General features: G+C 76.0%; 44 protein-coding genes (1 of these 44 running past the window's edge). 25 read left to right on the top strand and 19 right to left on the bottom strand.

Annotated elements, in window-relative coordinates:
* Positions 1-74 carry the end of a Clp protease N-terminal domain-containing protein gene (locus ABD823_RS13165; protein ID WP_344859237.1) on the top strand. It extends 706 nt beyond the left edge of the window, so only the last 74 of its 780 coding nucleotides appear in the window; its start codon lies off the left edge, out of view; the stop codon is at positions 72-74.
* Positions 75-128: 54 nt separating this feature from the next.
* On the opposite strand, the gene ABD823_RS13160 is transcribed toward ABD823_RS13165, so the two are convergent.
* Positions 129-779, bottom strand: a complete 651-nt coding sequence (locus ABD823_RS13160; RefSeq protein ID WP_344859235.1) for a DUF4232 domain-containing protein — start codon at positions 777-779, stop codon at positions 129-131.
* 216 nt (positions 780-995) lie between these two features.
* Here ABD823_RS13160 and ABD823_RS13155 point away from each other — a divergent pair, with 216 nt between their 5' ends.
* The 4 genes from ABD823_RS13155 (at position 996) to ABD823_RS13140 (ending at position 3345) form a co-directional block, all read left to right on the top strand.
* The gene (locus tag ABD823_RS13155; RefSeq protein WP_344859313.1) at positions 996-1580 is read left to right on the top strand and encodes a DUF4956 domain-containing protein; all 585 of its coding nucleotides are present in this window, start codon (positions 996-998) and stop codon (positions 1578-1580) included.
* Complete coding sequence (locus ABD823_RS13150) at positions 1577-2383, top strand: polyphosphate polymerase domain-containing protein (protein WP_344859233.1); 807 nt, start codon at positions 1577-1579, stop codon at positions 2381-2383. The genes ABD823_RS13155 and ABD823_RS13150 overlap by 4 nt, the downstream gene beginning before the upstream one ends.
* Before the next feature lie 266 nt (positions 2384-2649).
* Entirely contained in the window at positions 2650-2859 is a 210-nt protein-coding gene (locus ABD823_RS13145) for a hypothetical protein (protein ID WP_344859231.1), read from the top strand.
* Positions 2860-2952: 93 nt separating this feature from the next.
* The gene (locus ABD823_RS13140; protein WP_344859229.1) at positions 2953-3345 is read left to right on the top strand and encodes a VOC family protein; all 393 of its coding nucleotides are present in this window, start codon (positions 2953-2955) and stop codon (positions 3343-3345) included.
* A gap of 63 nt (positions 3346-3408) precedes the next feature.
* On the opposite strand, the gene ABD823_RS13135 is transcribed toward ABD823_RS13140, so the two are convergent.
* The 4 genes from ABD823_RS13135 to ABD823_RS13120 all read right to left on the bottom strand — a co-directional run bounded on the left by ABD823_RS13135 (position 3409) and on the right by ABD823_RS13120 (position 9266).
* The gene (locus ABD823_RS13135; RefSeq protein ID WP_344859228.1) at positions 3409-4563 is read right to left on the bottom strand and encodes an acyl-CoA dehydrogenase family protein; all 1155 of its coding nucleotides are present in this window, start codon (positions 4561-4563) and stop codon (positions 3409-3411) included.
* Between the two features lie 7 nt (positions 4564-4570).
* The gene (locus ABD823_RS13130; RefSeq protein WP_344859226.1) at positions 4571-5512 is read right to left on the bottom strand and encodes a hydroxymethylglutaryl-CoA lyase; all 942 of its coding nucleotides are present in this window, start codon (positions 5510-5512) and stop codon (positions 4571-4573) included.
* Positions 5509-7596 (bottom strand): acetyl/propionyl/methylcrotonyl-CoA carboxylase subunit alpha, encoded by a 2088-nt coding sequence (locus ABD823_RS13125; RefSeq protein WP_344859225.1) that lies wholly within the window; start codon positions 7594-7596, stop codon positions 5509-5511. The genes ABD823_RS13130 and ABD823_RS13125 overlap by 4 nt, the downstream gene beginning before the upstream one ends.
* Positions 7597-7658: 62 nt before the next feature.
* Complete coding sequence (locus ABD823_RS13120) at positions 7659-9266, bottom strand: carboxyl transferase domain-containing protein (protein WP_344859224.1); 1608 nt, start codon at positions 9264-9266, stop codon at positions 7659-7661.
* A gap of 102 nt (positions 9267-9368) precedes the next feature.
* On the opposite strand from ABD823_RS13120, the gene ABD823_RS13115 reads away from it, so the two are divergent.
* From ABD823_RS13115 to ABD823_RS13100, 4 genes are all read left to right on the top strand, one after another.
* A complete protein-coding gene (locus ABD823_RS13115; RefSeq protein ID WP_344859312.1) occupies positions 9369-9962 on the top strand; it encodes an SACE_7040 family transcriptional regulator in 594 nt (197 codons plus the stop codon).
* A gap of 122 nt (positions 9963-10084) precedes the next feature.
* Positions 10085-11110: an ATP-binding cassette domain-containing protein gene (locus ABD823_RS13110; RefSeq protein ID WP_344859222.1), complete on the top strand. Its 1026-nt coding sequence runs from the start codon at positions 10085-10087 to the stop codon at positions 11108-11110.
* Positions 11111-11125: 15 nt separating this feature from the next.
* On the top strand, positions 11126-11992 hold the full coding sequence (locus ABD823_RS13105; protein WP_344859219.1) for an ABC transporter permease: 867 nt from the start codon (positions 11126-11128) through the stop codon (positions 11990-11992).
* Positions 11993-12161: 169 nt separating this feature from the next.
* On the top strand, positions 12162-14378 hold the full coding sequence (locus ABD823_RS13100; RefSeq protein ID WP_344859217.1) for a thiamine pyrophosphate-dependent enzyme: 2217 nt from the start codon (positions 12162-12164) through the stop codon (positions 14376-14378).
* A 66-nt stretch (positions 14379-14444) separates the two neighbouring features.
* Here the strand turns inward: ABD823_RS13100 and ABD823_RS13095 are convergent, their stop codons facing one another.
* Complete coding sequence (locus ABD823_RS13095) at positions 14445-14921, bottom strand: nuclear transport factor 2 family protein (protein WP_344859215.1); 477 nt, start codon at positions 14919-14921, stop codon at positions 14445-14447.
* Between the two features lie 167 nt (positions 14922-15088).
* Here ABD823_RS13095 and ABD823_RS13090 point away from each other — a divergent pair, with 167 nt between their 5' ends.
* The 8 genes from ABD823_RS13090 (at position 15089) to ABD823_RS13055 (ending at position 25663) form a co-directional block, all read left to right on the top strand.
* Positions 15089-15802, top strand: coding sequence for a M50 family metallopeptidase (locus ABD823_RS13090; RefSeq protein ID WP_344859213.1), 714 nt, complete (start codon positions 15089-15091; stop codon positions 15800-15802).
* A 222-nt stretch (positions 15803-16024) separates the two neighbouring features.
* Positions 16025-16762, top strand: coding sequence for a sensor histidine kinase (locus ABD823_RS13085; RefSeq protein ID WP_344859211.1), 738 nt, complete (start codon positions 16025-16027; stop codon positions 16760-16762).
* A 180-nt stretch (positions 16763-16942) separates the two neighbouring features.
* Positions 16943-19573 (top strand): class III lanthionine synthetase LanKC, encoded by a 2631-nt coding sequence (gene lanKC, locus ABD823_RS13080; protein ID WP_344859209.1) that lies wholly within the window; start codon positions 16943-16945, stop codon positions 19571-19573.
* A gap of 15 nt (positions 19574-19588) precedes the next feature.
* Positions 19589-19723 (top strand): SapB/AmfS family lanthipeptide, encoded by a 135-nt coding sequence (locus ABD823_RS13075; RefSeq protein ID WP_344859207.1) that lies wholly within the window; start codon positions 19589-19591, stop codon positions 19721-19723.
* A gap of 43 nt (positions 19724-19766) precedes the next feature.
* On the top strand, positions 19767-19901 hold the full coding sequence (locus tag ABD823_RS13070; RefSeq protein ID WP_344859205.1) for a SapB/AmfS family lanthipeptide: 135 nt from the start codon (positions 19767-19769) through the stop codon (positions 19899-19901).
* A gap of 89 nt (positions 19902-19990) precedes the next feature.
* Complete coding sequence (locus ABD823_RS13065; protein WP_344859204.1) at positions 19991-21844, top strand: ABC transporter ATP-binding protein; 1854 nt, start codon at positions 19991-19993, stop codon at positions 21842-21844.
* Entirely contained in the window at positions 21841-23559 is a 1719-nt protein-coding gene (locus ABD823_RS13060; protein ID WP_344859202.1) for an ATP-binding cassette domain-containing protein, read from the top strand. The genes ABD823_RS13065 and ABD823_RS13060 overlap by 4 nt, the downstream gene beginning before the upstream one ends.
* Positions 23560-23638: 79 nt before the next feature.
* Positions 23639-25663, top strand: a complete 2025-nt coding sequence (locus ABD823_RS13055; protein ID WP_344859201.1) for a prolyl oligopeptidase family serine peptidase — start codon at positions 23639-23641, stop codon at positions 25661-25663.
* Between the two features lie 133 nt (positions 25664-25796).
* On the opposite strand, the gene ABD823_RS13050 is transcribed toward ABD823_RS13055, so the two are convergent.
* Complete coding sequence (locus ABD823_RS13050) at positions 25797-26453, bottom strand: response regulator transcription factor (RefSeq protein ID WP_344859199.1); 657 nt, start codon at positions 26451-26453, stop codon at positions 25797-25799.
* Between the two features lie 234 nt (positions 26454-26687).
* On the opposite strand from ABD823_RS13050, the gene ABD823_RS13045 reads away from it, so the two are divergent.
* From ABD823_RS13045 to ABD823_RS13030, 4 genes are all read left to right on the top strand, one after another.
* A complete protein-coding gene (locus ABD823_RS13045) occupies positions 26688-27905 on the top strand; it encodes a hypothetical protein (protein ID WP_344859198.1) in 1218 nt (405 codons plus the stop codon).
* Positions 27895-29139, top strand: coding sequence for a hypothetical protein (locus ABD823_RS13040; protein WP_344859195.1), 1245 nt, complete (start codon positions 27895-27897; stop codon positions 29137-29139). Before ABD823_RS13045 ends, ABD823_RS13040 begins: the two co-directional genes overlap by 11 nt.
* Positions 29140-29383: 244 nt before the next feature.
* Positions 29384-32413 carry a chromosome partitioning protein ParA gene (locus tag ABD823_RS13035; protein WP_344859193.1) on the top strand — a complete coding sequence of 1010 codons (3030 nt, stop codon included), beginning with the start codon at positions 29384-29386 and terminating at the stop codon, positions 32411-32413.
* Between the two features lie 37 nt (positions 32414-32450).
* The gene (locus ABD823_RS13030) at positions 32451-33767 is read left to right on the top strand and encodes a threonine/serine exporter family protein (RefSeq protein ID WP_344859192.1); all 1317 of its coding nucleotides are present in this window, start codon (positions 32451-32453) and stop codon (positions 33765-33767) included.
* 159 nt (positions 33768-33926) lie between these two features.
* Here the strand turns inward: ABD823_RS13030 and ABD823_RS13025 are convergent, their stop codons facing one another.
* Positions 33927-34916: an ArsR/SmtB family transcription factor gene (locus ABD823_RS13025; RefSeq protein WP_344859190.1), complete on the bottom strand. Its 990-nt coding sequence runs from the start codon at positions 34914-34916 to the stop codon at positions 33927-33929.
* A gap of 55 nt (positions 34917-34971) precedes the next feature.
* Between ABD823_RS13025 and ABD823_RS13020 the strand changes: the two genes are divergently transcribed.
* Positions 34972-36219: an MFS transporter gene (locus ABD823_RS13020; protein ID WP_344859188.1), complete on the top strand. Its 1248-nt coding sequence runs from the start codon at positions 34972-34974 to the stop codon at positions 36217-36219.
* 55 nt (positions 36220-36274) lie between these two features.
* On the opposite strand, the gene ABD823_RS13015 is transcribed toward ABD823_RS13020, so the two are convergent.
* Together ABD823_RS13015 and ABD823_RS13010 are read right to left on the bottom strand one after the other, a co-directional pair.
* Positions 36275-40003: an AAA family ATPase gene (locus tag ABD823_RS13015; protein WP_344859186.1), complete on the bottom strand. Its 3729-nt coding sequence runs from the start codon at positions 40001-40003 to the stop codon at positions 36275-36277.
* Positions 40004-41131: an exonuclease SbcCD subunit D gene (locus tag ABD823_RS13010; RefSeq protein WP_344859185.1), complete on the bottom strand. Its 1128-nt coding sequence runs from the start codon at positions 41129-41131 to the stop codon at positions 40004-40006. It lies immediately after the preceding gene.
* Between the two features lie 152 nt (positions 41132-41283).
* Here ABD823_RS13010 and ABD823_RS13005 point away from each other — a divergent pair, with 152 nt between their 5' ends.
* On the top strand, positions 41284-42774 hold the full coding sequence (locus ABD823_RS13005; protein WP_344859184.1) for an alpha/beta hydrolase family protein: 1491 nt from the start codon (positions 41284-41286) through the stop codon (positions 42772-42774).
* A gap of 45 nt (positions 42775-42819) precedes the next feature.
* On the opposite strand, the gene ABD823_RS13000 is transcribed toward ABD823_RS13005, so the two are convergent.
* Positions 42820-43758 carry an alpha/beta hydrolase gene (locus tag ABD823_RS13000; RefSeq protein ID WP_344859182.1) on the bottom strand — a complete coding sequence of 313 codons (939 nt, stop codon included), beginning with the start codon at positions 43756-43758 and terminating at the stop codon, positions 42820-42822.
* A gap of 5 nt (positions 43759-43763) precedes the next feature.
* Complete coding sequence (locus ABD823_RS12995; RefSeq protein WP_344859180.1) at positions 43764-44645, bottom strand: crotonase/enoyl-CoA hydratase family protein; 882 nt, start codon at positions 44643-44645, stop codon at positions 43764-43766.
* A gap of 155 nt (positions 44646-44800) precedes the next feature.
* Between ABD823_RS12995 and ABD823_RS12990 the strand changes: the two genes are divergently transcribed.
* Positions 44801-46279 carry an LCP family protein gene (locus ABD823_RS12990; RefSeq protein WP_344859179.1) on the top strand — a complete coding sequence of 493 codons (1479 nt, stop codon included), beginning with the start codon at positions 44801-44803 and terminating at the stop codon, positions 46277-46279.
* Between the two features lie 228 nt (positions 46280-46507).
* Here the strand turns inward: ABD823_RS12990 and ABD823_RS12985 are convergent, their stop codons facing one another.
* From ABD823_RS12985 to ABD823_RS12975, 3 genes are all read right to left on the bottom strand, one after another.
* The gene (locus ABD823_RS12985; protein WP_344859177.1) at positions 46508-47521 is read right to left on the bottom strand and encodes an enolase C-terminal domain-like protein; all 1014 of its coding nucleotides are present in this window, start codon (positions 47519-47521) and stop codon (positions 46508-46510) included.
* Positions 47522-47641: 120 nt separating this feature from the next.
* The gene (locus ABD823_RS12980) at positions 47642-49027 is read right to left on the bottom strand and encodes an MFS transporter (RefSeq protein ID WP_344859175.1); all 1386 of its coding nucleotides are present in this window, start codon (positions 49025-49027) and stop codon (positions 47642-47644) included.
* A 47-nt stretch (positions 49028-49074) separates the two neighbouring features.
* Entirely contained in the window at positions 49075-49857 is a 783-nt protein-coding gene (locus tag ABD823_RS12975; protein WP_344859173.1) for a TetR/AcrR family transcriptional regulator C-terminal domain-containing protein, read from the bottom strand.
* Between the two features lie 169 nt (positions 49858-50026).
* Here ABD823_RS12975 and ABD823_RS12970 point away from each other — a divergent pair, with 169 nt between their 5' ends.
* Positions 50027-51484, top strand: a complete 1458-nt coding sequence (locus ABD823_RS12970; protein WP_344859171.1) for an MFS transporter — start codon at positions 50027-50029, stop codon at positions 51482-51484.
* 150 nt (positions 51485-51634) lie between these two features.
* Here the strand turns inward: ABD823_RS12970 and ABD823_RS12965 are convergent, their stop codons facing one another.
* The 4 genes from ABD823_RS12965 to ABD823_RS12950 all read right to left on the bottom strand — a co-directional run.
* On the bottom strand, positions 51635-52807 hold the full coding sequence (locus tag ABD823_RS12965; protein ID WP_344859169.1) for a VWA domain-containing protein: 1173 nt from the start codon (positions 52805-52807) through the stop codon (positions 51635-51637).
* Positions 52807-55191 (bottom strand): DUF5682 family protein, encoded by a 2385-nt coding sequence (locus tag ABD823_RS12960; RefSeq protein ID WP_344859167.1) that lies wholly within the window; start codon positions 55189-55191, stop codon positions 52807-52809. Before ABD823_RS12960 ends, ABD823_RS12965 begins: the two co-directional genes overlap by 1 nt.
* Positions 55192-55278: 87 nt before the next feature.
* The gene (locus ABD823_RS12955; protein ID WP_344859165.1) at positions 55279-56364 is read right to left on the bottom strand and encodes an ATP-binding protein; all 1086 of its coding nucleotides are present in this window, start codon (positions 56362-56364) and stop codon (positions 55279-55281) included.
* Positions 56361-57671, bottom strand: a 1311-nt coding sequence (locus tag ABD823_RS12950; protein WP_344859163.1) for a DUF5691 domain-containing protein, incomplete at its 5' end; no start/stop codon positions are given. The genes ABD823_RS12955 and ABD823_RS12950, both read right to left, overlap by 4 nt.

Raw genomic sequence — 57671 nt, 5'->3', positions numbered from 1 at the left:
AGGCCCTGACGGCCGCCGTCGCCGCCCTCAAGCAGGAGGCGGAGGACCCCGGGACCGCCCGCGGGCAGGGGTGACCCCGGCGGGCGCCGCCACCGGACGGCATGCCCGCGGGACCCGCGGGGGTTCCGCTACCGGCGCGGGCGGTGCCAGGCGGTCACGCCCAGCCGCCCGGTCGTGCCGAGGTCCACGGTCCGCCGCACGGTGTGCGCCGCCCTCCCCTCGGCCGGGGCGATCCTCAGGTAGGCGCCCCGCGCCGGGGGCGCGGTGGAGCCCAGCAGGGTGTTCCGCCAGACCAGCCCCGCCACCGCCGTCTCGCCGGGAGCCAGCGTCAGCGGCCGGGGAGGGGCGTCGAAGCCGTCGATGAGGGCGATGGACGACGAACCCTCGGCGACCTCGACGTCGAGCGGCCTGCGCTCGCCGTCGAGGACCTGCAGGACGGGGTAGCCGTTCAACCGGTAGGGGCGGGTGCCGCAGTTGACCAGCTCGACGGAGAGCGCCCGCAGCCCCATGGCGGCGTCGGTCCCTCCCACCGTGACGGCGACGTCCCGCCCGGTGCAGCGGGCGGCCGGGGCGGGCGCGTGGCCCGGCAGGGCGGGGAGCGGGGAGTGCGCCGTGGAGGCCGCCGCGGGGAGCGGCCGAGAGGGCAGCGCGGTGCCCCCCGGGAGCGCGGCCTGCGGCGGTGCCGCGCAGGCGGTGAGCACCGCTCCCAGCACGCCCGCCGCGAGCGCCCCGGCGCAGGCGGTGCGCACGCGGCGGCTCCCGTCCCGCGTAGAGGTCATGTCCGCATCCCCCCGCTCCGTTCCCGACCGTCCGATCATGCCATCCGGCCGCGGTCCCCGGCGGCGCCGTCCTCCGCCGGGGACGGGGAGTCGATGAGAGCGTCCTCACGGACGGCTCACAGGGCGTTCACCCGGCCCCCCGAGTCTGTTCATCACCACGGGAACGGACGGAACGGAGGGACCGGCGTGCAAGCGACGACGATCCTCGGACTGGTCATGGACGCGGCGGCCGTGACGGTGCTGGCCTACGCGCTCTACTACCGCAGGCACCACCGGCGTGACCTGCTGTTCGCCTATGTCGCGCTGAACGCGGGGATCTTCGCGGTGGTCTCCCTGCTGCTGGTGCAGCGGGTCGACCTCGCGGTGGGGTTCGGGCTGTTCGGCGTGCTGTCGATCATCCGGCTGCGCTCGAACGAGATCACCCAGGGTGAGATCGCCTACTACTTCACGGCGATCGCGCTCGGACTGGTGAACGCGCTCGCGGCCGGATGGCCGCTGACCGCGCTCGTGCTCGACGCGGTCCTGCTGGGCGTGATCTACGTCGCCGACCACCCCCGGCTGCTCGGCCGCACCCGCCGCCGGGTGGTGACGCTCGACGTCGTGCACGCCGACCCGCGGGCGCTCCGGGCGGACCTGGAGAGCAGGCTGCGCGTCCCGGTGCTGGAGTGCGCCGTGCAGGAGGTCGACTACGTCCGGGACACCATGGTGGTCGACGTCCGCTACCGGGAGGCGCGGGAGGGCCGGTCCGCCGCCCTCCCCCGGCCGGGCCGCTGCCACGCCGGCGCGGGCAGGCCGGCGTGACGCGGGCCGACGCGCTGCTCGCCGGTGTCGCGGCGGGGCTGCCCGCCGTCGGGCTCGCGGACGTGCCGGCGCTGATGTCGCGCGTGGACCGCAAGTACGTCGTCCCGGTCTCCGTGATGGCGCGCCTGGCCGCCGAGCTGGGCGACGACGTCGCGGTGCTCCGGATCGGGACGCGGCGCCAGTTCCGCTACAGCTCGACCTACTTCGACACCGGCGACCTGCTGACCTTCCGCCAGCACCGGCAGGGCCGCAGACGCCGGTTCAAGATCAGGACCCGGACCTACCTCGACGGCGGCGGCCGCTGGCTGGAGGTCAAGCTGAGCGGTGCGGGGCGGGGCACCGACAAGCACCGCATGCCGTACGGGAGCGGGCCGGGCGACGCGCTGACCGGCGAGGCGCTGGACTTCGTCTCCGGCACCCTCCGCGACGGCCTGCGCCTGCCCCTCCCGGACGGGCTGGAGCCGGTCCTGACCACCGACTACCGGCGGGTCACCCTGGTCGACCGGCGCGGGGCGGCCCGGGTGACGTGCGACACGGGCCTGGTCTGCCGCGACGGGACCGGTACGGCACGGGCCCGGGGCGACCACGTCCTGCTGGAGTCCAAGTCGTGCGGGGGCGGGAGCGGGGTGGACGCGGTCCTGCGCGGCCTGGGCGTGCGCCCGGTCGGCGTCAGCAAGTACTGCCTGGGGGTGGCCCGGCTCCGCGGCGCCCCGGCGAACCCCTGGCACGCCGTGCTGCGCCGCCTCTTCGAGGACCGGCCCGCCGCCCCCGCACCGGGGAGGGCTGCGGCCCGCAATCCGTGACGGGATGCCCGCCGCCCCGCCCTTCCCCCGCTTTCCGCGCCGGCCGGGAAGACCGGGGAAAACCGGAGAAGGCCGACAGACCGCAAGACACCCGGCCGCGGACCGCGCGGGAATCCCCGGCGCGCCGCGGCCGGGAGTCGGCCGCGCCGATGCGGGCAATTCCCGGAACCCCCGGCCGAACGGCGCTCGTTGGTCCGCATGACGGCCTTTCCCGGAGGCGCCCATGCAGTCACCGCAGGATCTCCCGGATCCGCTTCGACGGCCTCGTGCACCAGCTGGCCGGCCTCGACGTCGAGTCGCTCGGCGTCCCCGTCGTCTGGCCGGACGCGGACGACCGGGAGCGCTCCGGAGAGCCGATCACGGTGGGCGTGCCGTGGGGCGCGCTCCACATGACCGCCGTGGCGGGCCGTCTCTTCTCCGAGCTCGGCTACCGGGTGGTCGCGGCGGACTGGCTGACCGTCCGCAACGCCCGCTGACGGCCCCGCGCGGCCGGAGCCCCCGCCGGCGTGCGCCCGCCGTGCCGCCGCCCGCCGTGCCGCGGGCCTCCGGAAGGGCCTACGATCACCAGGATGCGGATCGATCTGGTCACGGTCGTGGTGGACGACTACGACCGAGCCATCGCGTTCTTCACCGGCGCCCTGGGCTTCGAGCTGGCCGAGGACTCGCCGTCCCTGACGAACGACGGCCGCCCGAAGCGGTGGGTCGTCGTCCGCCCGCCGGGCGGCGGGACCGGCGTCCTGCTCGCCCGGGCGGACGGCGAGCGGCAGCGCGCCGCCGTCGGGGACCAGGTCGCCGGGCGGGTCGGCTTCTTCCTGCGGGTGGACGACTTCGAGGCCGCCCATGCGCGGATGGCGGCGGCCGGTGTCGAGTTCGTGACCGCGCCGCGCACCGAGCCCTACGGCCGGATCGCCGTCTTCCTGGACGTGGCGGGCAACCGCTGGGACCTGCTCGGCCCGGCCTGAGAGGGGCGCCCGGCGGGGGCCGGATCGCCGCTCCGGCCCCCTCACCACCGCGCGCACCCCAGGTCAGAGGTCGGACAGGCCCAGCTCGCGGGCGATCAGCATGCGCTGGACCTCGCTGGTGCCCTCGCCGATCTCCAGGATCTTCGCGTCGCGGTAGAAGCGCCCGACGGGGTACTCGTTCATGAAGCCGTACCCGCCGAAGATCTGGGTGGCGTCGCGGGCGTTGTCCATCGCCGCGTTGGAGGAGACCAGTTTGGCGATGGCCGCCTCCTTCTTGAACGGCTCGCCCGCCAGCATCTTCTCCGCGGCGTGGTAGTAGGCCAGGCGGGCGGTGTGCGTGCGGGCCTCCATGTCGGCGATCTTGAACTGGATGGCCTGGTAGTGGCCGATCGGGTGGCCGAAGGCCTGGCGCTCGCGGACGTAGCGCAGGCACTCGTCCACGCAGCCCTGGGCCAGGCCCACGGACAGGGCGGCGATCGCGATGCGGCCCTCGTCGAGGGTCTGCAGGAACTGCGCGTAGCCGCGGCCCCGCTCGCCGAGGAGGTTCTCCGCGGGGACCCGGCAGTCGGTGAAGGCCAGCTCGCGGGTGTCGGAGCAGTTCCAGCCGACCTTGGAGTACTTCTTGGCGACGGTGAAGCCGGGCGTGCCGGCCGGGACGAGGATCGTGGAGATCTCGGGGCGGCCGTCCCCGCGCCGCCCGGTGATCGCGGCCACGCCGACCACGCCGGTGATGTCGGTGCCGGAGTTGGTGATGAACGCCTTCGAGCCGTTGATGACCCACTCGCCGCCGTCGAGCACGGCGGTGGTGCGCATGCCGCCCGGCACGTCGGAGCCGCCGCCCGGCTCGGTCAGGCCGAACGCGCCCAGCATCTCGCCGCGCGCGAGCTTCGGCAGCCAGCGCTCGCGCTGCTCGGCCGTGCCGAAGCGGTAGATCGGCATGGCGCCCAGCGAGACGGCCGCCTCCACGGTGATCGCCACGCTGGAGTCGACCCGGGCCAGCTCCTCCAGGGTGAGGCAGAGCGCGAAGTAGTCGCCGCCCATGCCGCCGTACTCCTCGGGGATGGGCAGGCCGAACAGGCCCATCTGGCCCATCTGGCGGACGATGTCGTAGGGGAACTCCTCGCGCTCGTACAGCTCGCCGATCACCGGGGCGACCACGTCGCGGGCGAACGCCTCGACGGTCTTGCGCAGGTCTTCGTACTCTTCGGTCAGCTTCATCGCTGCGTCACTCCTTGGGCAGGGCCTTGGACAGGGCCTGGACGACCCGGGACGGGCTGGGGCGGCCGAGCCGCGCGGCCAGCCAGGTGCTGGTCTCCACCAGCGCGGTCAGGTCGAGGCCGGTCTCCACGCCGAGGCCGTGCAGCATCCAGACCAGGTCCTCGGTGGCGAGGTTGCCGGTGGCGGACTCGGCGTACGGGCAGCCGCCGATGCCTCCGGTGGAGGCGTCGACCACGGTCACCCCGGCGCGCAGCGCGGCCAGCGTGTTGGCCAGCGCCTGGCCGTAGGTGTCGTGGAAGTGCACGGCCAGCCGCTCGGGGCCGCCGAACGCCTCGATGAGCGCGCCCACGTGGCCGGGGGTGCCGACGCCGATCGTGTCGCCGAGCGAGAGCTCGTGGCAGCCCAGGTCGAGCAGCCTGCGCCCGACCTCGACGACCTGCCCGACCGGGGTGGGTCCCTCCCACGGGTCGCCGAAGCACATCGACACGTACGCCCGCACGCGCAGGCCGTGCTCCAGCGCCCGGCCGACGACCGGCTCGAACATCTCGAACTGGGAGGCCAGCGTCCGGTTGAGGTTCCTGGCCGCGAACGTCTCGGTGGCGCTGGCGAAGACCGCGATCTCGGTGACGCCGTGCTCCATCGCCCGCTCCAGCCCGCGCTCGTTGGGCACCAGCACCGGGTAGCGCACCCCGGGCGCCCGCTCGACGGCGGCGAGCAGCTCGGCGGCGTCGGCGAGCTGCGGCACCCACCTCGGGTGCACGAAGCTGGTGGTCTCGATCACGCTGTGCCCGGCGGCGGCCAGGCGGGCCACGAACTCGGCCTTGACCTCGACCGGCACGACCACCGGCTCGTTCTGCAGCCCGTCGCGCGGGCCGACCTCGTAGACCGTGACCCGCTCCGGCAGGCCCTCCGCCCGGTACGGCGCCGGCCGTACGGCTGTGGTCGTCACGACTCCTCCTCCCGCCGGACGACGGCGAGCAGGGCGTCCATGTCGACCGCCTGCCCGGCGCGGACCGGCAGCTCGGCCACCGTCCCGCCGAGCGGGGCGGTCACGGTGTGCTCCATCTTCATCGCCTCGACGATCACCAGCGGCTGCCCCTCCTCGACCCGCTCCCCCACGGCCGTCTTGACCACGAGCACGGTGCCGGGCATCGGGCTGCGGACCGCGCCGTCGCCCGAGGCCCCGCCGCGGGCGCGGTCGCCGGGGTCGCCCAGGCGGTGGCGGGTGAGCGCCCACGCGCCGCCCTGGCGGCCGAGCCAGACGGTGTCGCCGTCGCGGGCGGCGGCGTAGCGGCGCCGCACGCCGTCCAGGGTGACGAGCACGTCGGAGCCGTCGGTGGCCAGCACGGCCCGCAGGACCCGGTGCGCGCCGTCCGTGCCGTCCCGGTCCGTGCCGCCGTCCGCCCGGGAGCCTGCCCCGGCGGAGCCGTCCGCGCGGGGGCCGTCCGCGGCGGGCAGGCGGACCTCCGCGCCGGAGGCGGGCAGGCCGCGCACCCCGACCTCGCGCACCCCGCCGGGGCCCTCCAGCCGCCAGACGGTCCAGGCGGGCGCGGCGCCGGGCCGCCAGCCGTCGGGCACCTCCCACGGGTCGGCGGCCGGTGCGGCGGGCACCCGCTCGTGCTGGAGCAGCAGGGCCGCGGCGGCCAGCACGTCGTCCGGTGTGCCGGCGGGCGGGACCAGCTCGCCGAGGCGGCGCTCGACCAGGCCGGTGTCGAGGTCTCCGGCGACCACCTCGGGGTGGGTGACGAGCGCCCGCAGGAAGGCGGTGTTCGTCGTCACGCCGAGCACGGTCGTCTCCCCCAGCGCCCGGTCGAGGGCGCGCAGCGCGCCCGCGCGGTCGGGGCCCCAGGCGATGACCTTGGCCAGCATCGGGTCGTAGTCGCTGCCGACGGTCATGCCGGCGGCCATCCCCGAATCCGTGCGGACCGCGCCGGACGGGGAGTCCTGCGGCGCGCCGGAGAAGCCGGGGACGCCGGGCTCGCGCAGGGCGAGGATCCGGCCGCCGGTCGGCAGGAAGCCGCGGGCGGGGTCCTCGGCGTAGACGCGGGCCTCGACGGCGTGGCCGCGCAGCCGCACGTCGTCCTGGGTGAGCGGGAGCGGCTCGCCCGCCGCCACCCGGAGCTGGAGCTCGACCAGGTCCCACCCGGTGACCAGCTCGGTGACCGGGTGCTCGACCTGGAGCCGGGTGTTCATCTCCATGAAGTAGTAGTCGGCCGTCGAGCCCTGGACGATGAACTCGACCGTCCCGGCCCCGACGTAGCCGACGGAGCGGGCGGCCTCGACCGCCGCCGCGCCCATCCGGGCCCGGGTGGCCTCGTCCAGCAGCGGGGAGGGCGCCTCCTCGACGATCTTCTGGTGGCGGCGCTGCAGGCTGCACTCGCGCTCGCCCAGGTGGACGACGTTGCCGTGGGCGTCGGCCAGCACCTGGATCTCGATGTGCCGGGGATTCTCCACGAACCGCTCGATCAGCAGGGTCGCGTCGCCGAACGCGGCGGCCGCCGTACGGCGGGCGGACTCCAGCGCCTCCGGCAGCTCGGCGGCGGAGCGGACCAGCACCATGCCCTTGCCGCCGCCGCCGGCCGACGGCTTGATCAGCGCGGGGAAGCCGATGTCGGCGGTGAGCAGGTCGTCGCGGGGCTCGGCCGCGCCGGGCACGACCGGGACGCCGGCCGCGGCGACGGTCTCCTTGGCGCGGATCTTGTCGCCCATGGCCTCGACGGCCTCGGCGGGCGGCCCGACGAAGACCAGGCCGGCCTCGGCGCAGCGCCGGGCGAAGGCGGTGTTCTCGGCCAGGAAGCCGTAGCCGGGGTGGACGGCCTGGGCGCCGGTGGCCGCGGCCGCCCCGATGATCGCCTCGATGTCGAGGTAGCCGCCGGGCAGGCGGACCGCGGTGTCGGCCGCGCGGGTGTGCGGGGCCCCGGCGTCGGCGTCGGTGTGGACGGCGACGGAGCGGATGCCGAGCCGGCGCAGGGTGCGGATGATCCGCAGGGCGATCTCGCCCCGGTTGGCGATGAGGACGGTGTGGAAGAGCATCAGAGGTGCCCCCGGCGTGGTGAGCGGAGCGGGCGGAGAGCCTGTGGACGGGCCATGGCGGATCACATCCGGAAGACGCCGTAGCCGACGGGGTCGAGCGGCGCGCCCGCCGCGGCGGACAGGGCCAGGCCGAGGACGGTGCGGGTGTCGAGCGGGTCGATGACGCCGTCGTCCCAGAGGCGGGCGGTGGAGTAGTAGGGGTTGCCCTGGGTCTCGTACTGCTCGCGGACGGGCCGCTTGAACTCCTCTTCCTCCTGCGCGCTCCAGGCGTCGCCGAGCTGCTCGCGCCGTACGGTGGCCAGCACGTTGGCGGCCTGCTCGCCGCCCATCACCGAGATGCGCGCGTTGGGCCACATCCACAGGAAGCGGGGCGAGTAGGCCCGGCCGGCCATCGCGTAGTTGCCGGCGCCGAACGAGCCGCCGATGACGACGGTGAACTTCGGCACCCGGGCGCAGGCGACGGCGGTGACCATCTTGGCGCCGTGCTTGGCGATGCCGCCGGCCTCGTAGGCCTTGCCGACCATGAACCCGCTGATGTTCTGCAGGAAGACCAGCGGGACGTTGCGCCGGTCGCACAGCTCGATGAAGTGCGCGCCCTTGAGCGCCGACTCGGCGAACAGGATGCCGTTGTTGGCGACGATCCCCACCGGGTGGCCGTGGACGTGCGCGAAGCCGGTCACGAGCGTGGCGCCGTACTCGGCCTTGAACTCCAGGAACCTGCTGCCGTCGACGACGCGCGCGATGACCTCCCGCACGTCGTACGGCGTGCGGGTGTCGGCGGGGACGATGCCGTACAGGTCGCGGGGGTCGCAGGCGGGCTCCTCGGCGGGCACCCGCTGCCAGGGCGCGTCCGGGCGGGGGGCGAGGGTGGCCACGATGTCGCGGACGATCCGCAGCGCGTGGGCGTCGTCCTCGGCGAGGTGGTCGGTGACGCCGCTGACCCGCGAGTGCAGCTCGCCGCCGCCGAGCTCCTCGGCGGTGACCTCCTCGCCGGTGGCGGCCTTCACCAGCGGCGGGCCGCCCAGGAAGATCGTGCCCTGCCCGCGGACGATCACGGCCTCGTCGCTCATCGCGGGCACGTAGGCGCCGCCGGCGGTGCAGGAGCCGAGGACCGCGGCGATCTGCGGGATGCCCCGCGCCGACATGGTGGCCTGGTTGTAGAAGATCCGGCCGAAGTGGTCGCGGTCGGGGAAGACCTCGTCCTGCTTGGGCAGGAACGCGCCGCCGGAGTCGACGAGGTAGACGCACGGCAGGTTGTTGTGCAGGGCCACCTCCTGGGCCCGCAGGTGCTTCTTGACCGTCATCGGGTAGTAGGTGCCGCCCTTGACGGTCGCGTCGTTGGCGACCACGACGCACTCGCGGCCGGAGATCCGGCCGATGCCGGTGATGATCCCGGCGGCGGGGGCCTCGTCGCCGTACATGCCGAATCCGGCGAGCTGGGACAGCTCCAGGAACCGGGAGCCGGGGTCGAGCAGGGTGTCGACGCGGTCGCGGGGCAGCAGCTTGCCGCGGGCGACGTGCCGGGCCCTGGCCCGCTCGGGGCCGCCGAGCGCGGCGGCGGCGACGCGCTCGCGCAGCTCGGCGACGAGCCGCTCGTTGACCTCGGCGTTCGCCTTGAAGCTCTCACCGCCCGGGTCGCAGGTGCTGCGCAGCACCGGCCAGCCGCTCATGCGGGCCTCCTTCACACCGATCGCCTCCCGGCTCCGTCGCCGGGGGTTAACGGTCGCTAACTCCACCGGTGATGTTAGTCACCGTTAACACCACCGTCTACCATTCCAGGCGTGACGACCGCCCGTACCCCTGCCCGCGAGCGCCGGTCGCGGCGCGCGGAGATCCTGGACGCCGCCGCGGAGCTGTTCGCGGCGCGCGGCTTCCACGGCGTCTCCATCGAGGACATCGGCGGTGCGGTCGGCACCTCCGGCCCGGCGCTGTACCGGCACTTCAGCGGCAAGGAGGCGCTGCTGGCGGAGATGCTGCTGGACATCAGCGAGCGCCTGCACGCCTCGGCCGCCGAGCGCGTCACCGCGGCGCCCGACGCCGGCAGCGCCCTGGACGCCCTGCTGGCCGGGCAGGTCGAGTTCGCCCTCAGCCATCCGGCGCTGATCACCGTGCACGACCGCGAGCTGGGCAACGTCCCCGAGCCCGCCCGCCGCCGGATCCGGCGGCTGCAGCGGCTGTACGTGGAGGAGTGGGTGACCGTGCTCAGCGAGCTGTACCCGGACCGCCCGCCGGCCCGGCTGCGCGCCGCCACCCACGCGGTCTTCGGCCTGCTCAACTCGACCCCGCACAGCGCGGGCGAACTGCCGCCGGAGGCGATGGCCCCGCTGCTGCGCGCCATGGCCCGCGCCGCGCTGGCCGAGGTGTGACGTTAACGACCGCTAACCGCCGGGCGCGGAGCGTGCCCGCGCCGTCCGGAGCCGCCCGCGGGAAACGGCGGGGCACTCCTCGCCGAGCGTTGTCCCGCCGACCATCTAGATATATCGTCAAAATGTTTCGATGGCTGGAACAGGGGAGGCTGATGGACGGGCCCGCGGTGGCCGCCAGGGGCCTGCGCAAGACGTACAAGGGGTCGCGCAGGGCGCACGGGGATGTCGAGGCCGTGCGCGGCATCGACTTCGAGGTCGCGCCCGGCGAGGTGTTCGGCTTCCTCGGGCCGAACGGCGCGGGCAAGAGCACCACGATCAGCATGCTCTGCACGCTCACCACGCCCACCGGCGGCACGGCGACGGTCGCCGGGCACGACGTGGTGCGCGAGCGCGACGAGGTGCGGCGCAACATCGGGCTGGTCTTCCAGGACCCGACCCTGGACGGCTACCTGACCGCCGAGCAGAACCTCAGGTTCCACGCCGAGCTGTACGGCGTGCCGAAGTCCGTCGCGGGCGAGCGGATCCGCCGCGTCATGGAGATGGTCGCCCTGTGGGACCGCAGGGACGCCAAGGTGGAGACCTTCTCCGGCGGCATGAAGCGGCGGCTGGAGATCGCCCGCGGCCTGCTGCACTCCCCCCGGGTGCTCTTCCTCGACGAGCCGACGGTCGGGCTGGACCCGCAGACCCGCGCGGCCATCTGGGGCTACATCGACGAGCTCCGCCGGGCGGAGGACATCACGATCTTCATGACCACCCACTACATGGACGAGGCCGAGTTCACCGACCGGATCGCGATCGTCGACCACGGCGAGCTCGTCGTGGCCGGCACGCCCGAGGCGCTCAAGGCCGGCGTCGGCGAGGACACCGTCCGGCTGCAGACCGCCGACGACGCGGCGGCGCTGGCCGCGCTGCGCGAGCGGTTCGGCCTGGCGGCCGCCCTGCGCGAGGGGCAGGTGACGTTCGCGGTCGCCTCCGGCGAGCGGTTCGTGCCCCGGCTCTTCGCCGAGCTGGGCGTGCCGATCCGCTCGGTGAGCGTCTCGCGGCCCTCCCTCGACGACGTGTTCATGTCCTACACCGGGTCCAGCATCCGCGACGCCGAGGCCGAGGGCTCCGCGCACGCCTGGATGCGGGCCATGGCCCGCCGCTGAGGAAGGGGACCGGACGTGGCCTCCGAGGAGACCGGCGGCGTGGTGGGCGTGCGGGTCCCGCCCCGCTCCCCGGCGCACGAGCTGCGCGCGGTCAAGGTGGTGCTCCACCGGGAGATGCTGCGCTTCGCCGGCGACCGCACCCGCATGGTCTCCACGGTCGTCCAGCCGGTGCTGTGGCTGTTCGTGCTGGGCACCGGGTTCGGCTCGCTGGCGCAGGGCGCGATCCCGGGCGTGGACTACCGCACCTTCATGTTCCCCGGGATGATCGCGATGACGGTCATCATGACCGCGATGTTCTCGGCCGGGTCCATCGTGTGGGACCGCGAGTTCGGCTTCCTGCGCGAGATGCTCGTCGCGCCGGTCGGCCGGGCCGCGATCGTGGTCGGCAAGTGCCTGGGCGGGGCGGTCGTCGCGGTGGCCCAGGGCGTCGTCATCCTGGCCCTCGGCGGGCTGGTCGGCGTGCCGTACGACCCGGTGCTGATGGTGACGCTGCTGGCGGAGATGTTCCTCGCCGCGTTCGCCGTCACCGCGTTCGGCGTGACGCTGGCCGCGCGGATGAGGAACATGCAGACCTTCTTCGCGCTCATGCAGATGGCCGTGATGCCGATGGTCTTCCTGTCCGGCGCGATGTTCCCGCTGGGGAACCTGCCGTCGTGGCTGCACGTGCTGACCACGCTGAACCCGCTGACCTACGCCGTCGACCCGCTCCGGCAGGCGGTCTTCTCCCACCTGGACGTGCCCGCGCGGGCCGAGGCGCTGCTCAACCCGGGCGTGCACTGGTACGGCCGGCAGGTCCCCGTCCCGGTGGAGCTCGGCCTGGTCGCCGCCGCCGGCGCCGTCCTGCTCGCGGTCGCGGTCGCCCGCTTCCGCCGCCACGGCTGAGCCTCCGGGCGCGGCCCTCCTGCCGCACGGCCGCCCGCGCGGGGGCACGGCGGCCCCCGTCCCCGCGCCGCGGTACGGCGGGCGCCGCGGGGACCCCGGCCGGAGATCCGGCGGACCAAAAGCGGCCAGAGCGGCGACGCGGGCGGCTCCGGGGGACATAATCGGGTCTGTGGCGCGCGACACTGTTGAGACTCATTTCTCCGAAGCGGTGACGGCCCTGGCCCCGGGGGTCCCCCGCGATCCCGCGCTGCCGGTGCGCGAGGGCACGGGCCTGACCGGCGCCCGCTGTCGCGAGCTGTTCGACTTCCAGCTCGGCAGCCGGCTGCTGGACGTCGCCGCCCGCGTCCTGCGCGAGCGGGGCGAGGGGTTCTACACCATCGGCTCCGCCGGCCACGAGGGCAACGCCGCGGTCGCCGACGCGCTGCGCCCGACCGACCCCGCGCTGCTCCACTACCGGTCCGGCGCCTTCTACCTGACCCGCTCGGCGATGGCCGGGCGCCTGCCCGAGCAGGGGCTGCGCGACGTGCTGCTCGGCCTGGTCGCCGCCGCGGAGGAGCCGATCGCCGGCGGGCGGCACAAGGTCTTCGGCCACCCCGACCTCGCGGTGATCCCGCAGACCTCGACGATCGCCAGCCACCTGCCCCGCGCGGTGGGCGTGGCCTTCGCGATCGAGCGCGCCCGCCGGCTCGGCGTGCGGAGCGCCTGGCCGGACGACGCGATCGCGGTGTGCAGCTTCGGCGACGCCTCGGCCAACCACGCCAGCGCCCTGGCCGGCCTCAACACCGCCGCCTACGCCTCCTACCAGGGCCTGGGGCTGCCGGTCCTGTTCGTGTGCGAGGACAACGGCCTGGGCATCAGCGTGCGGACGCCGAGCGGCTGGATCGAGGCCGCCCGCCACCGGTCGCTGGAGTACTTCGAGGCCGACGGCTGCGACCTGGCCGACGTGCACGACGTGGCGCGGGCCGCCGCCGAGCACGTCCGGGCGCGCCGCTCGCCGGCCCTGCTGCGCATCGGCACCGTCCGGCTGATGGGCCACGCCGGCTCGGACGTCGAGCTGTCCTACCGGACCAAGCGGGAGATCAACGCCGACCTGGCGCGCGACCCGCTGGTCGGGACCGCCCGGCTGCTCGTCGAGGCGGGGCTGGCCACCCCCGACGAGCTGCTCACCCGCTACGAAACGATGCGCGAGCACGTGCTGCGGATGGCCATGGAGAGCTCCCGGCGGCCGAGGCTGGCCTCCGCCGCGGCCGTCATGGAGCCGCTGGCCCCGCGCACCCCCGGCGCGGTGGCCGCGGCGGCCGCGGCCTGCGCCGAGCCCGCCTCCCGGGAGAAGGCCTTCGGCGGGCGGCTGCCCGAGCGGGAGGGGCCGCTGACCCTCTCGCAGGCGATCAACCGGACCCTCGCCGACGCGCTGGCCGCCTGCCCCGACGTGCTGGTCTTCGGCGAGGACGTGGCCCGCAAGGGCGGCGTCTACGGCGTCACGCGCGGCCTGCAGAAGCGTTTCGGCGCGGGCCGGGTGTTCGACACGCTTTTGGACGAGCAGACCGTGCTCGGGCTGGCGCTGGGCGCGGGCGTGTCCGGCATGCTCCCGGTCCCCGAGGTGCAGTACCTCGCCTACCTGCACAACGCGCTGGACCAGATCCGGGGGGAGGCCGCGACCCTGCCGTTCTTCTCCCGCGGCGCCTTCCGCAACCCGATGGTGCTGCGCCTGCCGTCCTACGCCTACCAGAAGGGCTTCGGCGGCCACTTCCACAACGACAACTCCGTCGCCGCGCTGCGCGACATCCCCGGCCTGGTCATCGCCTCGCCCTCCCGGCCCGACGACGCCGCCGCGATGCTGCGGACCTGCCTGGCCGCGGCCCGCGTCGACGGCAGCGTCTGCGTCTTCCTCGAACCGATCGCCCTCTACACCGCCCGCGACATGTTCGAGGAGGGCGACAACGGCTGGCTCGCGCCGTACGCGCCGCCGTCGCGGTGGGCGGAGACGCACGTGCCGATCGGCCGCGCCCGCAGCTACGGCGACGGCCGCGACCTGACCATCGTGACGTTCGGCAACGGCCTGCGGATGAGCCTGCGCGCCGCGGTCAGGCTCACCGCGGAGGGCTACGGCTGCCGGGTGCTCGACCTGCGCTGGCTGGCCCCGCTCCCGGTCGAGGACCTGCTGCGCGCCGCCGAGCTGACCGGCAAGGTGCTGATCGCCGACGAGACCCGGCGCGGCGGCGGCGTGTCGGAGGGGATCGCCGCCGAGCTCCTGGACGCCGGGTTCACCGGGAGGGTCGCCCGGGTCACCTCGGCCGACAGCTTCGTCCCGCTGGGCGAGGCGGCCGGGCACGTGCTGCTCTCGGAGAACGAGATCGAGGACGCCGCCCGCAAGCTCCTGGGCTGACCCGCCCGCCGGCCCCGCCGGGGGGACGGCCGGGCGGCGGCACCGGCGCGGGCCCGGCGCCTGCCGTCAGGCGGCGGCCATGGTCTGCTCCAGCCTCTGGCGGGCCCGGTCGCGGATCCTCGCCCGGAAGGCCGGGGTCCAGCCGACGACGAGCCCGACCGGCCTGCCCAGGGCCATCTTCGACCACCGCTTGAAGTCGAACTCGTCGTGGTGGCGGACGATGAGCCCGTCCTCGAAGCGGAACAGCGAGTCGACGTGGTTGACGACCCGCCTGCCGGTCGAGGTGAAGGTGTATCCGGCGCTCCAGCGCGCGGTGACGGCGTGCGGCGCCGCGGTCACGTCCGCGAGCGTGACGTCCAGATCGGCTCCCCGGCTCAGCTGCATGCGCCACATGCCCATGATCAGGTCCCTGCCCTCCAGTTCCTGGAAGATCGGGTCGCCGAAGGTCGCTTCGGGGTGGTAGCAGTCCTCCATGGCGGTGAGGTCCCGGCGCGCGAGCGCGTCGTAGAAGGTCCTGATGAGTGCGGCGTCCGTACCGTTCACGGGGCATCTCCCGATCATTGCCGATCTGCACATCAAGTTTAATATCGCCCGATAGTTCGCAGGTCTAGAGCACTAAGGCCCTGTCTCCGCCAGACTCTGTACCGTGGGACGCTTCGCCCGGCGTCCCCCGCGTCCCGGCATCCCCCGCGTCCACGAGGAGAGCGACATTGACCGAGGTCTGGGTGGCCCTGACCACAGCCCAGCCGCAACCGCCCGCGTGGGTGGTGCTGCTGTCCGCCGTGACCGCCCTGGCGGTGGTGACGTGGTCGGCGTCGTGGCAGCTCTCCCGGGGCCTGGTCACCATCGCCCACGAGGGCGGGCACGCGCTGGTGGCGCTGCTGACCCGGCGCAAGCTGCAGGGCATCCGGCTGCACTCCGACACCTCGGGCGTCACGCTCACCCGGGGCAGGCCCACCGGGCCGGGCATGATCCTGACGGCCGCGGCCGGCTACGTCGCCCCGTCCCTGCTGGGGCTGGGCGGCGCGCTGCTGACCTCCTCCGGTTACGTCGCCGTGCTCATCACCGTCGTGATCGCGCTGCTCGTCTGCATGCTGGTGGTGATCCGCAACCTGTTCGGGGCGGTGAGCCTGCTGGCCGTCGGCGGGGCGCTCGCCGCGCTCACCTGGTACGCCCCGCCGGAGGTGGACGCGGTCATCGCCTACCTCGCCGTCTGGTTCCTGCTGTTCGGCGGCATCCGGCCGATCCTGGAGCTGGGCCGCAAGCGCCGCCGCGGCCGGGCCCCCGACTCCGACGCCGACCAGCTCGCCCGGCTGACCTTCCTGCCGGGCGGCTTCTGGGTGCTGTTCTTCCTGCTGGTCTCCGGGGCCGCGCTGCTGGTCGGCGCCTACCTGCTGGTCCCGTTCCCGGCGGGCCTCCTCTGACGGGGCCGGATCCCCGCGGGCCCGCCCGGATCACGCCGCCACCGGGCGCGGCCGCACACCTTTTATATCCAACCAAAACGTATTAATACAGATATCTATGGCAAGCTGACTTTGTCATGTTTCATGCCGTATTGTTGACAGTTAACTAATCCGGATGATTTCATAGCGCCGATCTTCCCCTCCGGCGAGAGTCGGTCGATGCCGCCCCCTACGCACCCCGCAGTGGCGATCGCGCTCCTGCTCTTTCTCACCGCCCTGGGCACCGCCCTCTTTCTCTGGGTGCGGCTCAGGCGGCTCAGGGCGCAGCAGGCGGCCGAGCGGGCCAGGGCCGTCGCCCGGGCACGCGAGGAGTTCTCCCGGGACATGCACGACCTCGTGGGCCACTGGCTCTGGCTCGCGTCGGTCAAGAGCGAGCTGGCCTACCGGCAGGCCGGCGGGGACGCCCGGCTGCGCGGCGAGCTCGCCGAGGCGCTGCGGGCCGTACGGCACGCCGCCCACGCCGTACGGCACGCCTCCAGGCCCGACCGCGGCCTCTCGCTCCGGGGCGAGGTCGTCCGGGCCGAGGCCCTGCTGTGGAGCCTGGGAGCCCACTGCCTGATCCAGGTGGACGCCGCCGGTCTGCCCCCCGACGTGGACGCGGCCCTGGCCACGGTGGTCCGCGAGGGCGTCACCAACATGCTGCGGCACAGCGCGGCGGCCAAGTGCGTGATCGAGCTGCACCGGGCCGGCGGCCGGCTGCGGCTGACCGTCGCCAACGACGGCCTGAGCGGTTCCGCGCGCTTCCCCGCCGGCGGGCCCCGCACCGCCCTCCCGCCCGCGCCCGTGCCGGACCCGCCGGGCATCGGCCTGGCCAACCTCCAGGAGCGGATGGCCGGGATCGGAGGCACCGTGGAGGCGACGACCGGCCCGGACGGCTGGTTCCGGCTCGTCGCCGAGGCGCCGCTCGCCCCTTCCGGGTGACCTCCGCTCCGGCCGCCTCCCCCCCTTGCGAACGATCTCGGTTCCGCCGCTCCGTCCCAGGTGAATCACATCTTCACCGATTGACCGGTGAATTATGCACATATGAGCGGTGGAACTTGTAACTGGAAAACACCCTGATGGTCCGCGATTCTCTCTTTGGAAGCCAGCAAGGAGATCGCCGTGAATGACCACTATGAGCTTTACTGCCTCGCGGATCCGTTGTTCTACGACGTTCTCGACGGCCGCCGCGGCGGCCGCCCCGACTTCCCCCTCGCCTCCCGGCGGGTCCCGGACGGCTGGACGCACCAGGCGACCGACGTGTGGATGCACTACGCGCCCGCCGAGGGGCGGATGCCGTCGCAGGGCTGGAAGATCCACGTCTCGGCCCGGCCGGAGGACGCCGAGCGCGCCCTGGAGACCGTGTGGGAGTACTGCGTGCCGCGGGGCATCGCGTTCAAGTTCCTGCGCAGCCCGTCGGTCATGACGATGATGAACTCCAAGGCCGCTCCCCGCGGGTCGAGCGGCAAGCTCATCACGGTCTACCCCCCGGACGAGGACCTGCTGGAGCTCACCCTCAAGGAGCTCGACGTCCTGCTCCGCGGGGTCGAGGGCCCCTACATCCTCAGCGACCTGCGCTACGGCGAGGGCCCGCTCTTCGTCCGGTACGGCGGCTTCCTGGCGCGCACCTGCCTCGACGACGGCGGCGAGACGGTGCCGGCCGTCGAGGACGACCGGGGGAGGCTGGTCCCCGACGTCCGCGGCCCCGCCTTCGGCGTGCCCTCCTGGGTGACGCTGCCCGCCTTCCTGGAGCCCCACCTGGCCGCCCGCAACGCGGTCACCGTCGACGGCCTGCCGTACGCCATCGAGAGCGTCATGCACTTCTCCAACGGCGGCGGGGTCTACCTGGGGCGGGACACGCGCACCGGCCGGCAGGTGGTGCTGAAGGAGGCCCGGCCGTACGCCGGGCTCGACGCCGCCCGGCGGGACGCGGTCGAGCGGCTGACGCACGAGCGGGAGATGCTGGAACGCCTGGCCGGGCTCGACGCGGTGCCCGAGCTGATCGACCACTTCACGCTGGGCGGGCACCACTTCCTGGTCCAGGAGTTCGTCGACGGCAGCCCCCTGCAGCGGATGCTCGTGCAGAGATACCCGCTGAGCCGGGCGGGCCGGGACCGGCGGGCCCTGGAGGAGTACACCGCCTGGGCGGTCTCCGACGTCCTGCCCAAGGTCCGGCGGGCCGTCGCGTCCCTGCACGAGCGGGGCGTGGTCTTCGGCGACCTGCACCCGAGCAACATCCTCGTCACCCCCGCGGGCCGGGTCGTCCTGATCGACTACGAGGTGGCGACCCTCGCCGGGAGCGGCGAGCGCGCCGCCCTCGCCCATCCCGCGTTCACCGCACCGCCCGACCGGCGGGGCACCGAGGTGGACGCCTACGCCCTGGCCTGCCTCTGCCTCGGGCTCTTCGCGCCCCAGCTGACGATCATGCTGCCGCTCGACCGGTCCAAGGCGGTCCACCTGGCCTCGCTCATCACCGAGGCCTTCCCGGTCCCGCCGGAGCCGATCGACGAGGCGGTGCGCACCGTCCTCGGCCCGGAGCCGCCGGCGGCGCCGGAGATCCCCCGGCCCGACCGGGACGGCTGGCCCCGGCTGCGGGAGGCGATGACCCGGGCGATCCTGGCCAGCGCGACCCCCGACCGGGACGACCGCCTCTTCCCCGGGGACCCTGCGCAGTTCCAGACGGGCGGCGGCCTCGGCTTCGCCTACGGCGCGGCGGGGGTGCTCTACGCGCTGGACGCCACCGGAGCCGGGCGCTTCCCCGGGCACGAGGAGTGGCTGCGCCGCCGGGCCTCCGCCGCCGGGCGGCGGATGCGTCCGGGCTTCTACGACGGGCTGCACGGCGTCGCCCACGTCCTGGACCGGTTCGGCCACCGCAGGGACGCGCTGGACCTCGTGGAGATGTCCCTGCGCGGCACCTGGGACGACCTGGAGCTGGGCCTGTTCGGCGGGCTGGCCGGGATCGGCCTGAACCTGCTCCACCTGGCCCGCACCACCGGCGAGTCCTCCCTCGCGGAGACGGCGCTGCGGATCGCCGGCACCTGCTCCGACCGGCTCGGCGGCCCCGACGACGTGCCGGAGACCAGCGGCGGGGGCAACCCCCGCGCGGGCCTGATGTACGGCTCGTCCGGCCCCGCCCTGCTCTTCCTGCACGCCTACGAGCGGACCGGTGAGGAGGCGCTGCTGGACCGGGCGGCCGTGGCGCTCCGGCAGGACCTGCGCCGCTGCAGGACGACCGAGGACGGCACGCTCCAGGTCGACCAGGGCTGGCGGACGCTGCCCTACCTCGACGAGGGCTCCGCGGGCATCGGCCTGGTCCTGGCCCGCTATCTGGCCCACCGTGACGACGAGGCCTTCGCGGCGGCGCTCGACGCCTGCCGGCGCGCCGCCCGGGCGGGCTTCTTCGTGCAGCCGGGCCTGTTCGCCGGCCGGAGCGGCATGATCGCGGCCCTCTACGGAGGGATGGGGCCCGCCCCCGAGGACCCCGGCACCGGACCGGGCGGACCGGTGCACGGCCTGGCCTGGCACGCGCTGCCGTACGCCGGCGGGCTGGCCTTCCCCGGCGACCAGCTCTTCAGACTCTCGATGGACTTCGCGACCGGCACGGCCGGAGTCCTGTTCGCGATGGGCACCGCGCTGCACGAGCGCCCGGTGTCCCTCCCCTTTGCCCAGCCGCCCGGCGGGGCAGGCGCCACCGCCACGGCATCGCCTGCCGGTGAAACCGCCGAGCGGCTTCTCACCCCTACGAGTCACTGAAGGAGGTGCAACGACATGGTACTTCTCGACCTCCAGTCCCTGGAAGCCCCCGGCGGGGGCGGCCACGGCGGCGGTGGCGGCAGCACGCTGACCGTCCTGAGCTGCGGCTCCGCCGCGCCGAGCAACCTGAGCCTCGCACTCTGCCACTAGCGGTCCCCCCCTTCGACGGTTTCGACAGAACTGGAGCGATCCCATGGTGCTTCTCGACCTGCAGTCCCTGGAGACCCCCGGCGGCGGCCACCACGGCGGTGGCGGCGGCAGCACGCTGACCGTCCTGAGCTGCGGCTCCGCCGCGCCGAGCAACCTGAGCCTCGCGCTCTGCCACTAGCCGGTCGGCCGTGCCCGGGGCGGCCCGCACGCTGCGGCCGCCCCGGGCACGGCCGTCAGGTGAACCCGAGACGCAGGGAGGAGGGACCGGTGCGGCCGGCGGATCGGCTCATCGTCCAGACCGTACGGCGGAGCGGCCCCTGGCCGGCCGTCCTGGCGGTCGCCTCGGTGGTCGGCGCGTGCGCCGAACTGGCCCTCCCCCTCGTCCTGGGCCGCACGATCGACGGCCTCGTCGCGGCCGGGCCCGCGTGGGGCGCGTGGCCGGGTGTCTGCGCCGCCGTCGTGGCCGCCATGGTGGCCTGCGACGCCCTGGGCGTGTGGGCGGCCGGGGCCGGGAGCGCCCAGGCCGCGCAGTGGCTGCGCCGGCGGATCGTGCGGCACGTGCTGGGCGTCGGCCCCGCGCTGGGCCGCCGCTTCCCGGAAGGGGAGCTGGCCACCAGGGCGGGCGTCAACGCCGAGGAGGCGGGCCGTGCCCCGGAAGCCCTCGTCACCGGGGCGGCGCTGGTCATCCCCTCGGTGGGGGGCCTGGTGGCGCTCACCTTCGTCGACCCCCGGCTGACGGTGACGCTCGCCGCCGGCCTCGTCGTCATCGTCTTCGTGCTGCGGGCCTTCCTGCGCCTGAGCACCGCCCTCGCCGGCGGCTACCAGGAGGCGCAGGGCGACATCACCGCGCGCCTGCTCGACGCCCTGGCCGGGGCGCGCACGATCGGCGCCGCCGGCACCCTGGCCGAGGAGAGGGCCCGGGTGCTGGCCCCGCTCCCCCGGCTGCGCGCGCACGCCATGGACATGTGGCGGGCCAACGCCCGCGCCGGCGTGCAGGCGGGCGTCGTGGTGCCGCTGCTGGAGGTGGCCGTGCTCGGCGTGGGCGGGTTCCTGCTCACCGCGGGCGAGCTGTCCCCGGGCGACCTGTACTCGGCCGCCCGGTACGTGGTGCTCGGCGCGGGCCTCGGCCCGGCCCTGGGCCACCTGGGCCGGCTGGCCCGGGCTCGCGCCGCCGCCGGCCGGATCGTCGAGCTGGCACAGGAGCCGCGCAGGGCCTGCGGCGGCCGCTCCCTGCCCCCCGGTCCCGGCACCCTGGAGTTCCGGGACGTCACCGCCGACGGCCTGTCCGGCGCCGGTCCCGGTGTCGGCCTGGTCGTGCCCGGCGGGTCGGCGGTGGCGGTGGTCGGCCGCTCGGGCGCGGGCAAGTCGGTCCTCGCCGCCCTCGCCGGCCGCCTGGCGGACCCGTCCCGCGGCACGGTGCTCCTCGACGGCGTCCCGCTGCCGGAGCTGTCACGCGAGGCGCTGGGCGCGGCCGTCGGATACGCCTTCGAGCGCCCCGTCCTGCTCGGCGAGACCGTGGCCGACGCCATCGGGCTCGGCCTGCCGTACCGGGGGCGGGAAGGCGCCGGGGACGCGGGGGGCCCGCAGGAGGCGGAGCGGCTGCGCGGGGCGGCCCGCGCCGCGTGCGCCGACGACTTCGTCCGGCGGCTCCCCCTGGGATACGACACCCCGCTGCGGGACGCGCCGATGTCCGGCGGGGAGCGGCAGCGGCTGGGCCTCGCCCGCGCCTTCGCGCACGGCCGGCGGCTGCTCGTCCTGGACGACGCCACCTCCAGCCTGGACAGCGTCACCGAGCGCCGGGTGGCCCGGGCGCTCGCCGGCGAGCTGGGCGACCGCACCCGGCTGATCGTGACGCACCGGGCGGCGACCGCGGCGGCGGCCGATCTGGTGATCTGGCTGGAGGACGGCCGGGTCCGCGGCTGCGGCCCGCACCGGGCGCTGTGGGACGACCCCGGCTACCGCGCCGTCTTCGACGTACGGCGGGCCGGCCCGGACGGGCGGCGGGAGCAGGCGGACGCGCCGGAGCGGGGGGACGCACCGGGGCCGGACGCACCCGGGACGGCGGGGCGGACGGACGCGCCGGAGCGGGCGGGGGCGTCGGGGCGGGTGAGCGCGCCGTGAACCGGCCGGTCCGCCGGGCGCTCCTGCGGGATCCGCGCCTGCTGGCCCGGCTCGGCCTGTGGTCGGTCGCCGAGACCGCGCCCGCGCTCGTCGTGGGACTGGCCCTCGCCGGGGCGATCGACGACGGCTTCGCCGCCGGGCGGCCGGGCACGGGCCTGGCCTGGCTGGCGGTCCTCGGCGCCGCCTGGCTGGTCGCCGCGTTCGGCGCGCGGCAGGCCGTACTGGCCGTCGCCGCGATCGTGGAGCCGTTCCGCGAGGACCTGCTCGGCCAGGTGGTCGCCGGCGCCCTCGCCGCCTCGGCCGCCTCGGGGCACAGGCCGGACACCGCCGCGGTGGCCCGGGCGAACCTCCAGGTGGAGCTGGCCCGCGACGCCCTGGCCTCGGTCGTCACGGTCGTGCGGTCGTTCGTGTTCACCGCGGTGAGCGTGCTGCTCGGGCTGACGACGCTGATGCCGCAGGTGCTGGTGCTCGTGCTCCCCCCGTTCCTGGCCGGGCTCGGCCTCTTCCTGCTCTCGCTTCCGGCGCTGGCCCGGCGGCAGCGGGAATTCCTGCTGGCCGACGAGCGCACCGCCGAGTCGGTCGCGGCCGTGGCCGGCGGGCTGCGGGACATCGCGGCCTGCGCGGCCGAGGAGCGCACGGCCGCCGCGGTGGAGCGGCGGGTGGCCGAGCAGGCCGCCGCCGGGCGCGCGCTCGCCCGGGTGACCGCGGTCCGCACGCTCTCGCTGGCGGTGGGCGGCTGGCTGCCGGTGCTGCTGATCCTCGCCGGCACCCCCTGGCTGCTGGCCCAGGGCGCGGGCGCCGGGGTCGTCCTGGGCGCCCTGGCCTACGTGACGCAGTCCCTGGCTCCCGCGCTGGGCAACCTCGTGCAGGGCCTGGGGGTGAGCGCCGTGCGGCTGCACGTGTCACTCGACCGCATCACGGCTCAGGCGCCCGGGCACCGGTCCCTCCCGGCGGAGGCGCGGCTGCGGGCCGCCGACGGCGGGATCGAGCTGCGCGGCGCGGCGTTCGCCTACGGGCCGCACGCCGAGCCGGTGATCGACCGCCTCGACCTGACCGTCCCCGACGGGGACCACGTGGCCGTGGTCGGGCCCAGCGGCATCGGCAAGTCCACGCTGGCCGCGCTCGTCGCCGGGGTGCTCCGCCCGGGCGCCGGGGAGGTCCTCGTCGGCGGAGTGCCCGCCCACCGGGCCGACCCGGCCGACCGGGTGCTCATCCCCCAGGAGGCGTACGTCTTCCGGGGCACGCTGCTGGAGAACCTGACCTACCTCGCCCGCGACCGCACGCGGGAGGAGGTGGAGGCGGCGGTGACGGCGCTCGGCCTGACCGGGCTGGTGGAGCGGCTCGGCGGCTGCTCCGCCGAGATCTCCGCCGGGCTGCTGTCACCGGGCGAGCGCCAACTCGTCGCGCTGGCCAGGGCCTACCTGACCGCGGCGCGCCTCGTCATCCTGGACGAGGCGACCTGCCACCTCGACCCGGTGGCCGAGGCCCGCGCCGAGGAGGCGTTCGCCCGCCGCGGCGGCACGCTCCTCGTCATCGCCCACCGGCCGACCTCGGCCCTGCGCGCCCGGCGCGTCCTCGTCATGGACGGCACGCGCGTGCGGCTCGGGCGGCACGAGGAGCTGCTCTCCTCCTCCCCCCTCTACGCCGATCTGGCCGGCCGGTGGGGCCCCCCGCACGCCCGTCCGCGGCCCGCGCCCCCCGGCCACGCGGCCTGACACCCCGGAGGCCGGGAGCCGTCCGCGCCCCGCGGATCCCCGGCGCCGTCCCGACCCCTCGAACGCCAGGAGCCGCCCCGTGATCTATCCCCCCGCCGAACGGCAGCCGACCGTCGACCGTCTGCACGGGCACGCCGTACCGGACCCGTACCGGTGGCTGGAGGATCCCGGCGACCCGCGGACCCGGGAGTGGCTGGCGGCCCAGGACGAGCTGTGGCGGTCCTGCGCCGCCGCGCTGCCCGGCCGCGACCGCTGGCACGCCCGGGTGGCGGAGCTGGGCGCCGCCGGCACGGTCACCCCGCCGCTGTGGCGCGGAGCGCGCCGGTTCTTCCTGCGGGGCACGGCCGGGCAGCGGCACCCGGTGCTGTACACCGCCGGTCCCGACGGCGCCGAGGAGGCCCTGGTCGACCCCTGCGCGCTGGACCCCTCCGGCCTGACCGTCCTCGACCACTGGCAGCCCGACCTGTCCGGCCGGCTGCTGGCCTACCAGGTGTCCCGGGGCGGGGACGAGCGCTCGGAGCTGCGGGTCATGGACGTCGCCACCCGGCGGATCGTGGACGGCCCGATCGACCGCTGCCGCTACGCCCCGGTGGTGTGGCTGCCGGACGGCACGGCGTTCTTCTACGTGCGGGACCGGCGGGTGTGCCTGCACCGGCTCGGCACGGCCGCCGCCGACGACGTCGTGGTCCGCGCCGAGGAGCGCTCCTACGGCCTGGGCTCCGGCCCAGGCGGCCGCTGGCTGGTGGTCTCGGCGGTGGCCGGGGGCGGCAACGACGTCTGGCTGGCCGACCTGGCGGCCGCCCCGCCCGACCGGCCCGACCTGCGGGTGGTCCAGGAGGGGACGGGCGCGGCCACGGTGCCCGCCGTCGGCCGGGACGGCCGCCTGTACCTGCTGACCACGCTGGACGCGCCCCGCGGGCGGCTGTGCGTCGCCGACCCGGCCGACCCGGGCCCCGGGGGCTGGCGGGAGCTGGTCGGCGAGGACCCCGAGGCGGTGACCGGCGACTTCGCGCTCCTCGACGGCCCCGGCCTCCCCGGCGGCCCGGTGCTCCTCGTCGGGCGGACCCGGCACGCGATCAGCGAGATCGGGGTCCACGACCCCGCCACCGGCGCGCGGATCGGCCGGGTGCCGCTGCCCGGGCTCGGCACGGTGGGCCGGATGTCCACGCGCCCCGAGGGCGGCCACGAGGTCTGGTTCTCCTACACCGACAGCGTCACGCCGCCCGGCGTGCACCGCTACGACGCGCGCACCGGGCGGACCACGTCGTGGGCCGCCGCGCCCGGCGCCGTGGACGTGCCGGAGCTGGCGGCCCGCCAGGTCGTCTACGCCTCGGCCGACGGCACGCCGGTGCGCATGGTCGTGCTGGCCCGGCCCGGGAGCGGGCCCCGCCCGGCGATCCTGTACGGCTACGGCGGGTTCGGGCGCGCGCTGAGCCCGTCCTACTCCGGTTACGTCCTGCCCTGGGTGGAGGCCGGGGGCGTCTTCGTGCTCGCCCAGGTGCGCGGCGGCGGCGAGGAGGGCGCCCGCTGGCACCGCGACGGCATGCTGGAGCGCAAGCAGAACGCCGTCGACGACTTCGTCGCGGCCGCGGAGCGGCTGATCGCCGACGGCTGGACCGCGCCCGACCGGCTCGCCGCCTGCGGGGAGTCGGGGGGCGGGCTGCTGGTCGGGGCCGCGGTCACGCAGCGGCCCGAGCTGTTCGCCGCCGCGGTGTGCTCGGCCCCGCTGCTCGACATGGTGCGCTACGAGCGCTCCGGCCTGGGCCCGGCCTGGCGCGGGGAGTACGGCTCGGCGGAGGATCCGGAGCAGCTGGGCTGGCTGCTGGGCTACTCGCCCTACCACCGGGTCCGCGAGGGCGTGGACTATCCGGCGACGCTGCTGACCTCGTTCGGCGGCGACACCCGGGTGGACCCCCTGCACGCGCGGAAGATGTGCGCGGCGCTGCAGCACGCCACCTCGGGCCCGCGGCCGGTCCTGCTGCGCCACGAGAGCGGCGTCGGGCACGGGGCCAGGGCGGCCGACCGGGCGACCGCCCTGGCGGCGGACATGCTCGCCTTCCTCGCCGCGCACACCGGGCTGGAGGCCCCGCCGCGGGGGCGGTAGCGGCCCGGAGCGGGCCGGGCCGCCGCCGGGTCCTCCGCCCCGGCCCTGGCCCGCCCCTGCCCCGGCCCGCCGTCACGGGGCGCCGTCACGGGGCGCCGTCACGGGGCGCCGTCACGGGGCGGCGGGCCCGGTCTCAGGTGCGCGAGCGGTAGCGGACCAGCCCGATCTCGCTCGCGTCGTCCGGCCAGAGCCAGCCGTCCTGCTTGGCGATCCTGATCGCCTCCACGCGGGTCCGGGCGCCGATCTTGGACAGGATCCGCGACAGGTAGTTGCGGACGGTGCCCCCGGACAGGTAGAGCCGGTCGGCGATCTCGTCGACCGGCGCGCCCTCAGCGGCGACCTTCAGGACGTCCATCTCCCGGCCGGTGAGCGGGTTCTCCCTGGCGCTGAGCGCGGCGACGGCCAGCTCGGGGTCGACGACCTGCTCTCCGGCCGCGACCCGCCGCACGCATTCGGCCAGCCGTCCGGCCGGGCTGTCCTTGACGATGAATCCGCGCGCGCCGGCGTCCATCGCCCGGCGCAGCGCCACCGGGGTGGCGAGACCGGTCAGGATCACCGTCCGGCAGCCGGGCAGCCTGCGGCTCAGCTCCGCCGCCGCGGAGATGCCGTCCACGCCGGGGAGCCCGATGTCCACGAGCGCGACGTCGGGACGGTGGCGCAGGCACGCCTCGACCACCTCGTCCCCGCGCCCCACCTCCCCGACGACCTCGATGTCCTCCTCCAGCGAGAGCAGGGCGACCATCGCCCCCCGAACAAGATGCATGTCCTCGGCGATCAGGACATCTATCACGCGTCGTCTCCCTCGAACGGCGGCGCACGGGTCGTCCTCCGGCCCCGCATGCTACTCAGCGGAACCGGCCGACTACCGCGTTACCCAGATTTGACCCGATCGAACGGCGCACGTCGAGCGGTTCCCGAGAACAGGCCGCCCTATCAGGCGATATATCCCGCCCTGCGTTGCCGTGGGCGGTTTTGTGGGACACGGAGGACGTGATTGTCGGGCCCAGGCCGTACGGTAGGGCGCGTGCCAGAGACGAACCACGAGATCACGTTGGACTCGGCCCTCGGCGAGGAGGCCGTGCTGGCGTCCTACCGCCGGATGTTCGCCGCGCTCGCCCGCGACAGCGGCGCGGTGGTGGACGACCCGGTGCTGGTCGACATCGCCGAGACCCTGCTGGCGGCGTTCGCCGAGGCCGGGGAGGAGTGGCTGACCCACGAGCAGATGCGGCACGCCTGCCGGGCCTACCCGCTGGAGATGTTCGAGAACCGCCTGCGGGTGCTCAAGGGGCTCGGCGCGATCCGCGAGGTCTTCCCCAAGCCCCACCAGCTCCGCTACCGGGCGTCGTTCACCAGCATGGTGGGCCTGATGTTCATCCGGCGGATGCTGCACGACGGCGGCCAGTCCGAGGTGCACCGGCTGCTGGCGCTGGAGGACCTCAACGCCGCCGACCCGCGCACGACCATGGAGGAGGCCCGCGCCAGCGCGCAGAACCTGGCGCGGGCGTTCCGGCTCTGGGCGCTGGAGCTGATCACGCTGACCGGCGGCACCATCGAGGAGCTGCGCGAGCAGGCGCCCAAGCTCTGGGGCACCGAGGAGATCGCCCAGCGGGCGCAGAGCCTGCACGCCACGATCCTGACCCGCTGGCCCGACCTCGACCGCACCTGCACCGAGCTGCGCGCGGCGATCTACGCCTACAGCGACGCCTCCCGCCGCGCCGCCGGGCGGCTCGCCGACTCCGCGGGCACGACGCGGAACCTCACGCTGCTGCCCGCCGAGACCTGGCGGACGTTCGCCCGGACCGCCGGGAAGGAGCGCCTGGCCGCGGTGCTCGACGGCTTCGTCTTCGACGCCCCGGCCCCCTGGCACGACCCGGCGGCGATCGTCCGGGCGGTCGACGAGAGCCCGCGCCCCGCGCCGGTCCAGCCCGCCCCGCCCCGCCCCGACCTGCCCGACCCCGGTCCGGCCGACTCCTACGAGCCGGACTCCGGCGACCTCGAACGCCTGACCTCCGTCGCCGAGACCGCGCTGCGCGGACGCTCCTCGGCGCGGCTGGAGGAGCTGCTCACCGCCGACGGCGAGTGGGTCTCCGTCCGCCGCCTGCTCGCCGACCTCGTCTCGATCGACCTGCGGCCCGAGTCGCCCTACCGGCTGCGCTGGTCCGACGGCCTGACCGCGGCCCCCGGCGCCGAGCCCTCCTGGGTCTCGCACGGCGTGCTGGAGAGGACCGGGCATGACGGCTGAGGCCGCCGCCCCCGGCGCCGGCGCGGCGCACGTGCGGGCCCGGTCGGCCGGCCCGATCCCGCTGGGGCCCGGCGAGCCCGCGCCGTGGGGCATGGCGCGGCTGGGCCGCGGCGACGGCACCGGCCTCGCGCTGCCCGTCTGGCCGGACGGGGCGACCCCCTCGCTCCTGGCCGAATACCAGGTGGCGCCGGTGGCGGTGGAACGCTCCGGGGAGACCCGGCGGGTGCTGGCCGCGGCGCTGAAGTGCTGCTGGACCGACCTGGCCGCCGACCCGTGGCCCGGATCGCCCGCACCGGTGGACGACGTGCTGGCGGCCTACCGGGCGCTGATCGGCCGCTCCGACGACCTCATGCGCAACTGGGCGGTGGGCGCGCTGCGCCGCCTGCACGACTCGGCCTGGCTGGTGGTGGCCGACGGCACCGTGCGGCTCGGCCCCCGGTGCGCCGCCTGGCCCGCCGCCTCCCACGCGCAGCTGCGCGAGCTGGTGCGCCGCCTGCCCGGTCCGGGCGAGGAGCGGGCCGCACCCGGCGTGCTGCCCGTGGCCGCGGAGGCCGGCCATCAGGAGGGCGCGGGCGTCGAGTTCCCCGAGGGCGTGGACGAGGACCTGCTCGGCCCGTTCGACGAGCGCCGCCGCTCGGAGCTCGTGGCCGCGTTCATGGCGGTGGAGCACGCGGCCGAGCCGGTGCACGAGGCGCGCTTCCCGGCGCTGCGCGACCCGGTGCTCCGCCGGGTGCTGGCGGAGATGCTCCGGCGCAGGGGCCGGGTCCTGGTCTCCGCCGGGCAGGCGTGGACCTCCGGCTACGCCGACGATCCCGGCGGCCCCGGCGGCGCCGCGGCGGGCGCGCCCCTGGGCGAGGCCGAGCGGGCCGTGCTGGTGCTGGTGCTGGTGCACTCCGTGGCGATCCCCCGGGCCGAGGGGCTGCTGCCGGCCGACAGCTGGCTGTCGCCGTTCCCCGCGCAGACGGAGGAGCTGCGGAGGCACACCCGGCTGCCGATCGGCGAGCTGGAGGCCGCGCTGCGGACCCTGCGCCACGCCGGGCTGGTCGCCCAGGTGAAGTCCGGCGAGGAGGCGGGCGGCTACGTGCCGGGCCCGCAGTTCCACCGGCTGACCCCGGCGGCCAGGCGGCGCCTGCAGGAGGAGCTGATCCTCGCCGCGGGGCCGCACACGCCGCTGGCGGCGGCCGTGCGCGCCAGGCGCAGCCGGGGCCCGCTCCGCGAGCCGGCCGAGGACTAGCCGCACGCACGCATGCGCGCCCGGCGGGCCGCGCCCGAGGGGTCCGGCGGGCGGGCCCGATGGGTCCGGCGGGGGCCCGGGACCGCGGGCCGCCCCGGCGGCCCCGAGGTCGCAGCATGTCTCCGGACGGCCCCGCCGTCGCGGCGCGTCTCCGGACGGCCCGCGGGCGCGGGCCGTCCGGACCCGGGACCGGCGAGGTGCCGGTCCCGGCCGAGCACACGAGGACAGGAAAGGAACGACGAGGTTGGCCGAGCAGCCGAGCCTGGTGCCGATGGAGATCCGGGCGGCGGGACCGGACACCGACGTGGTCGGCGACCGCGTGCTGATCGCCGTGCAGGCCGTCAACATCTCCCGCCTGTCGACCCACCCGGTCCCGATCGTCCCGGGCACCCTCGTCGTGGTCGCCGGCGCGGGCCCGAAGGACTCCAACGGCGCGGGCAAGTCGTCGTTCATCGCGATGATCACGGCGCTGCTCGGCGACGAGCAGTGGCGCTTCGCCTCCGGCGCCCGGTCGGTCGCGGAGCTGCTGTTCAACGCCGAGCTCGCGGCCGGGGGCGGCGGCCGGACCTGGGCCAGCGCCGACCACGGCTACATCGTGGGCGTCTTCGACCACCCCAGGGTCTGGGAGGAGGGGCTGCCCGACGCGGTGACGGTGTGGCTGCGGGTCAACCAGGAGGCGCCGCACCTGGAGGTCCGCTGGACGCGCGGGGTGCGCGTGGCCGCCGGCGCCTCGGAGGCGGAGCGGGTGGCCCGGGCCGACGAGGTGTGGGCGGGCCTGCCGCGCTCGGCCGGCCGGCGCGACGTGGTCGCGCGCGACCTGACGAGGTTCCTCTACGGCGACCGGGTGCGGTGCGTGTCGTTCCTGTCCACCTCGGTGCGGAGCAAGGTCGCCACGAACCTGCTCTCCCAGCCGCTCAACGAGATCTCCCCCGAGCGGGTCTTCGAGGCGATCGCCGCGCTGACCGGGCTGGACGCCGAGCTCGACCAGGAGCGCGAGGCCCGGCGCGACGAGCACGCCAAGCGGGTGCGGGCCCAGCGGGCGATGGAGATGCTCAAGGAGTTCGAGGCGGAGTCGCGGACGCTGCTGTCGGCCTTCGACCGGCGCGACCGGGCCAGAGTACGGCTGGCGGACGCGCTGCGCTGCTGGCGAGGGCGGCTGGCGCGCAGGCTCGCCGACGCGGCGGCGCGCGACGAGGAGCTCGCCGCCGCCCTGGAGCGGCTCCACCGGGCGGGCGAGCGGGCGGCCGAGGAGGCCGAGGCCGTCCGGGCGGAGATCGCCACGCTGAAGGACGACACGCTGGACCGCGGCCTGGCCGAGGCCCGCGCCGAACTGGCCGCGCTGCAGGCCCGCGCGGCGCGGCTGGACGCCGACCGGGCGGTCGCGGAGAACTCCGCCGACGAGCTGCGCGGCCGCATCCCCGGGCTGGAGGAGCGGCGACGGCTGGCCGACGGCCGCGACGTGCCGGCCGCCGAGCGCGAGCTGGCGCAGGCCAGGACCCGGCTGAGCGAGGCGCTGAAGGCGCTGGGCGTGGCCGACCGCGAGGTGGCCGACGCGCGGTCCGCGCTGGACGACGCCGAGGGCGGCCCGGCCGCCGCCCAGCTCCGGGCGCTCGCCGAGGCCGGGGTGGGCGCGACCGGCCTGCTCGACGCGATCGACGTGGCCGAGCACGCCCGGGACGGCGGGCCCGCCGCGGACGGAGGCCCGGCGGAGGGCGGGACCGGCGCGGGCGGCGGCGCGGCGGGGCCGGCGGCCGTGACGGGGCTGCGGGGCTGGCCGCAGGAGCACGCGGTCGTCGTGGACGCCGGCGACCTGGAGGCCGCGGCCCGGGCGCTGGCCGCGCTGCCGGGGTCGGTGCTGGTCAGCTCGGCCGGTGTCACCGTGGTGGGCTCCTTCGAGGCGGTCGCCACCGGCCGGGAGGCCCGCATCAAAGCCGCCGAGCTGCGCCTGCACCGGGCGCGCGACCTGCAGGAGACGGCGGCCGAGGCGGTGCGGGCCGCCGAGGACGGGCGGGCCGTGGCCGGCCGGCGGCTGGAGGGCGCCCGGGCGGCCGTGCAGCTGGCCGAGGTCGAGCGGCTGCTCGCCGAGCGGCGCGACCGGCTGACCGGGCTGACCGAGGCGCTGGCCCGGCTCGCGCCCGCCGTGACGGAGGCCGAGCGGCGGGCGAGCACGCTGGACTTCCGCTCCCGGACCAGGAACATGGAGATCGAGCGGCTGGAGGGCCTGCGCGCCCGCCACGAGGCCGAACGCGACCAGGCCGCCGCGCAGGCCGCCGCGGTCGGGGCCGAGCGCGAGGCGCTCGGCCTCGCGGAGCTGGTCCGCGAGTGGGGCGGCACCGCCGAGGACGCGCACGAGTGGCTGCGGGCGCTGCCCGAGGCCGAGCGCCCGCTGACCGCCGAGGAGTGGTGGCGGGCGGCCGAGCGCCGCCTGGACGAGGCGCTGCGCGACACCTTCCCCGGCGAGGACGCCGAGATGCCCGAGGAGCTGCTGTTCCTGATCCGGCAGCGGACCGAGCCCGGCGCCGGCCGCAGCGCGCGGGAGCAGGCGACGTTCCCCGGCGTGTGCGCGGCGCTCGCGTCCTACCTGCGCGGCCAGGAGGAGTACGAGCGGCACCAGCGCCGCCAGATCGAGACCCAGCTCGCCACCCGGCAGCGCGACCTGACGGCCGCGGCCAAGGGCGCCGAGGAGGCCGCCCAGTCCACCGCCGTGCACCGGGCGGCGCTGACCGCGGCGATCAAGGCGCGGCTGGCCCGGGTGGCCGAGGAGTTCGACAAGCTGGACACCGCCTACGGCGGGTACGGCGCGACGCTGGAGTTCCCGGTCCCGGCCGCCCCCGCGGACCCGGAGCAGCGCTGGGCCTGGCGGGTGACGCCCAAGTGGCGCCGGGGCGAGGGGCAGCCCTTCGTGCCGTACAACCGGCGGGCCAACACCGCGCTGATGGACGAGAAGGCCGTGAAGCTGGTCTGCGCGGCGGCGATCGCCTCCTCCGGCGGCGGGCACCTGTGCCTGGTCCTGGACGAGCTGGGCCGCAACCTCGGCAAGGAGCACCGGCGCGAGGCCGTGGCGCTGTTCCGGCGGATCGGCGAGACCTACGGGATCACGGTGATCGGGGCCCTCCAGGACGACATGGAGCCCTACGCGGTGGACGCCTGCGGGCAGTACGTCAAGCTGCGCCGCTCCTCCGACGCCATGCCGTACAACGAGCCGCCGGTGGTGGTCGGCCACGACCGGCACGCCGGGCGCGTGCGCGCGCTCGCGGCGGCGGTGAGCCGTTAACCTCGTGGAGGAGTTCCGTCTCGGAAGGGATCAGCGGGTGCCGGCCTCGCCACCGGGCCAGGAGGCCGTCGAGCCCGACGTCTACCGCGCGATGGCCCTGGCGCTGCGGGTCGGCGAACTCCTGCTGGGCAGCGGGGAGGCCACCGAGATCGTCTCCGCGACGATGCGCGGGGTCACCGACGCCTACGGGGTGCGGCACTGCGAGGCCGACGTCAACCTGTCGGCCATCACGCTGTCCTACGTGCCCGCCGACGGCGGCGCCCCCGTCACGGCCGAGCGGCGGGTACGGCGCCGCCTGCCCGACTACGACCGGCTGATCGCGGTCCACGACCTGGTCGGGGAGGTCGTCGCCGGGTCGGTCCCGCTCGGCGAGGCGCGCTCGCGGCTGCGGCGGATCACCCGGCGGGTTCCGGTCTACCCGAACTGGCTGCTGGTCGCGTCGCTCGCGCTGATCGCCTCGTCGGCGAGCATCCTGGTCGGCGGCGGCCCGCTGGTGGCGGCGGCCGCGTTCGTCGCCACCGTGCTGGGCGAGCGGGCGAGCGCCTGGCTGGCCCGGCGGGGCGTGGCGGAGTTCTTCCAGCTCACGGTCGCCGCGACGCTCGGCTCGCTGGTCGCGGTCCTGCTGATCTGGATCGACGCGCCGGTCCAGGCGTCGGCGGCGGTGGTCGGCGCGGTGATCGCGCTGCTGCCCGGCCGCCTGATGGTGGCCTGCGTGCAGGACGGCATCGCCGGGGAGTACGTGACGGCGACCGGCCGGCTGTTCGAGGTCTTCTTCACCGTCACCGCGGTGATCTGCGGGATCGGCCTCGCCCTGTACCTCGCGGTCCGCCTCGGCGTGCCGCTGAGCGTGGAGAACGTGCCCGTCGCCCCGCTCTCGCTGCGGCCGGAGCAGCTCCTGGGGGCCGTCGGGGTGACGCTGGCGTTCGCCGTCGCGCTGCTCGTGCCGCCCCGCCACCTGCTGCAGACGGGGGTCGGCGGCGCGCTGATCTGGACGGTCTTCGTGGAGCTCACCACGTACTGGCAGGTCCCGGTCGTGCTGGCCACGGCCCTGTCGGCGGCGGCGGTCGGCCTGCTGGGCACCGCCTACGCCCGGCGTGCCCGGGTGCCCGCGCTGGTGCTCACCGTCCCCGCCATCTGCCCGCTGCTGCCCGGCACGGCCCTGTACCGCGCCATGCTGGAGATCAGCCTCGGCCACACCGACACGGGCCTGGTGAGCCTGCTGCAGGCGCTGTCGACCGCCCTGGCGCTGGGCGCCGGGGTCATGCTGGGCGCGGAGATCCTGCGCGCCGCCGGCGGCACCGAGGTGGCCAGGCGGATCCGCCGCCCGGCCGCCCGCCGCACCCGGGGTTACTGACCGCCGCGCCCGCTCCGCCCGGTCCTCCTGCCGCCCCAGGCGGCCAGGAGCGCTCCGGCGGCGACGGCCGCCGGGTGGCACGGCAGCCGCACCGGGAACCCGTGCGGGACCGCCGGCGGGGCGCGTTCACCGGGCCGCGGTGCCGCCGGCCGGGCGCGTTCAGCGGGCCGCGGTGCCGCCGGCCAGCCGGTCGCCCAGGGAGCTGCGCCGGTACAGGACCTGCCGCCCGTCGCGCGCCCGGGTGACCAGGCCCGTGGCGTGCAGCACGCGCAGGTGCTGGGAGACCGCGCTCGGCGTGACCCGCAGGCGGCGCGCGAGTTCCACGGTGGGCAGCGGCTCCTCCAGGAGGCCGAGCAGCCGCGCCCTGGGGGCGCCGAGCAGCGCGGCCAGAGCGGACGCGTCCGGGGCCGGGGCGGGGGCCCACAGCGTCGCCACCCCGCGGCTCGGGTAGACCAGCGACGGCGGCTCCTGCGGGCTGAGCGGGGGCGCGGGCTTGTGGGCGAAGACCGAGGGCACGAGGAGCAGCCCCCGGCCGGCCGCCTCGACGCGGTGCCTGCTGATCATTTTGTCGATGTGCAGCACGCCGTCGCGCCACCGCAGGTCCGGGTGCATGCCGGCGAAGAGCAGGCGGGCGCCCCCGACCGCCAGCTGGCGCGCGCGGTAGGTCATGTCGGCCTCCAGCACCAGGCGCAGCTGCGGCCACAGCGGCTCGACGGCGATCTCCCAGTACCGCCGGAGGAGGTCGCAGACGGTGTCGCGGAGCCTGGCGACGGGCGCGTCGCCGGCCGCGGCGGCGTCGCGCAGGGCGTCGGGGAGCGGGTCCGGGGCGTGGGTGTCCAGCAGGTCGCGGCGGACCACGTCCGGACGGGTCCGGCGGACGACGGCCAGTTCCTCGTCGAAGTCCGCGGCGAAGCGCACCGGCCTCGGGGTCAGGAAGTCGGGGAGCGTGAGCCTCCGCGCGACCAGGGACATCAGCAGTCCCGTGTCGAGCGCGCCGAGCCTGCCGAGAACGGACCTGCGCCACGGCAGGTGCAGCGCGGACAGGCCCGGGTCGCGCAGCACCCGCAGGCTGAGCACGGTCTCGTTCAGGGGCGAGAGGGCGAACCGCGTGTCCGCGAGGTCCTCGACGCCGAGCACGAAAGTGATCATTAAGTCATACGCTACATCGATTGGCGGTGGGCCGCCGGGGCCGTGGACTTCCTCCATGGCATCCGCACCCCGTACGCGGCGCGCGGCCGTCCCCGCCGGCCCCCCGGAGGAGCCGGAGGCGGGCCGCCGCGTCGTCGCGATCCTGGCGGTCACCTGCGCGGTGGCCGTGGGCAACGTCTACTTCCCGCAGGCGATCAGCCCGCTGGTCGCCGCCGGGCTGAACGTCTCCCCCGACACGGGCGCCCTGGTGGTGACCGCCGCCCAGGCGGGCTACACGGCCGGGATCGTTCTGCTGGTGCCGCTCGGCGACCGGCTCCCGCACCGCCCGCTCCTCGTCACCCTGCTCGTCGTCACCGGGCTGTCCCTGCTGGCCGCGGGCTGCGCGCCGGCGCTGCCGCCCCTGGCGGCCGCCGGCGCCCTGGCCGGCCTGGCCACGGTGGTCGCGCCGATCGCCGGCCCGATGGCGGCCGGCCTCGTGGCCGCCGACCGCCGCGGAGCCGTGATCGGCATCCTGCTGAGCGGCTCGACCGGCGGCATGCTGCTGGCCCGGGCATTCAGCGGGTCGCTCGGCGAGTGGCTGGGCTGGCGGGTCCCCTACCTGGTGGCGGCGGTGCTGGCCCTGCTCCTGGCTGCGGGCCTGGCCGTCACGCTGCCGGCCACGGCCGCCCCCTCCCGCCAGAGGTATGCGACGCTCCTGGCCGAACCGCTGCGCCTGCTGCGCGCCGAGCCGCAGCTGCGCCGGTCCTGCCTCTACCAGGCGAGCGTCTTCGCCGGCTTCTCGGCCGTCTGGACCTGCCTGGCGCTCCTGCTCGCCGGTCCGGCCCACGGCCTGGGCGGCCAGGCCGTGGGGATGCTCGCGCTGGCCGGCGGCGCGGTGACCATGGTCTGCACGCCCTTCGCCGGCCGCCTGGTCGACCGCCGGGGACCCGACCCGGTGAACCTCGTCTGCATGGTCGGGGTCCTCCTCGCGGCCGCGGTCCTCGCCGCGGGCTCCCAGGGGGGCGCGGCGGGCCTGGCCGCCCTGGCCCTCGGTACCGTGCTGCTCGACGTCGCGATGCAGTGCGGCATGGTCGCCAACCAGGCCCGCGTCTACGCCCTGCGGCCCGACGCCCGCAGCAGGCTCAACACCGCCTACATGACCTGCGCCTATCTGGGCGGCAGCGCGGGTTCCTGGCTCGGGACGCGCGCCTGGAGCCAGGCCGGGTGGCATGGCGTGTGCGCGTTCGTCGCGCTGCTCGCCGTACTCGCCCTGGTCCGCCACCTCCTGGCGACGCGCCGCCCTGGGCCCCGGCCCGGCGGCTGATCCGGCAGGCCGCCCGGCCGGTTTCCGCGGAGGCGGGCCCGTGCCGGGCGGGCGCCTACTGGTGGATCGTCGAACCGTGGCGCTCCTTGCGGATGTGCAGCCGGGCGGGGATGCGGGTACGCAGCTCGCCGACGTGGCTGACGATGCCGACGGCCCGGCCGCCGTCGCGCAGGCCGTCCAGGATGTCGAGCACGCCGTCGAGGGTGTCCTCGTCGAGGGTGCCGAAGCCCTCGTCGACGAAGAGCGTGCCGAGCTCCGCTCCCCCGGCCTCGGCGGTGACGACGTCGGCCAGGCCGAGGGCGAGGGCCAGGGAGGTGATGAAGCTCTCGCCGCCGGACAGCGTCGCCGGGTCGCGGTCCACCCCGGTCCAGCCGTCGAGGACCCGCAGGCCGAGCCCGCCGCCCGAACGGCTCCGGTCGCCCGCGGCCCGCCGCAGGTCGTGCTCCAGCAGGTAGCGCCCGCCCGACATGTGGTCCAGGCGCTCGTTGGCCGAGGCGACCACCTGGCGGAGCCGCTCGCCCAGGACGTAGGACGACAGCCGCATGCTCCACCGGTTGTCGGAGGAGTTCCCGCCGGCCAGCGCGGCGAGCCGGTCGGCGAGGCGGTGCCGCTCGGCGGCGGGCCGCCACTCGTCCAGGCGCCCGGCCAGCTCGGCGCGGAGCGCGGCCAGCCGGTCGCGGCGGCGCTCGGCCCGGTCCCGGGCCGACAGCAGCGCGGCGTGCGCGGCCTCGGCCTCGTCCCGGGCGGCCTCCAGGGCGGCCAGGTCGGGTTCGGGCTCCGCCGCGGCGGCCACCAGCTCCGGGTCGGCGAGCTGGGCGTCGACGGCGGCCCGCTCCCGATCGAGCGCGCGGAGCCGTCCGGCCTTGTCCTCCTGCTCGGCGGCGGAGCGGACCGCCGCGCGGGCGTCCTCGATCCCGCGGAAGCCCTCCTCGGCGACCGCGGCGGCGGCCCGCGCCCGGGCCGCCTCCAGCTCGGCCTGCGCGGCCTGCTCCCGCTGCACGGCCTCGACGGCCTTGCGGAGCAGGTCGGCCTCGTCGGCCAGCCGCTCCAGCCGGTCGGCCAGCGTGGGGTCGGCGCCCCTCGCCTCGTCCAGGCGCGCGGCCAGCAGGTCGATGTCGGCGGTGAGGGCGTCGGCTCTCGTCCGGCAGGCCGCCAGCTCCACCGCGATCTCCCGGGAGCGCTCCCGGATCCGCTCCAGCTCCGCGGCGAGGTCGGCGGCCTCGGCCTCCAGGGCGGGCACGGTCCCGGCGGAGGCGCGCAGCGCCTGCAGCACCTGCTCCGCCCGGCGCAGCTCCCGCGCGGCCCGGTCCGCGCCGTCGTGTTCCGCACGCTCCCCGGCGGCGGTCCCGCCCGTGGCGGCCCGCCCGGCGGGATCCCGCCGGGCGTCCCCGGCGGCGTCCCCGGCGGTGAGGAGGCGGGCGGTCAGCCGGGCCCGCTCGGCCCGGGCGGCCTCCCGCCGGGCGCGGCAGTCGGCCAGCGCCCGGGCGACCTCCCCCGCACGGGTGCGGGCGAGCTCCAGGTCGGCGGTGATCCGGGCGACGTCGGCGGCGAGGGCCGGTTCCCGCGCCGCCGCCTCCGCCAGGGCCGCCTGCTCCCGCTCGGCTGCGGCGAGCGCGGCCGCGGCCTGCTCGGCGGTCAGGTCTCCGGCGTCGGCGCGGACGGCGTCCAGGCGGGAGGCGAGCTCGGTGACGGTGTTCTCCGCCTCCTGCCGCCGTCCCCGTGCCGCCTCCCAGGCGCTCTCGGCCGCCTGCTCGTCGTCGGGGGTGGGCGCCGCGTCGGCGGGGGCGGCCGGGGCCGGGTGCTCGGGTGAGCCGCAGACCACGCAGGGGGTGCCGGGGACGAGCCGGGCGGCGAGCTCGGCGGCCATGCCGTCGATGCGGGCCTGGCGGATCCGGAGGAACCGCTCGCGGGACTCCTGGTCCCGGTCGACGGCACCGGCCGCCGCCGCGCAGGCCTCCTCCAGCCGCGCGGTCAGCTCGTCGCGGCGCCGGACGGCGTCCAGGACGGCGGCGGCCCGGTCGACGGCGGCCCGCGCGGCCGGGATCCGGGCGGCCTCGCCCCTGGCCGCCTCCAGGGCGGCCGCGGCCTCCTCCAGGCGGGCGGGCAGGTCGCGCTGGCGCTCGGCGAGACCGGCCTCCTGACCGGTCAGCTGGCGCAGCTCCGCTTCGAGCCCGGTCAGCTCCGTCTCCAGCTCCGCGAGCCGGGCGGCGGCGTCCCGGGCCGCCACCGCGGCGGGGATCCGGGCGGCGTCGAGCCGGGCGGCGGCCAGCCGGGCGTCCACCTCGTCCCGGAGACCGGGCAGGACCTCCAGCCGCGCGTCGATCGCGGCCTGCTCCGCGGTGAGCCGGTCGATCCCCTCCCGCGCCTGCGCGCGTTCCCGCCGGAGCACTCCGAGCCTGGGCTCCTCGGCGCGGAGCCCGTCCAGCCGGGTGATCTCCTCGCGCCGTCCGCGTTCCAGGCCGGACAGCAGACCGGGGTCGGCGGGCGGCGGACCGTCCGGGGCGCCGGGCCCGCCGTACGGCGGGCCGCCCGCGGCACCGCCGGGTACGGCACCGCGCAGCAGGGGCAGGGCGCGGCCGATCGCGTCGGCGGCCAGGTCGCGGGCCTTGGCCGCGGTCTCGGCTCGCTGCTCGGCCTCCCGGATCAGCGGGAGGACCCGGTCGGCCCGGGCCGCCTCGGCGAGCGCGGCCTCCAGGTCGGCGCGCTCCTCGGCGCTCTCCTCCAGGGCCAGGCTCCGGGTGACGGCCTGGGCGTGGCGCCGGCGCCGGTCGGCCAGCGCGACGGCGTCCTCCAGCCGGCGGCGGGCCCGCAGCGCGGCCGTCCCGCCCTCGGCGCACGCGCGGGCGGCCCGCCCGGCCGCCTCGTCCGCCAGGGCGGCCAGCGCCCCGGCCCAGTCCCAGGGGTCCTCCTCCATCCAGGCCGCCACGTCCCGCGCCGAGTCCTGCGGGGCCTGCGGGTCCTGCGGGGCCTCCCGCGCCCCCGTCTCCGCTCCCGGAGGAGGCTCCAGCCCCGGAAGGGCGAGCACCCCCGCCTCCTGGGACGCATCCGCCTCCGGCAGCGCGGCCGTCCCCGCCTCCGTCCCCGGGGACGCGGCGAGGGCGGCGAGCAGTTCGGGGCCGGCGGCCTCCTGGACGCGGTCGACGACGGAGTCGACCTCCCTGCGCAGCGCCTGCTGCTCGCGGAAGGCCTCGGTGCGGCGCTCGGCGAGCCAGGACTCGGCTGCGGCGTAGACCTTGACCGAGAAGAGCTTCTCCAGCACCTTGCGGCGCTCCTCGCCGTCGGCGCGCAGGAAGCGGGCGAAGTCGCCCTGCGGCAACATCGCGACCTGGCAGAACTGGGCGAGGTTCATGCCGAGCAGCCCGCCGATCAGGTCGCCGGCCTCGTCCATGCGGGTCGTCAGGCCCCGCCACTCCCCGGAGGGCGCCAGCTCCTCCAGCAGGACCTTGGCCTGCTCCAGGGTGGTGCCGGTGCCGCGCTGCTTGGGCCGCTGCCAGGCGGGCGAGCGGGTGACGCGCAGCCGGCGGCCCCGGACGGTGACCTCCAACCGGACGCGCGGCCCCCGGCCCGGCGGGGCGTGGTCGCAGCGCAGGCTCCGGGCGCTGTCGCGCTGGCCGGGCACCCGGCCGTACAGGGCGAAGCAGAGCGCGTCGAGCACGGTGGTCTTGCCGGCGCCGGTGGAGCCGTGGATCAGGAACAGCCCGGCCTCGGTGAGGGCGTCGAAGTCGACGGCCTCCTCCCCCGGGAACGAGCCGAAGGCGGTGATCTCCAGACGGTGGGGGCGCATCTACGCCATCGCCTCCTTGGCGCGGGACTCCTCGACGGCCTGCCGGAGCAGCCGGGTCTCGTCGGCGTCGGCGGGCTCGCCGCGCACCTCGCGGACGAAGTCGAGCACGACCTCGAACTCCGGACGGCCGGCCAGCCGGGGCCGGGCCGCGCTCTCCTGCGGCGCGTCCTCGGGTTCGAAGGAGAGGGTGAGCGCGTGCGGGAAGCGGGTCCGCAGCCGCTCCATGGCGCTCTTCGGCCGGACGGGGTCGGTCAGGACCACCTGGAGCCAGCGGTCCTCGTGGTCGGCGTGCTCGGGAGAGGTGAGCAGGTCGTCCAGGCGGCCCACCAGGCGGCCGAGCCGCCGGGGCACCGGCGCCTCGGCGAACTCGGCTCCGGCGAACCCGTCCGGGCCGATGTCCACCAGCCAGGAGCCCTTCACCTGGCCGAGCTCGGAGAAGGAGTAGGCGATCGGGGAGCCGGAGTAGCGCACGGCCTCGCTCATGCGCTGGCGGCCGTGCAGGTGGCCGAGGGCCGCGTAGTCGACGCCGTCGAAGGCCGAGACGGGGACGTGCGCGACGCCGCCGACGCTGATGTCGCGCTCGCTGTCGCTGGCCTGCCCGCCGGTCACGAACGCGTGGGCCAGCACCACCGAGCGGGTGCCCCGCCGTTCCAGGTCGGCGCGGATCAGGGACATGGCGTGGCCGACCGCGGCGGTGTGGGTGCGCTCGGGCAGCTGCCACGGCTCGCGGACCAGCTCGGGCTCCAGGTAGGGGATGCCGTAGAAGGCGACGTCGCCGACGACCACGGGGGTGGCGACCCGGGCCGGGTCGGTGCGCAGGTGCACGCCCGCGGCGTCGATCAGGTCGGCGCCGAAACCGAGGCGGCGGGCCGAGTCGTGGTTCCCGCTGATCAGCACGGTGCGCACGCCCTCGGCGACCAGGCGCCGCAGCGCCTCGTTGCACAGGTCGACGGCGTCGACCGGCGGCAGCGCCCGGTCGTAGACGTCGCCGGAGACGACGACCACCTCGACCCGCTCACTCCGGACGGTCTCGATCAGGTGGTCGACGAAGACACCCTGGGCCGCCAGGAGGCTCTCCCGGTGGAACGAGCGGCCCAGGTGCCAGTCCGATGTGTGCAGCACCCGCATGTCGCCTGAAGCTAACAGGCCCCGGGGCCATCCGGTGCCGCTCGGGCCTCATCGGTCCCGCCGATATCCGCGGGATGCCGCGAATCCGTCGCTCTGGGTAGGGTTGATGATCGGTGTGGACGACTCGGGTGAACGGGCCATCGGGGAGCGGCATGCGCGTGGGCCGGGGCGTGGTGGGCGTGGCCGCGGGTGTGGCCATGATGGCCCTGGCTGCGGTGGGCTACGTCCTGCCGCCGCCGTTCGACCCGTCGCCGCTGACCGCCGATCCGGCCTTCCGGTCCCTGCCCGCCCAGCCGGCCCACGAGCTGCGGCCCGTCTCCGCGACCGCGCCGATCACCGTGCAGGAGCTCACCGTCCGGGCCCGCGGCACCGACCTGCGGGCGACGGTCCGCGCGCCGCGCGTCCCGGGCAGGCACCCGGCCATGGTCTTCGTGCAGGGGGCGGGGCCCGGGCTGCGGGAGGAGTTCACCGAGCAGGCCGAGTGGCTGGCCCGCGCCGGGATCGTCACGCTCGTCTACGACAAGCGGACCGTGGGCTACGACTTCCGCCACCGCGACTTCGGGCTGCTCGCCGACGACGCGCTGCGCATGCTGGCCGAGCTGCGCGGGCGCCCCGACGTCGATCCGGCCCGCGCCGGGTTGTGGGGGGTCAGCGAGGGCAGCTGGGTGGTGCCGATCGCGGCCTCCCGCAGCGCGGACGTCGGCTTCGCCGTACTGGTCTCCGCGCCGAACGTCTCGCCGCTGAGGCAGGTCAGCTGGGCGCTGGGCGAGCAGCTGGACCGGCTGCGCGCGCCGAGCGGGGTGCGCGAGCTGCTCATCCGGGCGATGTCCGCGGTGGACATGAACTTCCTGCGCCACGACGGCGTGCCGGCGCTGCGCGGGGTGCGCCGGCCGGTGCTGGCGCTGTACGGCACGCGCGACCCGTCGATCCCGTTCGTGGAGAGCAGCCAGACGCTCACCCGGGCGCTCACCGAGGGCGGCAACCCCGATCACACCATCCGCTACCTGGCCGGGGCCGACCACGGCATGCGCGTGAACGGCGGCCCGCTGGCCCCCGGCTACCTGGAGACGCTGGCCAACTGGGTCAAGGGCCTGCCGGAGACCGCCGAGCCGCGGCCGCCCATCGCCGGGGCCACCCCGGTCCAGCGCTACGAGGCCAGCGACCTGCCCACCGCGCCGTGGTACGCCAGCGGGACGGTGCTGGGACTCACGCTCTGCCTGGCCGCCGTCGGCTACGTGGCGGGCCCGGTGGCCGCCATGGCGGTACGGCTGCGCGGCGGCCGTCCCCAGGCCGAGGCCAACGCCCGGCTCTGGCCGCCGATCCGGCACCGGTTCCGCCGGATGGCCTGGACCGGGGCCGGGCTGCTCGCCTCGGTGGCGGCGTTCATCACGCTGCTGGTGCTGTTCTCGGTCAACCAGGCGGGGGCCTGGCCCGCGGTCCTCGCCGGGTGGCTGGTCGTCCGGGCCCTGGCGGTGCTGATGCTGCTGCAGGAGGTGACGGCCACCGCGGCCGTCGTCTCGGCGCTGCGGGAGGGCTGGCAGCCCAGCCGTCCGCAGCACGTCGCGGTCGCCGGGGTGCTGGGCAGCACCGGGCTGCTGCTGGTCGCGGCGGCCTACTACGGTCTGTTCGCGTTCCCCTGGTGACGTCCGCGGGCGGCGGCCCGCCCCGCGGGGCGGGCCTCCGGGCCGTCAGCCGTAGCAGGCGAGCCAGCGGTCCATCTCGGCGAAGACCTGCTTGCGCGCGGGCTCCGGGGAGAGCACCAGGTCGTGCATGCCGCCGGGCACCCGGACGCAGGTGACGTGCCCGCCGACCCGGGTCGACCAGCGGGCGATCTGCTCGGGGTCGAGCACGGTGTCGGCGCTGCGCGCCTCGGGGGCGAAGTCGCGCAGCCGCAGGCCCTTGTCCGAGCAGAGCACCAGGACCGGCACGTCGACGCGGAGGCCGGCGTGCAGGCGCTTCTGGGCGCGCCGGATCGCCGCGAGCCAGACGGCGTGCACGGGGAACCCGCCGACGGGCTTCCAGTTCAGGTCGAAGTCCCACTCGCCGTGGTGGTCGCGGTGCAGGCTGGCGGCGTACGCGGTGGACAGGCCGAGGGGCAGCACGGTGCGGGCGGGCAGCCGGGACAGCGGCAGGTGCAGCACGTCGGCGGCGAGCCGCAGGTGGCCGGGGACGTTCAGGTCGAAGAAGGGGCTGTTGAGCACCAGGTTCTGCACCAGTCCCCGGCCCCGGACCCGGTCGGCCCAGAGCGCGGCGACGAGCCCGCCGGTGGAGTGGGCGTTGAGGATCACCTTCTCGTGGCCGTGCTCGGTGCGGATGATCCGGATCGCCTCGTCGATCTCGGGGAAGTACTCGGTGACGCTGCGCACGAACCCGCGGGTCTGGTGCGGCAGCAGCGAGCGGCCGTACTTGCGCAGGTCCAGGCCGTAGAAGTCGATCCCCTGGGCGGCGAAGTGCTCGGCCAGGTGGGTCTGGAAGAAGTAGTCGGTGAAGCCGTGCAGGTAGAGCACGGCCCTGCCGGTGGGCTCGGCGGCGCGGCGCCGTACGAGGGAGGCGACGACCTCGCCCTCGTAGTCGTCCGGCATGGGCAGGACCGTCAGCTCGTAGTCGGGGCCGAGGACGTCGTGCATGGCTCTCACACCGTTCCGTAGGGGTCGGCGGGCCAGTCGGGGACGGCGTCCGGCAGGTCCGTGCTGACCTTCATCGGGAACGCCGCCGGGCGCTTCTCCAGGAAGGAGGTGACCCCCTCGGCGGCGTCCGGGGCGGCGCCCAGGACGTGCATGAGCTTGGAGTCCGCGCGGTGCGCCTCCCACGGGGAGGAGGCCGACAGGCCCGCCCACATGAGGCGGCGGATGGCGGCGACCGAGACGGCGGAGGTGTTGTCGGCGATCTCGCGGGCGAGCGCGTAGGCGGCCGGGAGCAGCTCGCCGGGGGCGAGGACCTTCGAGACCAGGCGTCCTTCGAGCGCCTCCGCGGCGGGGAAGACCCGGCCGGTCGCGGCCCACTCCATCGCCTGGGAGATGCCGACGACGCGGGGCAGGAACCAGCTGGAGGCCGCCTCGGTCACGATGCCGCGCCGGGCGAAGACGAAGCCGAACCTCGCCGTGTCGGAGGCGAGCCGGACGTCCATCGGCAGCGTCATGGTCACCCCGACGCCGACCGCCGGGCCGTTGATCGCGCCGATGACCGGCTTGAGGGAGCGCGCGATGCGCAGCACCACCGTGCCGCCGCCGTCGCGGGGCGAGCCGTCGACGGTGTCGGCGCCGCCGAACATCTCACCGGACTCGCGGTGGTTGAAGGTGTCGCCGCCGCCGCCGAGGTCGGCGCCGGCGCAGAAGGCCCGGCCCCTGCCGGTGACGACCACCGCGCGGACCCCGTCGTCGGCGTCCGCCCGGTCGAAGGCCTCGATCAGCTCGCCGCGCATCACGTAGGTGAAGGCGTTGAGGCGCTCCGGACGGTTGAGCGTGATGGTGGCCACGCCGTCGGCCACGTCGTACTCGATCTCCGTGAAAGACATGACCGAATCTTATTCCAGTCAAATGTCCGGATTAATCGGGATGTTTTTCTGATGTGTTCACTCACTCTTCGCCTCCCGGCCTGCCGGTTGTGCCTACCATCTCCTCTGCGGCGCGGGAATGCGCGCGGGCAGGGGAGTGCGGGGAACGGGGAGCAGTGCGGGACAGATCAACGCCGCCCGGAATCGGTGCGGTCATCGGATGGACGGCCCTGTCGGTCATCGCGCCGGGCGCCGCCCACCTGCGCGCGGGGTGGCGCCGGACCGGCCTGACCCTGCTGTCCGTCTACGCCGCGGCGCTGCTCGTCCTGCTCTGGGTGGGGCTCACCTCCGACCTCGGCGTCCTGGCCGGGCGGCTGCTGGCGTCCTCCTGGCTCACCGCGCTCACCGTGGGCGCCCTCGCCCTGGGGGTCGCCTGGTTCGCGCTGGTGGTGCACTCCTTCATGGTGCTGGAACCCGGCAGGCTGCCCGCCGCCGGGCAGGCGGTGTCCGGCACGGTCGCGGGCGTGCTCGCGGTGGCCGTGCTGCTGCCGTTCGGGCTCGCCGGGCAGTACACCGCGGCCTCCCAGGCCATGCTGGACGGCGTCTTCGCCGCGCCCGCCGTACCGCTGCCCAGCGCCTCCGGCGGCGACGGACAGGACCCGTGGGTGGGCCGGACCCGGGTGAACATCCTGCTGCTCGGCGGCGACGCCGACGACCACCGGCCGGGCGTGCGGACCGACAGCATCAACGTGGCCAGCATCGACGTCGCGAGCGGAAACACCGTCCTGTTCAGCCTCCCGCGCAACCTGGAGAACGTGCGCTTCGTGCCGGGCAGCCCGATGGCCAAGCGGTTCCCGAACGGCTTCCGCCTCCCGGCCGGGCCCGGCGGCGGCCGCGAGGACCTGCTCTTCGCGGTCTGGGAGTACGCCGACGCCCACCCGGAGATCTTCGGCGGCAGGAAGGAGCAGGGCGCCCGGGTCCTGATCGACACCGTCGGCTACACGCTCGGGCTGAAGATCGACTGGTACGCGCTGGTGAACATGTGGGGCTTCGCCCGCCTCATCGACGCCATCGGAGGCGTGACGATCACCGTCCCGCACGACGTCGTCTTCGGCAAGTACAACGAGGGCGTGGTCAAGGCGGGCACCCGCAGGCTCAAGGGCGCCGACGCGATGTGGTTCGCCCGCTCGCGCACCTACAGCGACGACTTCAGCCGGATGGGCCGCCAGCGCTGCGTGCTCGGCGCGCTCCTGCAGCAGGCCGACCCGGCGACCGTGCTCGCCCGCTTCAACCGGATCGCGCTGGCCACCAGGGAGCTGATCAGGACGGACATCCCGCGCCCGATGCTGGAGCACCTGGTCCCGCTGGCGCTGAAGGTCAAGAACGCCAAGGTGACCAGCGTGCAGTTCGTGCCGCCGCTGATCAACACCGGCTACCCCGACTGGGCCAAGATCCGCACCGTCACCGCCAAGGCCATCCAGGACTCGGTCTCCTCCGCCGCCGCCCCGACCGCCGGGGCGTCCTCTCCGGCCGCCACGCCGACCGCCGGGGCCGCTGCGGACCCGGCCGCGAAGCCCACGAAGCCCGCGGTGCGGTCCACCGCCAAGCCCGCCGACCCCGCCGCCCCCAAGAACATCACCGACGGCTGCAGCTGACCGCTCCCGGCCGCCGTACGGTCCCCGCCCTCCGCAGGGTCCCGCGTTCCCGCGCGGTGCCGGTCACCGCGGGCACGGGCTCTTCACCGGCCGGGTCCCTTCTTCCGCGTCTCCGGCCGGGTCCCGCGTTTCCGTGCCGGGGTCCTGAGCCGGCACCGCGCGGGAACGCGGGACCCGGCTCAGGACCCCGGCACGGGAGCGCGGAAGAAAGGACCCGCCGGGGACGGGTCAGGCGCGGTGGGACTCCTTGGCCAGGCGGCGGACCCGGGTCTCGTCGATGTCGTGGCCGAGACCGGGCTGGGTGAGGGGGACGGCGACGACGCCGCCGGAGGCGCCGACCGGCGGGGTGACGATCTGCGCGCTGCGCGGCGGCTCCGCCACGTCGCAGGGCAGGGTGCACCCGGGCAGGCTGGCCGCCGCGACGGTGGCCGCCCTGGCCAGGCCCGTGCCCTGCCCCCCGGCGCAGGCGATCTGCCAGCCCGCGGCCACCGCGCCGTCGTGCACCCGCCGCACCCCCCGCAGGGAGCCCAGCGCGGCCGGGCGGATCAGCAGCGCGCGGCCCGCGCCCACCGCGACCGCCTCGTCCAGCTCCCGCTCCGACGACACCTCCAGCAGGACCGGGGCGGCGACCCGCTCCTGCAGGTCGGCGTGGTCGGCCAGACCCCCGGGCGTGGCGAACGGGCGCTCGATGACGGAGGGGGCGTAGGCGTCCAGCGCCTCGAGGGCGCCGACGTCGGTGTAGGCGGAGCGGGCGTCCAGGCCGATGCCGAGCGCCGGGTAGGCCTGCCGTACGGCGCGCAGCGGCTCGATGTCCCAGCCGGGGTGGACGTCCATGGTGACGTGCGCGTACCCGGCGCAGACGTGCCGGTTGACCCGGGCGACCAGGCTGTCCAGGTTGCGGTCGGCGCCGATCCGCACGGTCGCCATCAGCGAGGTGCGGCTGCCGCCGAGGGCGTGGGCCAGCGGGACTCCGCGCATCCGGGCCCACAGGTCCCAGCAGGCCATGTCGGCGGCCGGGCCGCCGGGGATCTCGCCCAGCTCGTCGGGGTGCTCCCAGTCGACCCCGATGAGCTCCTTGCCGAGCCGCTCCACCAGGACGGGCCAGGTCCCGGGGCCGGGGTCGACGACCTCGCCCCACCCGGTCATGCCCCCGTAGTCGGTGAGCCGGACGAGGATGCTCTCCGGCCGCCTGCCGTACGGCAGGACCAGCCGGTACACCTCCAGCTCGCACACCCGTGGCATGGACTCCCCTTGGTCTTCGGCACGGCCCTCCCGTGCCGGTGAACGCGCCCCGCCCGCGAACGGGACCCACCCTTCAACGTGAGCAAGGGGCACGTTCTTCCCAATGGTGCCATGCCCCCGTCAGGCCCCGGTCCGGCCCGCGACGAGCGTACCGGTGGCCGCGACCAGCGCGGTCAGCGCGAAACACGCCAGGTAGACGGGGCCGGCGGCGCCGAAGGCGGCGACGATCGCGCCGACGGCGGCGACCGCCGCCACGGTGAAGGCCGATTCGCCGATGCCCATCGAGGCGCTGTTCTCACCCTCCCGCCCCGGCGCGGACAACTCCAGGACGAGCACCGAGAGCGTGGGGTAGACGCTCCCGATCCCGAGCCCCAGGATGATCTCACCGGCGAAGGCGACGGCCACCGGGACGGCGGGGAAGACGGCCAGGGCCGCCAGCAGCAGGCCCGCGGTGATCAGCAACGGACCCGCCCGCAGGATCAGGACCCGGTCGTACCGCCTGCGCCCGACGATCCACGAGGCCAGCGACCAGGCGAGCGCCCCGCCGGTGAGCACCGTGCCGGCCAGGGCGGGCGACAGGCCGCGCTCGGCGGTGAGCATGAGCGGCAGGTACACCTCGCCGCCGAAGACGGCGCCGGCCACGATCCCGCGCAGGACGATCACCGAGGGCAGGCCGCGCCCGGCGCGCAGGGTTCCGGGCGGCAGCAGCCGGGCCAGTGCCGTCACCAGCACCGCCAGCCCCGCCGCCATCAGGAGCAGGCCGGCGCCGCGCGCGGACCCGCCGTACTGGGTGAGCGCGGCGCCCACGGCCGCCAGCACCGCCCAGCCGAGCCTGCGGGCGATCGGCGTGCGCCCGCCGGAGCCGTCCGGCCCGTCCTCCCCGGCGGACGGGCCGGCGGGCGGGCCGCCCGCCGGGGCGGCGGCCAGGCCGCGCCAGAGCAGCAGCGCGGCGGGGGCGACGAGCAGCGGCACGCCCAGGAAGACCCAGCGCCAGCCGAACTGCCCGACCACCAGGCCGGTGACCGCGGGACCGACCATGGACGGCACCACCCAGCAGGCGGCGAACAGGGAGAAGACCTTCGGGTGCGTCTCGGCGGGGTAGACGCGGGAGACCAGCACGTACAGGGAGACCTGGAAGAGCCCGCCGCCGAAGCCCTGCGCGAAGCGGCCCAGCACGAACACGTCCATGGTGGGCGCCGTGCCGGAGAGCACGAGGCCCGCGGCGAAGGCCGCCACCCCCGCCCAGAGCGGCGCGACCGGCCCGCGCAGGTCACCCCAGCGCCCGCCCGCCACGGTGGCGATCATGCCTGCGGCGAGGGACCCGCTGAAGGCCAGGGCGTACAGGCCGATCCCGTCGAGCTCGCGCCCGACCACCGGCATCGCGGTCGACACGGCCAGCGACTCGAAGGCCACCAGCACGATCAGGGCCACCATGCCGACCGTCAGCGCCCGGTGCCGCCGGGCGAACATCCCCCCGGAGGGGGGAGCGATCATCGTCGTCGTCATGGGCAGACCGTACGGCGGGCGCCCGGCCGGCACATCGGCCCGCCGGCTCAGCCCTTGGACGTAGGACCTGCGGGGCCTCGGGGGCTCCCGGGACCCGGGGGCCGCCCCGTTCCGCCCTCCTCCACGCAGGAGGCCAGGCCGCGCAGCATCAGGTCGAGGCCGAACTCGAAGCGCTCCCGGTCGTCCGCGTCCGTCAGCTCGTCGACGTGGGCGACGATGCGGGGGAAGCGGTCGGCGGGCAGGCTCCGGTAGAACGCCGGGATCTGCCCGAACGTCTCCGCCATGAAGGCGTCGAGGTCCTTGTCGCTGCCGCGCTGCCGGTGGAGGTAGATCGCGTTCTCGTAGGCGCCGGCGCAGATGTACAGGCCGAACCGGTCGAGCATCAGGGCGGCGACCCGCGGCGGCACGCCGCCGGCGAGCATGATGGCCAGCTGCCCCTCGGCGATGCGCAGCGCGTTGGGGGTGGTCGGGATGTTGGCCAGGCCCACCCGGGCGACGTCCGCGTGCGAGGCGAAGACCCGGAACGCCTCCATGAGCGTCTCCCTGAGCTGCTCCAGCCAGCGCCCCGGGTCCGGCTCGGGGACGTGGATCTCGGCCATGACCTGGTCGTAGATCAGGTCGAGCAGCTCCTCCTTGTTCGCCACGTGGGCGTACAGGGAGGCGGGACCGGTGCCGAGCTCCTGGGCGACCCGGCGCATGCTCAGCGCCTCCAGTCCCTCGGCGTCGACGATCCGCAGGCCGGTGGAGACGATGAGCTCCCTGCTCAGGACGGTCCGGGGAGCGCTGGGCCTGCGGCTCTTGCGCCAGGGCGGGGTCGGGATGTCGGTCACGCGGCGATGGTATACCGCCGCGATCCGGCCGCCGAACACCGTACCGACGACGAACATCATTCCCGTAACGAACATCGTGCTTGACACGAACAGTGTTCGCTCATATAACCATGTTCGTCTTCCGAACAGCGTTCGTCCGTCGTCGCGCTCCCCGAGGAGGGAACCCCTCATGACCCACGCCACCACCGGCCCCCCGGCCGTCACCGCCGCGCCGTACCGGTGGCGCTGGCCCGCGCTCTTCGTGATCCTCGCCGCCGAGGTCATGGACCTGCTCGACGCGATGATCACCAACATCGCGGCCCCGTCCATCCACGCCGACCTGGGCGGATCGACCAGCATGATCCAGTGGCTCGGCGCCGGCTACACCATGGCGATGGCCATCGGACTGATCACCGGCGGGCGCCTCGGCGACCTCTACGGCCGCCGCCGCATGTTCCTGGCCGGCGCGGCGGGCTTCACCCTCGCCTCGCTCCTGTGCGGCCTGGCCGGCTCCCCCGAGACGCTGACCGGTGCGCGGATCCTCCAGGGCCTGTTCGGCGCCGTGATGCTCCCGCAGGGCCTCGGCATGATCAAGGAGATGTTCCCCCCGAAGGAGACGGCCGCCGCGTTCGGCGCCTTCGGGCCGGTCATGGCCCTGGCCACGGTGGGCGGCCCGGTGCTCGCCGGCTGGCTGGTCGACGCCGACCTGTTCGGCACCGGCTGGCGCATGATCTTCCTGATCAACCTCCCGGTCGGCCTGCTCGCGCTCGCCGGGGCGGCCGCCCTGCTGCCCGAGTCGCGGCCGGAGCGGTCCTCCCGGCTGGACCTCACCGGCACGGGCCTGGTCTCGGCCGCCTCCTTCCTGCTGGTCTTCCCGCTGGTGCAGGGGCGCGACCTGGGCTGGCCCGCCTGGACCCTCGCCTCGATGGCCGCCTCGGCCGCGGTGTTCGCGCTCTTCGCCCGCCACCAGGTCCGCAAGCAGCGGGCGGGCGGCGACCCGCTGCTGGCGACGAGCCTGTTCCGCAAGCGTGCCTTCACCGGCGGCCTGATCACCGGGCTGGTCTTCTTCACCGCCCTGGTCGGCTTCTCGATGGTGCTGGGCCTGTACTTCCAGATGGGCCTGGGCTACGACCCGCTGAAGGCGGGCCTGGCGAACCTGCCGCACGCCGCCGGGTCCCTGCTCGGCTTCGCCGGCGTGCACGCCGCCGGTCTGGCGCAGAAGGCCGGCCGCAGGCTGATCCACCTGGGCGCCGCCGTCATGGTGGCCGGCCTGGCCGGGGTCGCCGTCACCCTGGAACTCGCCGGTACGGACGTCACGCCGTGGCAGCTGGCCCCGGCCCTGTTCCTGGCGGGCGCCGGGATGAGCATGGTCATGGCGCCGTTCTTCGACATCGTGCTGGCCGGAGTGGACCCGCACGAGTCCGGCTCCGCCTCCGGCGCCCTCACCGCCGTCCAGCAGCTCGGCGGCGCGCTCGGCTCCGCCGCGGTCGGCACGCTCTTCTTCGGCCTGCTGGAGGGCGGCCGGGCCTTCCCCGAGGCGATGCGGGCGACGATCTGGGTCACCGGCTGCATGATCGCCGTCGCCTTCGCCGCGGCCTTCCTGCTCCCGCTCAGGGCCCGCCCCGAGGAGGAGGCGGCCGGGCACTGAGCGGGCCCGCGGCACGTGCCGGGGCCCCGTCCCCGGCCACCCGGCCCCGGTGCGCGGACGTCCCGGGGCCCCGCGCGGCCGGCACCCCGCGTGCGGGCGTCCCGGCGGGAGGCGGGCCCCCGTTGCCGCCTCCCGCCGGGACGGGTCTTCTCAGCCGGCCGGGCGCCTGAGGCTGCGCTCGGCCCACTGCCCGATGTCGCGCCGCTCGATCGCGGCGGCCATCAGGTCGGGGAAGGCGTCGGGGGTGCAGGCGAAGGCGGGCACCCCCAGCGCGGCCAGGGCGGCGGCGTTCTCCCGGTCGTAGAAGGGCGCGCCCTCGTCCGACAGCGCCAGCAGCACGATCACCTGCACCCCGGCCGCGGTCATCTGGGCGACCCGGCGGAGCATCTCCTCGCGGATCCCGCCCTCGTACAGGTCGCTGATCAGGATGAAGATCGAGTCCGTCGGCCGGGTGATGAGGCCCTGGCCGTAGGCGATGGCCCGGTTGATGTCGGTGCCGCCGCCGAGCTGGGTGCCGAACAGCACCTCCACCGGGTCGTGGAGCCGGTCGGTCAGGTCGACGACCGCGGTGTCGAAGACCACCAGCGAGGTCTTCAGCGACCGCATCGAGGCGAGCACCGCGCCGAAGACGCCGGAGTAGACGACCGAGGCGGCCATCGAGCCGCTCTGGTCGATGCAGAGCACCACCTCGCGCTGGACCGCCCGCTGCCGCCTGCCGTACCCGACCAGCCGGGACGGGACCACCACGCCCCGCTCCGGCAGGTAGTTCCTCAGGTTGGCCCGGATCGTCCGGTCCCAGTCGATGTCGGCGACCCGCCGGGGCCGGTGCGTGCGCGCCGAGCGGTCCAGCGCCCCCGTCACCGCGGCCCTGGTCCGCTGCGCGAGCCTGCTCTCCAGCTCGGAGACGACCTTGCGGACCACCGCGCGGGCCGACTCCCTGGCCGCCTCCGGCATCACCCGGTTGAGCGAGAGCAGCGTGCCGACCAGGTGGACGTCCGGCTCGACGGCCTCCAGCATCTCCGGCTCCACCAGCAGCCGGGTGAGGCCGATCCGCTCGACGGCGTCCTTCTGCATCACCTGGACCACGGTCTGCGGGAAGTAGGAGCGGATATCACCCAGCCAGCGCGCGACCCTGGGCGCGGACGCGCCGAGCCCGGCGCCCCGCTCCCGCGCCCGGCCTCCCCCGTCACCGGAGTCGCCGTCGTAGAGGGCGGCCAGGGCGCCGTCCATGGCGGCGTCGGTCCCGCTCAGCGCGTACCCGGTGCCGTCGGCGTCCCCGCCGAGCACCAGCCGCCAGCGGCGCAGCCTCTCGTCGTCCGTCATCACACCCTCCCGAGGATCGTCAGCACGGTCCGCACGGCCGCCGCCGCGCGCTCGTCGTCCACGGCCTCCTCGCCGCTCCCGGCCCGGTCCCCGGGGCCCGTGCCGGCACCCGCGCCCAGGGAGCGGACCCGTTCGCCGACCGCACGGCGCTCGGGCGCGGCGAAGGCGCCGAAGGTCCGCCGCAGCAGCGGGAGCACCCCGACGAACGCCTCCGGATCCAGCCCGGTGAGCCAGCCGTCGACCAGGCCGAGGAGCCGGGCGTCGTGGACGAGCAGCAGCCCGCCGCCCGAGACGAACCCCTCGATCCAGGCCGCCGCCCGGGCGGGCGGGTGACCGGCGGACATCGCGCGGGACATGCGCCGCTCCGCCCGGGCGGTGTCGAGGTCCCCGGCGTCCAGCAGGATCCTGACCAGCCGTCCCTCGATCAGCCCGTGCAGGTCGGAGCGGCCGCAGACCCCGCGGAGCGCGCCGAGCCAGCGTGTCCCCGGCCGGTCGTCCGCCGCCTCCTCCCCGGCGTCGAGCAGGCCGATCTCCGCGTGCACCTCGTCGATCCGGCCGGTCAGGTCGCGGGCGGCGTCGTCGTCCAGGCCGCCGGCCGCGGCGCCGAGCCCCACGCAGATCCGGGTCAGCAGGGCGTCGGAGATCGCGGCCAGCCCCGCGGCGGGCGTGCCGCGCACGTCGCCGTAGCGCTGGGCCCGCACCAGGGCGGGCAGCGCCGCCATCAGGTGCGTCACGTCGCCGTCCAGCGCCGCACGCGCCGACAGCTCCTCCAGCACGGCCGGCAGCGCCTGCGGCAGGTCGGCGGGGAGGCAGCGCTCCAGCAGGGCCGTCAGGACGGGCAGGGCGGGCGCGGCGGCGGCCAGGTCGCGGACGCGGGCGGTGGCGGCGGACGGGACGGTGGTGCCCCAGGCGCTCGCCTCGATCAGGTCGATGTCGAACTCGGGACGCCAGGCCAGCGTCCACGACTCGCGGAAGGTGCCCCTGCCCCGGCTGGGCCGCGGGGCGCCCCAGCCGACCCCGAGCAGCAGCAGGCGGTGCAGCAGCCTGCTGCGCTCCAGGTCGAGCGGCTTGCGCAGGTCGAGGTCGAGCTCGCGCTCCGGGGCCTCCGGCTTGAGCCGCAGGCGCCGCTGCTCGGCGCGCAGGTGCCGCTGGAGCGGGACCATCGGGGTGGAGTCGGGCACGTGGCCGAGCCGATCCCCCACGACCATGCGCCGCCGGATCAGCTCCACCGGCGCCTCGCCGCCCTCGCACAGTACGGCCCGGACCGCCTCGGTGGCCTCCGCCAGTCCGGCCAGCGGCCGTCCGCGCAGCACGGCCAGCGAGTGCGCCAGCCGTACGGCCTCGATGACGTGCGCGGAGGAGACCGGCAGGTCCTCGGCGCGCAGCACGGCGGCGGCCTCGGTCAGCCACCGCTCCACCGGCCGGTCGGGCGCGGCGAACAGGTGGTGGTACCAGCCGGGGGAGGCGACGCCCGCGCCGTACCCGCTCCGTGCGGTCAGCCGCCCGTAGGTCCACGGCACCCAGGTCGTCTCCACCTTGGCCCTGGGCAGGCCGCGCAGGAGCGCGTCGTCGGCCTTCGCGGGCGGCAGGCCCGCGCCCCAGGCCTTGCCGGGCGTGCCGGTCAGCGCGGGCACGTGCCAGGCGCCGCAGACCACGGCGATCCGCTCGAAGCCGTCCCGGACCGCGCCGCGGATCGTGCGGCGCATGAAGGCCTCGCGCCGCGCCTCGTGCTCCTCGGGGACGTGCCCCTCGCGGACCGCGGCCATCGCCTCGGCGATGACGGCGAAGGGCGTGTCGCCGCGGTGCTCGACCGCGTCCTCCCACCACCGCTCGGGATCGTCGTAGCCGGCGGCGCGGGCGAGCCCGCCGATCGGGTCGGTCCGCACGGCCGGCGCCCCGCCGTCCTCGTCGCCGCCCGGCCCTCCGCCGGTCTCTCCGGCCGCCTCACCGCCGCCGTCCGCGTCACCGTCCGTGCCGCCCGCCGCGTCACCGGGGGCACGGGGACCCGCCCCCGCCTCCGCCGGGCCGTCCTGCGGCGCGCCAGGGGCGTCCGGCTCCCCTGGCCGGGCGGCGAGGGAGTGCGCGGCGGGCAGGTCGCAGAAGCGCACCGGCACGCCCGCCTCGACCGCGTGGCGGATCGCCTGCCACTCCGGCGAGAAGACGGCGAACGGCCAGAACGCCGCCCTGGACGGCTCTCCCGGCACGTGCGCCAGCAGCGCCACCGGCGGCCTGAGATCGGGGTCCGCGGCCAGGCCCACGAGCCCGTCGGCCTCGGGCGGGCCCTCGATGAGCACGACGTCCGGCCGCAGGCGCGCCAGCTCCGCGCGCAGGCAGCGCGCCGAGCCGGGGCCGTGGTGCCGCACGCCGAGGACGTGCACGGTCATCGTCCGCCTCCTGTCCCGCCCCGGTCCTGGGCCCCGTCCCCGCCCGGCCGGGCCCGCCGCGCGTCCCGCGCCACGGCGGGCCCGGTCTCAGCCCGCGTCACGGCAAGCCCGGTAGAAGTCGCGCCAGTCCCGGCGCTCCCGGACGACCGTCTCGAGGTATTCCCGCCAGACGACGCGGTCGGAGACCGGGTCCTGGACCACCGCGCCGACGATCCCGGCGGCCACGTCGGAGGGGCGGAGCACGCCGTCGCCGAAGTGGGCGGCCAGCGCGACGCCGTTGGTGATCACGGAGATGGCCTCGGCGGTGCTGAGCGTGCCGCTGGGCGACTTGACCTTGGTCCGGCCGTCCTCGGTGACGCCGGTCCGCAGCTCCCGGAAGACCGTGACGACGCGGCGGATCTCCTCCAGCCCGGTCAGGGTCTCGGGCAGCTCCAGGGAGCGGCCGAGCTGCTCCACCCGGCGGGAGACGATGTCGACCTCCTCCTCCGCGGTGGCCGGGACCGGGAGCACCACGGTGTTGAACCGGCGGCGCAGCGCGCTGGACAGGTCGTTGACGCCGCGGTCGCGGTCGTTGGCGGTGGCGATCACGTTGAAGCCGCGCGTCGCCTGGACCTCCTCGTTCAGCTCCGGAACCGGCAGCGTCTTCTCCGACAGCACGGTGATCAGCGCGTCCTGCACGTCGGAGGGCATGCGGGTCAGCTCCTCGACCCGGGCGATGCGGCCCTCGGCCATGGCGCGCATCACCGGGCTGGGCACGAGCGCCTCCCGCGACGGCCCCTCGGCCAGCAGCCGCGCGTAGTTCCAGCCGTAGCGGATCGCCTCCTCGGCGGTGCCCGCCGTGCCCTGGACGAGCAGCGTGGAGTCGCCGCTGACCGCGGCGGCCAGGTGCTCCGAGAGCCAGGTCTTGGCGGTGCCGGGCACGCCGAGCAGGAGCAGCGCCCGGTCGGTGGCCAGCGTCGCCACGGCCACCTCCACGATCCGGCGGGGGCCGATGTACTTGGGGGTGATCCGGTCGCCGTCGCCCAGCACGTACGTGGTCACCGCCCAGGGCGACAGCTTCCAGCCCGGCGGCCGGGGCCGGTCGTCGTCCTTGGCCAGCAGGGCCAGCTCCTCGGCGTACTGGTCCTCGGCGTGCGCGCGCAGCACCGGCTGCACCGGCTGCCCTGTCGTCATGAGAGCTCCTTCAGCATGTCGTCGCGGAAACGCAGGAGGGCGGCGACCTCCTGGACGGGCGGTTCGGGCGAGAGCCGTTCCGCCAGGCCGTGCAGGGCGGGGTCGGCGCGTTCGCCGGCGAGCCTGACCAGCTCGCCGAGGTTCCACGGCTGGCTGCCGGCCAGCTCGATGATCTTGCCCAGCACGGCCCGCGTCAGGTCCGGGCCCCAGGGTCCCCCGGCGCCGCCGAGGACCATGATGAGCTGGCCGTCCAGGCCCCGGATCCGCCGGTCGACCGGGCCCCCGCCCCGGACGAACGCGGCGGCCACGGCCTCCCGCTCGTCGCGGGGCAGCACGGCCAGCAGGTCGGCGAGCGGGTCCCGGGCGAACAGCTCCCGCGCCCACTCGGGATCGCGCTGGAGCACGGCCGCCCGGACCCAGCCGGCGGTGACCTCCCGGGTCCAGTCGCCGAGCCCGGCCCGGACCAGCTCGGCGGGCGGGCGGCCGAGCAGCCGGGGCCAGACGGCGAGCGGGGTGCGGGCCACCATCTGCTGCAGCCACCACCCCTTGGCCCCGGTGCCGTGCGGCGGCCGGGCGCGGATGCCGTCGCGCTCCATCGCGGCGTCGCACTCGTCCGGCGGGGTCACCTCGATCCGGCGCCGCACCACGGTGAAGCAGCGCTCGGCCCGCTCGGCCATGCGCCGGGCCAGCCGGGAGTCCGGCAGGCGGGTGAGCAGGTCGGCGGCCCGGTGCCTGACCTCGCGGCGGCGGTCGTCGAGCGCGGCCTCCAGGAAGGGCTCGTCGGCGCCGGACAGGCCGTCGGCGAGGACCTCCAGGAAGGCGGCCCGGTCGTCGGGCGTCTCCTTCTCCCAGGTGGCGGCGAGCAGCTCGCGGGCGGCGGCGGGGTCGGCGGAGCGGAGCGCGGCCAGGTGGGCGCGGCGGTCGCCCGCCGTGCCCAGCTCCCACATCTCGCGCTCCGGCCGGGCCGCCGGGACCCGCGCCCCGGAGGCGCCCGTGACCGCCGTGTCCCCGGTGGCCTCCTGCTCCAGGAAGCCCCAGGCGGGGTTGAGGGCGGCCAGCCAGCGGCCCCGGCGCCCGGCGAGCACGCCCAGGAAGGGCCGGATCGAGCGGTCGCGGGCGGCGTGGTCGAGCAGCTCGGGCAGGAGCCGGGGCGGGACCCGGTGGCCGCGGGCGGCGGCGGCCGCCAGCCATTCGGGGAGCAGCCGGCTCTGCTCTCCGGCGAGGATGCGGGCCAGCCGGTTGGCCGCGGCGCGCGGGACGAGGGGCCGTTCCTCGGCCGGGGCGGGGTCCAGGGGCTCGCCCCGGCG

It is taken from the genome of Planomonospora alba, assembly GCF_039534085.1.
GTDB classification, from domain to species: Bacteria; Actinomycetota; Actinomycetes; order Streptosporangiales; family Streptosporangiaceae; genus Planomonospora_B; species Planomonospora_B alba.
This window is presented reverse-complemented; position numbering and strand designations above follow the sequence as displayed.

Excerpts from the sequence above, each read along its gene's own strand:
- ABD823_RS13160 (WP_344859235.1), bottom strand. The coding sequence starts at position 779 with ATGACCTCTACGCGGGACGGGAGCCGCCGCGTGCGCACCGCCTGCGCC.
- ABD823_RS13155 (WP_344859313.1), top strand. The coding sequence starts at position 996 with ATGGACGCGGCGGCCGTGACGGTGCTGGCCTACGCGCTCTACTACCGC.
- ABD823_RS13140 (WP_344859229.1), top strand. The coding sequence starts at position 2,953 with ATGCGGATCGATCTGGTCACGGTCGTGGTGGACGACTACGACCGAGCC.
- ABD823_RS13135 (WP_344859228.1), bottom strand. The coding sequence starts at position 4,563 with ATGAAGCTGACCGAAGAGTACGAAGACCTGCGCAAGACCGTCGAGGCG.
- ABD823_RS13125 (WP_344859225.1), bottom strand. The coding sequence starts at position 7,596 with ATGCTCTTCCACACCGTCCTCATCGCCAACCGGGGCGAGATCGCCCTG.
- ABD823_RS13120 (WP_344859224.1), bottom strand. The coding sequence starts at position 9,266 with ATGAGCGGCTGGCCGGTGCTGCGCAGCACCTGCGACCCGGGCGGTGAG.
- ABD823_RS13110 (WP_344859222.1), top strand. The coding sequence starts at position 10,085 with ATGTTTCGATGGCTGGAACAGGGGAGGCTGATGGACGGGCCCGCGGTG.
- ABD823_RS13075 (WP_344859207.1), top strand. The coding sequence starts at position 19,589 with ATGGTACTTCTCGACCTCCAGTCCCTGGAAGCCCCCGGCGGGGGCGGC.
- ABD823_RS13070 (WP_344859205.1), top strand. The coding sequence starts at position 19,767 with ATGGTGCTTCTCGACCTGCAGTCCCTGGAGACCCCCGGCGGCGGCCAC.
- ABD823_RS13040 (WP_344859195.1), top strand. The coding sequence starts at position 27,895 with ATGACGGCTGAGGCCGCCGCCCCCGGCGCCGGCGCGGCGCACGTGCGG.
- ABD823_RS13025 (WP_344859190.1), bottom strand. The coding sequence starts at position 34,916 with ATGATCACTTTCGTGCTCGGCGTCGAGGACCTCGCGGACACGCGGTTC.
- ABD823_RS13020 (WP_344859188.1), top strand. The coding sequence starts at position 34,972 with ATGGCATCCGCACCCCGTACGCGGCGCGCGGCCGTCCCCGCCGGCCCC.
- ABD823_RS13015 (WP_344859186.1), bottom strand. The coding sequence starts at position 40,003 with ATGCGCCCCCACCGTCTGGAGATCACCGCCTTCGGCTCGTTCCCGGGG.
- ABD823_RS13010 (WP_344859185.1), bottom strand. The coding sequence starts at position 41,131 with ATGCGGGTGCTGCACACATCGGACTGGCACCTGGGCCGCTCGTTCCAC.
- ABD823_RS13005 (WP_344859184.1), top strand. The coding sequence starts at position 41,284 with ATGCGCGTGGGCCGGGGCGTGGTGGGCGTGGCCGCGGGTGTGGCCATG.
- ABD823_RS13000 (WP_344859182.1), bottom strand. The coding sequence starts at position 43,758 with ATGCACGACGTCCTCGGCCCCGACTACGAGCTGACGGTCCTGCCCATG.
- ABD823_RS12995 (WP_344859180.1), bottom strand. The coding sequence starts at position 44,645 with ATGTCTTTCACGGAGATCGAGTACGACGTGGCCGACGGCGTGGCCACC.
- ABD823_RS12985 (WP_344859177.1), bottom strand. The coding sequence starts at position 47,521 with ATGCCACGGGTGTGCGAGCTGGAGGTGTACCGGCTGGTCCTGCCGTAC.
- ABD823_RS12980 (WP_344859175.1), bottom strand. The coding sequence starts at position 49,027 with ATGACGACGACGATGATCGCTCCCCCCTCCGGGGGGATGTTCGCCCGG.
- ABD823_RS12970 (WP_344859171.1), top strand. The coding sequence starts at position 50,027 with ATGACCCACGCCACCACCGGCCCCCCGGCCGTCACCGCCGCGCCGTAC.
- ABD823_RS12965 (WP_344859169.1), bottom strand. The coding sequence starts at position 52,807 with ATGACGGACGACGAGAGGCTGCGCCGCTGGCGGCTGGTGCTCGGCGGG.
- ABD823_RS12960 (WP_344859167.1), bottom strand. The coding sequence starts at position 55,191 with ATGACCGTGCACGTCCTCGGCGTGCGGCACCACGGCCCCGGCTCGGCG.
- ABD823_RS12955 (WP_344859165.1), bottom strand. The coding sequence starts at position 56,364 with ATGACGACAGGGCAGCCGGTGCAGCCGGTGCTGCGCGCGCACGCCGAG.